Origin of the sequence: Paenibacillus koleovorans NBRC 103111 (genome assembly GCF_004000845.1) — a bacterium.
In the GTDB taxonomy this organism is placed as follows: domain Bacteria; phylum Bacillota; class Bacilli; order Paenibacillales; family NBRC-103111; genus Paenibacillus_AA; species Paenibacillus_AA koleovorans.
In genome coordinates this window covers 1-57,671 of sequence record NZ_BIMA01000028.1, presented here as the reverse complement: position 1 = coordinate 57,671, position 57,671 = coordinate 1, and the positions used below count along the sequence as shown (strand labels likewise).

Genomic DNA, 57,671 nt, shown 5'->3' with positions numbered 1-57,671 from the left:
TTCTCCGTCACTTGGTTCAAATAATACTGCTGCATTTCGATCAGCCAAGAGAACATCTCCAGGAAGGTAATACCGGGATCATGCGTATTCTCGTCGGTCCAATCGGGGTAAACGGCCGGAATAGCTTTTCTCGCCTCTTCCACCATTTGACCATATACACGATCGTCCAAATTCAGTTGCGGCAGCATGCGGATCCCTCCCCCTTGGCAAAAATGGCGCTGCTTATTTACTTAATGTCATTAATTAGTCTTCACTTGGATCTGATGTTTGCCGTTCGTTACGATGCTGTGCGGGTATTGCTTGAGCGTATCGGGCAAAATCTCCGTCCGTTTCCCGTTCTCGACCTTCTGCACGAACATAACCAGCTTCTCCACGTTGACGACGCTGTTGATCGACTTGAGGAGTGCGATGAACATGGAGATGTGGATCGTCTCCCCAATGCTCCAGCCTCTGCTGTTGTAGTTGCCGGTGAACGGATTAAGAAACTGCTCCAGCTTATGGATCACATCCAGCTCCGTCGGGACGACCTCTTCCATTTCCTTGACCGAAATGACGGAGTACAAGGAGATTTCGAGGTACACGGGCTCAATAACCTGAATCGTACCGGGAAACGCGACCGAAGCTGCCGCACGCTCCAGCAAGAATTGCTCCACCTGCTTCTTCAACTGCTGGAAGACGAGTCGGTTGGCGAAGCCGCCTTCCGGTAAAATAACAAGCGTGATCGCCCCCGGCTCCTTCTCCAGCTTTACATTGATCCCGGTCAAACATTTGACCTTCGAAATATTCGGGTACGCTTCCCTTGCCAGCCATTCGAAATCATCGACCGTGACGGCCCGATTGCGATGACGCACGACCTGCGTGCCCCGCTTGAACACTTGGTTGATCGTCTCCTGCTCGCTGCCGCCGGAGGAAGCCTCGATATTGGTGACGGAGTCGATGAAAGCGATGGAGCTCTGCAAACTATTGATTTCACCGGCTCTCATATTGCCTTTAAGTCCGCCGCCCGTCTTGTAATGCACCATCACCCGGTCCTCGCCCGCATGCGGAAGCTGCTTGCCGTGCCGGCCGTTGCCGAACACGAGTCGCCCCGTCGTCCGCTGAATGACATATTGACGGTCGTAAGGCCCCGACATCAGCAAATTTTTGACCGGCTCATAACGAACCCAGCATTTCTGGATATGCCCTTCCGAATCTCGGATCACTTGCACCTTATGCCGCCTCGTCCATTCATCCTCAATGTCGTTCTCCGTGACGTACCCAGTCTCATCGACCCATACTTCCTCCGACAAAATGGGCGTGTGGTTCATGACAAATTCGGTATGCCCGCTCTCAATCTCTTGCAGCGGATCGATGACGCGCTCCGGCAATTCTTGTGTCAAGCTCATCTGCTGTACGATTTGGACGGTGTTCATATAAACGCTGTACACCTGCGGCCGGAATGAATAGTTCTTGAGCTCGAACTTGCTGTCGCGGTTCACGGCGCGAATCCAGAAGCCTCTCGCTCCGAACAACGAATGCTCCGCATAGTCGGTCGGACCCAGGAATCGGATCGTCCCGGTCTGCGTGAAGTTCTGCGTATGATCGATTAGCTTGAGCGCCGTCCATACTTGACTGTTGCCGCGTCTGGCCAGGTATTCCCATTCCAGGAGCGGAATATCGAGCGAACGAAGCTGACTGGCTTGCAGCGAGAAGTAGAGATTGACCGGACCGCGCTCGATCGGTTGATCGAAGTGGAAGTACACGGCCGGCTCCTTCCCCTCCAGCATGTAAAACGGCTTGAAGCTGTTCCCGGTCAACGCGGCGTCGCGCGTGCGGTCTATGTATTCCAAGTTGTTGTATGAGGTAACCCGGTCCGAGATGAACTGCGGCTCCTGATACTCGTACCTCAGCTTCAGCTCCTCGATCCAAGGCGACTTATAGATCGAGTTGGAAGCGTACAAGTTCTGGATGCTCACGATTCTAGCCCGGATCCAGTAGTTGTAGTCGGAATTCACGAATGTCTTCTGCATGTCGTACGGACACCGGAAGCGAATCTTCTTCTCCGAATCGAGCGGGTCGTAGAACACTTCCTCCGCCGTCTTCGGCACCGACAGCCGAACCCAGGATTGGCCGTTCCAATACTCCCACAGTACGTTCAGGATGGAGACCTGGTCCGGAATTTCATGTTTGTCGAGGTCTTTGCGCTTCATGATCAGCTTCCAATTGATTTCCGGAGGTTTGTCTGGGAATAGCCTGTTCTCCCGGCAGCTGAGCCTGAACGACAGGTCGACCCAGCTTTCTTTTTTGCTGAACGCCTCTTCACTCGAAATGTAGAACGTCGAATAAGGGACGAAGAAATCGCCGAACGGCAGGAAGCCGCTTCGATCCACTTGGATATCGTTGAAAAACATTTGATCCGGCACAATGCCGCCCAGGTGATCCGGATCATAATAATCCGTCTTGAGGACGATGCCGTCCAGCTCGACCTGCTGCAGCTTCTCGGCTGCGGTCTGAGCGGCCAGCGACTTCACCCGGCAGCCGATCCATCGGCCCTCCACTTCATTTACCGCTTGAGGGATGAGCTCTACTTCCCGTTCCTTCGTAAGAAAGACGCTCGTTCCCTGCACCTCGACGCGATCGAAGGGCAGCCAGCCGTCTTCCGTGAAATAGCCCCACTCCAAATGCGGGCTAGGGCCTAGTAAGCGCGCTACAGAAGTTTCGGCGTATTTCTTGTGCGTATGATTGATACGCAGCTGGATTTGTGCCGGTCCCTTAACCAGGAACAGATCGTCATGCATGATGTAGAAGCCGTGCTCTTGCAAATTGCGGCCCTTCTCGAACTCGTAGAACGTCATCGGCTCGGTGTTCGACTCGATCGCCGCCGTAGGGCCGACTCCTTCGTACACGTGTATGATTTTATCCTGGCGCGTGCTGACGGCGAACAAGTTCAGCAGCTTGGCCGGCGTGACGTACATCGTCTCGTTCGTCTCGAACACGACCGGCAGCTCGCTGAGCGGCGACGATCCGGATACTTGCGTGCCGGCCGGTATATGCACCAGCTCCGCCGCCCCTTCGGCCAACCGGAATTGCATGTAGGTTTGGGCCGGTCTAGCGTGCTCCAGCGCGATATCGAATAAATTCAGGTAAGAGATGAAGTTTTTCACCGGAACCTGGTTGAACCGCTTCACATTTTCCAGGAACAGCTGCGCGAAGATGAGGAACAACGCCGTCCCCGGATCCGGGTTGTCCGGATTGAAGCGCCATTCCGGCGTATAGTATGGCGTCAGCTGCTTCATCTGATCGATCAAATCATGCAAATCACGCTCGTCGATGTTAGGCGCTTGCAGGGCATTCCCCCCCTTTCGCTCGCGTTAGTTCGTTCCTTCGTGAATGTAGAACGGGTACACCTGGTTGAACAGGTTGTTCGTCGATCGGACCTCGTATTGGACATGCAGCAGCACTTTTTCGCGGTTGCTCGGATCGACCGAGGCGTGGACCTCCACTTCGTGCACGCGAGGCTCCCATTCCTGGATCGCTTCGCGAATGCTCGATTCCATCAGGCGCAGCGTCGTATCGTCCGTCAGCTCGAACATGAACGAATGGATGCCGCAGCCGAATCTGGGCCGCATGACACGCTCGCCTTTGGCCGTCCAGATGATCAGTCGGATCGCTTCGGCGATGTCGTCTTCATGCTCCGACATTTTGATTCTTCCGGTGGTCATGTCTACTTCTACGGGAAACTTCCAGCCTTTGCCCAAAAACGATTTCGACACTTGCACTCCGCCCTCTATCAGTTGATTTTGACCATGCTGCCCTTAATGTTCAGGATGCCGTCGGCATTGATGTCGACCATCCCCGCCTTAAGCGACAGCTGCGCTTTCGCCTCCAGCTTGATCTGCGTAGACGACAGCTCGATCGCCTTGTTGCTCTTGATCGAGATGTCTCCCGACGCGCTCATCGTGATCTCGGAGGTGCTCGACTTGATCGTAACCTTGTTGCCTGAGCCGTCCATCACGATGGAGTTGTTGCCGCTTTTGTCCTTGACGGTCAGCTTATCATCCTTGTCGGACAATTCGAGCGTATGCCCCTTTTTGGTCTTGACCGTTACGGCCGCTTTGCTGTCATCGTCGTTGAACGTAATCTCATGTCCTTTTTTGGAAACGATTTTGCGGACAGTGTTGTTATCCTCGCCTTTGGGCGGGGCTTGTTTGCCGTTCCACAAGGTTCCGATCACGATCGGCTGGCTCAGATCGCCCAGATGGAAGGCGACGAGCACCTCATCGTTTACTTCGGGTATGAACAAGCTGCCCATTTCTTTGCCGCCCATCAGTGTAGCGATACGAACCCAGTCCGTTTCTTTGTCAAGTCCGAGAATCGGCAGCTTCAGCTTCACCCGCGCTTGTTTCTCCGGGTCCTTATTGTTCGTCACGATGCCGATCATCACGCTGGCCATCCGGATATCGGGCGTAGACATTCGATTGATCGATTCGATTCCCATTAGAATGCGTTCCCCTGTACTTGGAATTGAGTGATGTACCCGTCCCTGCTAATCGTGTGCGTGACCGTCTGCAAGTAATACGGCTGATCGAACTTTTTCCCCAGATGAGCCAGCTTGATATATCTTCCCGCTTGCAGGACAGGCAGCCCGATCGACTCTCCATAGCCCGAGATTAGCGTCATCGCCCTCTGATTCAAGATCGCTTCGGCCTTCTTGTTCGCTTCGCCGACGGAGTCAACATTGTCGACCAGTTGCAGGTCGAACGTGCCGATCGAGCTCATCCAGTCCTTGCCTGTCTTGGAGTTGCTGCCTAGCTTGTTCACTTGACTCGAGGTCCCCTTGATCACCTGCTGCTGCTTGGAGTCCCAACCGAATACCGTCACTTTCGTGACTTGTTTGGACAAATTCGCTTCGACCGAGAAGCTTCGCAAGCTCTGTCCCCATTCCAGCGTAATGACCGGGGTCGTCTGCGTGAGCGGCTTGCGGAAGTAAAGCGTCTTGCCTACTATGAAAAAGTCGAAATTAACGATGCCGGCCAATTGCTCGAGAAAGTGAAAGTCGCTCTGCATGTTTTGCGTGACAACCTGCTTCTGTTCGCCGGTATCGTCTACCGTGGCGCTAAGGCCATATTCCGAAGCGATCTTTTTGACAATGTCGCTGAACTTCATTTTCTCGAAAATGGCCGACTTCGTGCCATTCATCATCTTGAAGGAGAGATCCATCGCCGAAACGATCAGCTCCGGAAATTCATCCGTCTGGAAGTTGGCTCGAACGGATGTAATAATGCCATAGAACACGGACTCGAATTGATCGACATAACCGGTTTTCACTTCAATGGTCTTGCCGAGCACGAAGTAATTGCTCAGCCATTGAAAATCCCTCTTCACCGGATCGAAGGCGTTGTTGATGACGAACTTTAGTCCGTCGGCTTCCCGGCTTATGCTGGACTCGACCTTGAGGAGCGTGATCCCCACGGCATCCGCCGTCACAATATTCGTCCCGTCGATCAAAATCTCGAAAGCCGGCGAGTTGAAGTCGCGATATTTGTCGTTCAAGTCCTGCATCGTGTATGTTGATGTGCCTAGCTTTACGATTGGCATGCCAGCCCTCCGATTCCCGTTACTGCAATCTCGGAACGATCAGTCTAGTTCCCGGCTTCAACCGCTTCGGATTGTCGATATGGTTCGCCTTCGCAATTTGTCTCCAGTTGCCAGGATCCTCGTATTCATCGGAAGCGATCATCCACAGCTCGTCGCCTTGCTTGAGCGTGCGCTGCTTCGTGCGGTCTGCCGATTGCAAGGAGTTTTCCCGCTGCTGCTCCACAATGCTGCTCACTTCGCGGAACGTTACATTGAGCGTCGCGCGCACCGGGATGCCGGAGTCCAGGAACATCGTGAAGCGTTGATTCACTTTCTCGACGACGCCCTTGAAGTTCAGCGAGCCCCACACAAACTTGATGCTTGGCGGTGCGTGCAAGTCTTTATCGATATCCAGCAAGGAGGCGATTTTCTTCGTATGCGACCTCACATCCTTGCCTTCTTCGTATGTATCGAAGAATAGCTCCATCGTCAGCGTGGAGGAATCGCTGCTCACGAATTGGCCGATCGGGGCGAGTCCCGGAATTTCCTGCCAAGAGTACGTGTTCTGCGAGTCGAGCGAGTATTCGCTCGGGTTGAACAGCACGTCGATTTTTTCCTGCTTCTTTCCCCGTTCGACGACGATCATTGCTTTTTTGAGCGACATGCGAAGCGTCCTTCCTTTGCTGAGGGATCCCGGTCAACCTTGCTTATAACCCGCGTCGCTGCTGGCCGAATCGAACCCGGCTCTCGATTTCCTTGATGACCTTGTCGGCGATGCGATCGACACTGATTGACCTTAGCTGCGACTGCAGCTCGTTGCGGTTCGCGTCGATTTCACGCCGGATCGTCTGAAGCGTCTGCGTAGTTGTATCATGGACTGCCGGCTCCGGCTTACGCTGCTTCTCCAGGCGATACTCCAGCCTTGCAGGTGTCGGTGTCTGCGTATTCGGCGGCTGTGCTCGCTCCTGCTGCTGGCGGCCTCTGTCTGGATGCAGCACCAGGTTCGGCGGTTCGGCCGCTCTAGGCGGCGTCGCTCGTTGGATCGGCGGTACTGCTTGCAGCGACGGTTGCATCGCAGGCGCTGTTTGCGGGGGTTGCGCTGCGAGCGTCAAATAGGCGACTCGGTTTTTCACCAATTGATTCAGTTGGTTCGTATGCCTTGTGGAATTCCACGTTTGGTTATGTTGGGAGCGATGCAGGTTCAATGTCTGGAACCCCGCGGCCGCTCGCTGGATTGTATGTAAATTCGTCACAGCCCCGTGACGGATGGATCGCGCGTTGATGGACTGAACTAGAGGCTGATTGGCAACATTTTTCAAATTCAGATTCGAAAGCTGAGTTGTATGTCGGCTCGTTATTTGTTGCAGGATCGTTGATGGGTTTCTTTGTGCCTGGGTGCGATGAAGTTGAATCACATTTCCCAATTGCAGCTGCATGGTGTTCGTCGTGGAACGAGTCGCATTCACGTTTACATTCGAGTTCGTATGCATGTTGTTCGTTGCCTGCGTTACATTCAGTTGACGGAACACATAAGCCGGCTTGCTCTGCAACGATGTTTGATTGTTAAAGCTAGCATGGTTTGTAAACTTACGGTTCAGCGTTGTCGCAAAAGCGTTTCTAATCCTGTTTATAATCGGCTGAAACCGTTCGAATCGCTGACTGGTTTGGCTAATGTCGCTCTTGAACTTAAGGTGGATGACGTTAGCTAAATGATTATTTGTGTTTGGAGTACTATGATCGTTGAAAATATTTGGGTTGCTGCTCTGAACGATCATGTTATGCAGAAGGTTTGGATTGTTCAGAACAAATTGGATGTTCCGGATGTTTAGAACGTTTTGGTCTGTCTTGTAGATTGGGTTGGTCTGGTTGTATTGGTTAGTCCGGTAGTTTTGGTTAGTGTTGTAGCTTTGGTTGGTCTGGTAACTTTGGTTAGTCTTGTAGATTGGGTTGGTCTGGTTGTATTGGTAGTTCTGATTGTTTAAGTAATTGTGGCTGAGTCGATTGGTTGGGTTGTGCTGAGAGTTCTGATTGAGCTGGTGGTGCTTAGTGAACAAGTTGTAAAGCAGCCTGTTGGTGCTCAAATAAGACTGAAGCATCTGGATGCTAGTTCGGTATAACTCATGGTTAGGAGCAAACAAATGTTGGCTAACCCGGTTGTCTTGAGAATTCCTATACAGGAAGTGGAGCTGGTTGGTCAAGCGGTTCTCGATGTTCGTTTTCCGTTGAAAAATCGAATGCCTCGTTTGGCTAAGCATGGAACGAAGCTGCACAATCGAATTCCCGCCTCGAAACACAGACTCGTTGGGCCGGGCGCCCTCATCCGTCTCCATCATCAAGCTGACGGGAGTGAAATAAGCGTTCAACTGCCGAACTAAGCTTGTCATTGGTGCTTCTGCATGGGTGGTTGGAAATAAGCTGCTATTCGAAGTAGCGAACGATTGATAAAGCGGCCTCAGCATCGACTGCAGTACATTTTGGAAAACGGCTTGCACACCGGTGCTTGCCGGTACCTGTGGCCGGTTCCCTTCAGACTGATGGCTGCGCGGCTCGACTTGGCTCTCCACTCGCTCTCGGAAGAGCAGCAGGCTTCGCACATGATCGCGCTCTGGCAGGAGTGAAGTTTCTCTACGCTGCAAGACGTTCATGGTAGAAAAGCTGGATGGCGAGACGATTTCACGCAACGACTGAATCTGTTGAGTTGGTTGAATTTGTTGAATTTGTTGTGTAACGCTATCGCGGCTGCTCTGAAGGATCGTCTGTAAAAAGGAGCTCGGTACGGTACGACCGGCTTGCTCGCGAATGGACAATATAGATTGAACAAGGGAACTAGCTAATATCGGCGTTTGTACACTCGATCTAACAGCTCCAGGAGATGGCATCCGCTCGGTTGGCGCCTCTACTCTGCTTTCCCTGTGCAGCATCAAGTTGTGAACGCTTTGGCGGAGCTGCTCGCTTAAGGGCATTCTTGCAGCTAGTTGCTGTGGTGTTCGTTGCAGGACGGGCTGTACAATCGAAATCGAATTCGAATTCGAAATGGAGTTCGAAATCGTGTTTGAGCTCAAGTTCGGTGTAGGCTGGAAGCTGGTATACGTTTGGCGTCGAAGCACCGAATTAAAAAAGGATTGCAGAACCGGGCTCGCCCCTACGGAAACGCGCGACGGTTGATTCGTCGTTTTCGCTGGAAGCTCAAGAGTCCTGAATCGTTCCGAGCTTCTGCTCTCTCTTACAAGGAGCGAGCTTGGAAGGGATCGTTGCAGAACCTGCTGAAGGCGGTCAACCGATTGATGGTTCGGAAATGAACGGAAAACCGAAGTCGGCCCCGCATTCTCGAAGCTTTGCAGAGTATGCGACGATATATTCCGAATGAACGTTTGGACGAACTTTTGCAGCGTATTCCTGACTATCGCTCCAGTTGCGGATGCGGTATCGCTTGCAACTCGACTACCTTCCCCGAATAGCTGTCTTCCTTGTGGCGCCTCAGCCCCATTTTCCCGAAACAGCAAACTAGGGGTATTGCCGGATCGAATGCGGTCAATCACAAGCGATCGAGCTACAATCCGATTGGAGCTAGTAAGCAACGGCTGATATACCGATTGAAAAACTGTACTAGCGAGCGATGGGTAAACCAGTTGTGGCCGAACCAGTTGTGGCATACTTGAGACTTCCACCACTGACTGTCTCTGATCGGCTTGCGCCACCGACCGGCCGTCTTGCGACAATCGAACTTGACCTGGCATCCATGTCGCTTGAACTTCCCTTAAGATCGTATTCCGAGCCTGAGGAGTTCCAACGGCCATCTCGATCCGTTGGCGGTTGGTCGTCTGCGGTCCTTGGACAAACGTTAGGAACGATTCCGTTGAACGATTTGTCCGATTAGCAAGATTGTTGATGAACGATTGATTCGATTGATTCGAACGGCTATTCGTTAGCAACTGCATGAGTGTATCGCCGGCTTGTTGAACGGAAATGCGGCTGCTCGGGTTGCCGAAACGATTCGTGACGCGGTTATCGAACTGTTGCACAAGCCCAATTAACCGTTGGACAATATCTTGTCTCGCATGGCTGCCTGACTGTCGAACGAATTGGATGAGCTGGTAAGTGAAGCTAGCTTGTTCTCCTTGCTCCAACGTTTGCGAGAACCGCTGCTGTAGCAATTGGCTAAGCTGCTGCAGGGTCACCTCATGGGAGCTCCGCTCCACCCGCTCGTTCTTCAGCTGTAGATTGTGCACATGTTGAAAAAGTTGCTGCTGCAGCAATCGACTTTGGCTGGCGAGGAGCGTCTGCCGGATGATAGGCTGCGAGAGCTGAATCAGCTGCTCCAAAGCGATTCGGGTATTATTAGCTAAAGGATTCCATTGGGCTTTGGCTGCTCCGAACAAAAACTGAAAGTGAAGATGCCAATTGTGATGGATGACCGTTGGCGCAGCCGCTCGGGCTCCTTCCGATTCCCGGAACACTAACGAAGTCCGGCCTAGGTAGGAAGACAGGAAATGGCTGTTCTTACGTGCAATGCGTTCGGAAAACGAAGGTGTCTTCGCCCTCGAGGCGATGTTGGACAAGATGGCAATATTCCGAACGGTTCTCACGCCGACCACGGCTCCCTTCCCCTAAATGTGCAATGCTTTCAGCCCGTTGTGCACGATCTCGATGCTCTCGATGGCGACCTCGCTGCGCGATGCGTCGAGATCCGGCCCTACCCATTTGGTCGGGAAGGCGTCGAAGAAATTCCATCTGCATACATGCAGGCCATAATGATCGTACAAAATGATCGAGCCGTTTTTCCGCTTCACCTTGCCTTTGACGACGTCGGAATACCAGCCCCATAAGTCCCATACCGCCGTCGGCGGCGAGATGCCCCGTCTGAGCGTGATCGGCGACAGCTTCGTTCGTTTGGGCAGCCGATGGTAGTATTCGTTGACTCCGCCCTCGGCGTATTCTTCGTACTCCGTCTCGGATTGCAGGCCGGTTACTTCGGAGAAGCCGGCAACGAGCAGCCCGTCGATCTCAACGATGAAGTTGTACGAGCCCATAATTTTTGTGAATGGGAGATCCATAGGCTACCTCTTCTTAAAGACGTCGAAAGGATTGTCTGGCGCATCGTTCAGCTTGCGGTGAATCTTCGATATTTCATCGCACCATTTTCTTCGTTCCCGGTGCTCCATGTTCATAATCTCGTCGTGACTCCAGTGAAAATGGTAAGCTACGAAAGCTGTTTCCTCATAAAGCTTGTCGCTCGGGTAAAGAGCTATCCGCCCACCGTCTCGGATAAAAAAGACAGGTCTGCCTCATACTGATGCTCGCATTTCGGACAAGTCGTCTTCACCGTAAATTTCTCCAGCTCATTGACTTGACGGTAGAAGTTTTGCAGGAAAGCCAGATCCGCGGTGAACAATTTCTCGATGGTCCGGGTGTCAAGCGCCCGAAGATCGCCCAGCTTCGTAATGACGCGCGCAAGTAAAATGATCGTCAGATAGCCTGGGTTCTGCTGCACCCGCTGGTCGCGCATCGGCAGGATTTCGTCCGCCGCCGTCGCCAGGCGCATAACACCGCGTTTGTGAAGCGTACCGTTCTCATCGACAAAACCGCGGGGAAGCTCGAATTCAAATTCCGTTTTAAACGCCATAACTGAACCCTCCATAGATGTATAAATAGTCGGAAGAATGGCCGGAGCCAGGGAAGGAGGCCACTACGATCAGCCTCCATTCCCGACCCTGCGGTCATGATTATTGCGTACGCGTCATGCCTTCATGCGCCAATTCCAGCAGCTCGATCGCCACTTCGGAAGCGGTAGCGTTGAAGTCCGGCGCGGTGTACTTGGCCGGCCATGCTTCGATGACTTGCCATGTAGCCACGTCGTCGCCTTCTTCGTTGATTGCGATGATCGTAACGGTTTTGCGGGAAACCGTGCCTTCGATGCACTCTTGAATCCAGTCGTACAAGTCCATCGAATCGGTAGCGCCCCACTTCAAAGAGATGTTGCCGTATTTCGCGAGACCAGGAAGCTTCCGCGGGGTGATGACGTCCGTACCTTCGCGGTACTCGACGACGTCTATGGAAGCGTCGAAGCCGGATACCTCGCTGAACCCTGCCTGCTCAATACCTTCTACTTCCACGCGGAACCTAAACTTGCGGTATGGATCATTACGTTCGCCTGCCATAGATTATGGATCTCCTTCCTAGTCCCTCTTATTGTTCGCTAGTTTTCTGAGTAATCTTGAAGATGACGAATTCCGCCGGCTTCACAGGCGCGATGCCGATGACGCAGATCAGACGGCCGTTGTTGATGTCGTCCGAAGTCATCGTATTGCGACCGATGTCGATGAAGTAGGCCTCAGCAGGGCTGCTGCCCGCGAGTGCGCCGTCTCTCCATACCCGCATCAGGAAGGCGTCGATCGTCCGTTGGACGCGTGCCCACAGGCGCTCGTCGTTCGGCTCGAAGACAACCCAGTTCGTACCGGTCTTGATCGACTCTTCCAGGAAGATGAACAAACGGCGAACGTTGATATATTTCCAGTTGCCGTTCGAGGATGCCGTTCTGGCGCCCCATACGCGGATGCCTTGACCGGAGAACTGGCGAATCAAGTTGACGCCCTTCGGATTCAAGATGTCCTGCTCGCCCTTGTTGTACTGGCAGTCCAGACCGACTACGCCGCGAACGACTTCGTTGGCAGGAGCCTTCTGTACGCCGCGCGAGTTGTCGCTTCTAGCGTAGACGCCGGCCATCGAACCGGACGGAGGAACGAAGATATTGCGCTTCTCTTGCGCGTCGAACACTTGCAGCCATGGGTTGTAAAGCGCCGCATAGCTCGAGTCGAAAATATCGCGGTGCGCCAGGACGTCGGAAACCTTCGTCTTGTCACGCGGGATGTCGAGAATCGCGAAACGGCTGCCAAGCTGCTCGCAGTGCGCTACGAGCGACAGCTGCACATTCGGGTCGGTTACGCCCGGGATCGCCATAATGCTGACGACGTCGTTGTCGATGAACGCCTGAATGCCCGTACGTTTGCCCGGGCCGAAGTCTTGCCCGATGAAATCGCCGGCTGAAACGGAGTCGATCGAACCGTCGGAGCCGCCGGACAAAGCGAATACGTAGCTGCCGGCGCCTTCGGCGCTGCCGGAGATATGCTCGTAAGGGGCCGTGTCTGCCTCATCGGTAGCGGAAGCCGAGATCGATACGATGTTCGACTTGGCGATCAGCTTGTCAACATAGTTGGCGGATGAGACGTTCAATGAGCAATTAGCATAAGACTCCACTTCGTCGCCGTATACAACTTGCAATGTAAACTCGGAAGTAGTCAGCACTTTGGCCGCTACGAGGCCGCCGTCAACAACATCGCCGCTAAGCGCCTTCGACAGCGTCAGGATGTTGTCTTGCGACGAGACAACGGTCGCATACTGCTTGCTCTTGCCGTCGCTGAACGCGACGACGTCGCCTGCATGGAAGCCGGCGCTGCTCTTCACGCGGTATGTAGGCGTCTCGTCACTGCTGATCACTTCATAGATTTGGGTCTTCGCTTTGCTGGACGGCTCGACGACGACGCGGATTTGATTGGCCCAGGCACCTGGGTTTTTGGCGGTGACGCTCAGGACAGAGCCGTCGCCATTCGAAGCAGCTGCTGCATCGGAAGGCGCTACGCGCATGATGAAGGCGCGGGATCCGCCGTTGACGAAAAATTGCTCGACTGCGTAAGCCAGGAAACGATAAGAGCCGAAAGCATTTTCAGACAAATAAGAACCGAATTGCTTGAAGAAATCGTTCATACTGGTGACGAGCTGAGGCAAGCCTGCTACGGCGCCTCTCTGCGTCAGGCCGATAAAGCCGGCGGTGCTGGTACTTACTCCGCCAAGCGGTTGTCCTCCGCTCTCGAACTCTTCCACATAAACACCAGGCGACAAATACTCTGCCATTTTGTCCTAGTTTCCTAGTACATGCATAATGCGATGCACTTTCGAAAACCAGTTCCTCCCTTCGGATATTAGAGTAAGACTACACAACGATTGCGTCCTGCAGCAAGGGTTTGCCTTGTTCCAGAGTCACCTCCTTGTGGAATACACGCTCTCGAATGCTGAATCGGAGCTGAGCGGTAATTTTTTTGGCTTTGCTCAAGCTTATGTAAAGTGCGAAATCGCCATGGTGATCGGTCATCGTGTGCGTATAACTGTGAAGTTTGGTGCCTTGAGGATACGCAGATTGAAGCGGATTGTGCAGAGTGAACTCGTTGGTGTTGCCTAGACGCGCCTCCAGAACCGCCAGCTCCCATTCGGATGCCGCTTCTTGGCGGACGGCGAGCGTTTCGCCGTCTGCGATCGCTTGTACCGCTCCTGACAGCAAGATCGTCTCGTCTCCGGTACGACCGTCTCGACCTAACCTCGCTCGGACACCTTCCATCGAAGTGACAACCGCCTCCACGGAAACCCCCTCGAGCCCTTTGCCCGATGCTTCTCGAATAGAGGAGCGAACGATGAAGGCCAGCGGATCCTCCGGGTAATTCGGCTTCGGCGCGAGCCAGATCGGCACGACCGGATGGATCGGCGACAGCTCGTTCAGATCGATCTCGACCACTTGGTTCCAGTACATATCGGATTGGACATGAAGCTTGTAAGGACCGCGCTGTAAATTCATGAAGTAGTAGGCGTTGTCTCTGCGCATCGGAACGACGGGCGTCCCCTCCAGGTACACTTGAGGCAAGCTCCGCTTCGGCGGCAGTTTCGTGTAACCGTCCACCAACGTGACGACCAAGGACAGCTGCTGGCGAACATAACCCAATTCGTTTCGCATCATTGCCCTCCGGTGTCCCGCAGATGGAACTGCGTCTCGACAACGCGCTGAGTCGGCTTCACTCGAGTCGAATCGAGGAATACCGGACCGACCGTGTAGCAGAGCGAGAGCTTGTAAGGCGACTCCGAGAAGAAACTAAGCAACTGGTCGAGCGGCAAAGCGCTCGTGCTGATTTTGATCTCCTCATTGCCGTCCGCCAGCGTTCCGGTTAAGGCCGATCCCCGCAGCACGGAGTTGTCGTGAAAAACTTGCATCACTTTGCCCAGCATTCGATGCTCGTTAATTGCGCGGGAGGGTGTTTCAGCCATCGAAAATGCGGTTATTAAGTATTGCAGGTTTACGGCCAGCGGCGGGTACTGCAGAGCAGACGACCCTTTGCTGATCATATTCGTCTTCCGATGGTCAGCGGCTTCCGTAACGTTAAACAGGAACAAGGATAAGCTCAGATCCCATTTATCCAACGGCGACGCCAGCCCGATCAGCTCCGGCTGCTCGATGAGCTCCGGTACCATCTGCTCTCGCAGCACACGAAGCAGAGATTGGCCGACTTCGGCCAAGACGGAATAATCTGCGATGCGCATCACCCCCTAAAATGGATAAACGGTTCGACTTGCTCTCTGGCGATCAGCTTGCCGAGCTTGGCGTATTCTTGCGTCAGCGCCGTGACGAGATGCTTCATCCCGATCGGCGTTCCGTCTCGAGCGGCCAGGAATGCTGCGGCGACGACGATGTTCTTGATGATCCCGCCGGCCACCTCGAACGTCTCCGCCAAGTAGGCGAAGTCCAGATCGTTCTGAACCGGTGCGTTCGCCGGGAAAAACCGCCGCCATATCTGCTCGCGGTGCGAAGCGTCCGGGAACGGAAAGCGGACGATGTAGTTGATGCGGCGGTTGAAGGCGTCGTCCAGGTTTTGCGCGAAGTTCGTAGCCAATATCGTCACCCCGTCGTACTCCTCCATCTTCTGCAGCAAATAAGCGGTTTCGATGTTGGCGTACTTGTCGTGCGCGTTATTGATCTCCGAACGTTTGCCGAACAGGGAGTCGGCTTCGTCGAAGAACAGGATCGCGCTGGTCAACCGGGCTTGGCTGAATATTTGATGCAAGTTTTTCTCGGTTTCCCCGATATACTTGCTGACGATCTGAGATAAGTCGATCTTATATAGCTCCAGGCCAAGATCGTTCGCGATGACTTGAGCCGTCATCGTCTTCCCCGTGCCGGGCGGGCCGGCGAACAGCATGCTGATGCCTTTCCCGTAAGAAAGCTTGCCGCCGAACCCCCACTCTCCGTACACCAGCTCTCGAAACTTATACTGATTGCAGGCGTCGTAGAGCAGTTCTTTCTGGGCCGGCGCGAGAATCAGCTCGTTCCAGCTGTACTGCGGCTTGATCTTGACGGTCAGCTCGCTCAGCTTGTGCCGCGTCTGATGGTAGCACGCTTCATTGAGAAGCGGTGCGGTGAGCAGCGAGTCGCCCTTCTGCAGGAGCAGCTGCTTGGCCATTTCCGTACTGCCGATGATACGGCCAACGGTGAATTGGAACTTCGAAGCGATCGGGCGAAGCTCGACATCGGTTCGCAGGTCGTCTCGCTGCAGCACTTGCTGCCAAATATCCAGCCTTGCATTTACATCGGGAACGGGTATTTCCCAATCAGCGGCGTATAATCGGCTGGAAGAACCGATCGCTTGATTGCTCTTCAAAATCAGGAAGTGGACTGCTCCGCACTCCGCCATTCGCTGAACCAAGTAGTCCAGCATAAAGCGGAACTTCGCTTCTTCATGAAACAAGACATCCGCATCATCGAAGCAAATCGCCGCTTCTTGCAAGGTGGCTTCCCGAATCAATCGATCGATCAGCTCGGGCCACATCGGCTCGTTCTGTACCATAGTAGATACGCGAGCCATTAGGACAGACTTTTGTTCGGCTATGCCGAATTGCTTCACATAATGCTTCTTCCCTGAGCCCGTCGGTCCCCATACTTTGACGAGCACCGTTCGAGTGCGGTCCTGCTGGCGGCTGAACCGCAGGAAGGCTTGTAAATCATCTTGCTGCGCAGCGAGCGGCAAGGCTTGCAATTGCGCTTCGCTCGGATGTTGGAGCGTCGCGAAGGCGCTAATTTTCTCATCTACCTGCTTGTAGCCTTTCAAGTAGGCGACGATGCGATCGTCCAGCTTCAGAATTCGGGACAGGCCCGATCGTGCATAGTCCGAGCTCATCTCTCTTACGAGAAAGGTCCGGAACAGCTTCCCGTCCTCGGTGAACAAGGAGGTCGCTTCGAACCGTTCTCCGGCATCCCGGCAAAAGAAGCGCAAAGCCAGATCGACGGTAGGATGCTTGCAGGTCACATCATCCTGGAGATACGCGTACAGCTTCTCATACTTTCGATCGAGCTCGATCGCGAAGGCCAGCATGAGGCATTGTGTCTCCAACTCGTCCAACTGGTACAAACGGGCTAGCTCGACGAGCGGGAGCTCCGCACCTTGCTCCAGCGACAATCGAATTTTGTCGGAAATGCGCGATCGGCTCGCAAGCTCCTGCTTCCATAAACGCCGAATCTCGGGCGAAAGTTCTTGATCGGCCGGCGAAGCGTCCAATATTTGCAGGATTTCCTGCTCGGAAATGACGATCCCTTTGAACGAGTCGAATGGGTCGTCCTGCCGTTCCGCCTGCGCAAAATTCGACATCAGTCGACGGGTCCGCATGCTCAGCAATGCCAGCTCGTCTTGATAATGGTCCCAGGCACGACTGTAAGTAGTAAGGTCCATAGGCGTTGTTACCTTCGATCTACATGAAGTAGCAATTCCCACCAATTATATACTAGTCGAAATATATTTATAGAACTATAAGCAATTGGAACTAGATATGCGCTTCGGCTTCCCCTTTTTCCGGGATTTGCGGAGGTTGCAGCATTTTGTAATAAAGCAATTTGCCCTCTCCCGGAAAATAGTAATCGGGCTGAACGCCGACTCGAGCGAAGCCTTTCCGATCAAACAATCGCCGGATCGAGGCGTACTCTTCCAGATCGCATGTGAACGTCTCGATGTACCGCCCCTTGATGGAGCTGATGAATTGAATCATGTCGTCCAAAATCTGCGAGGCGAGACCGGCTTTCCTATACTCTCGGTGCACCACGACATACTCCAGGATGTAACCGCCGGTGCGATGATCGTTCTGCAGGAAGCTGATCACGGCAATAACGCCTCCTGCCTCATCTTGCACGTACCAGTAATAGGAGTGCTCGTCTTCCAGGCTCTGCAGCGGCCGCTTCTGGAAATGCTCGATCTCGCCAGGCGTATGGTGGGTATCGTCGAACGACTCGGGCGACAAAAAAAACGAACTGATCCGGGCCATCTCTTCCGGAGATTTGGCCACATGAATTTGAAAACGATTCATTCCGGCTCCCTCTTTCTCCCTATCCGGCGTTTCCTTTGAACTGAATGGCAAGGACGGCGATATCGTCAAATTGATCCGCTCCATTCGCGAAAAGTTCTACTTGCCTCAGGATGGCATCGACTAATGGACCGACCGATCCGCCCTGCCTCGCTTCCAGCTCTCGGATAAGCCGCTCGTTACCGAATTGGCGATGCTGCGCATCCTCGGCTTCGATGATTCCGTCCGTGTACAGTACGATCGTACTCCCCGGCTCTATCTGCGCGTGATGATCGTTATAGACGGATTCTTCCATAACCCCGATGGGGATACCCCCTTTGCCAGGAAGCTTCTCGACACGCGCGTCGCTTGTGAGGATGTAGGGGGTGCAGTGGCCTCCGTTGCTGTACACCAATTCTCCCGTTCGCGTATTCAGAATGCCGCAGAAGATCGTCGCGAACATGCTGGAATCGTCGCCCGACACTTCCAGATTGAGCTCGTGCAGCAATTCCGCCGGCGTCATGCCTACGCGGATTTTCCCTTTAATCAGCGTCAGGGTGGCGGCCATGAACATCGCAGCGTGGATGCCCTTATCGGAAATATCCCCGAGCGTGAAGAATAGCAGGTCCTGATCGAGGTCGAAGAAGTTGTAGAAGTCCCCTCCCACTTCACGAGCCGGCTTCAGCACCCCTCTCAGCTCGATGGTCGGGTTGGTGTAGCCTGCCTTCGGCAGGAAGCTGATCTGGATGTCGCGCGCGATCTTGAGCTCGCTCTCCATCCGCTCCTTGATCGCCGTCGTCTCCTTCAGCGTCTGGATCGATTGCTCCAGCGCCTCGTATAGATGAGCGTTCTCCAGTGCGATGGCGGCCGGCGAGGCGATCATCTCCAACAGCTTCAGATCCCCGGTAGTAAACTTCGTTTTCCGCTTCTTGTTGATGACCTGCAGCACTCCGATCAGCTCATTCCCGCTTAACACCGGAACACACATCATGTTCCGCGTCGGAAACTCGGTTTTCGTCGCCACTCGATTCGACCAGCGCGGGTCCGACTTCACATCGTCGATAACGACGGACTGCCGGTTCAGGGCGACCCAGCCTGCGATTCCTTCCCCCATGGGCAGCCGAATTTGTTTGACTTGCTCCCCCTTCTCCCCGATGGCGATTTCGAAATACAAATCGTGGCGCTGCTTATCGAGAAGAATGATCGAGGAGCCCTCCGCGTGCATCACCTTCGTCAAGGTCGACATCATGATCTGCAGCAGCTCCCGCTTCTTGATCGTGGAGTTAAGCTTCATGCTCACTTCCACCAAGAGGGTATGCCGCTTCAACTGCCGGCGGGTCGCGCTGTATTCGTAAGCTCCGGCTGCGACCAGCAAGCCTAGGAGCAGGCAAAGGGCTACAAGTCCGATGAGTTCCATTGAATCGTCGGCATCTCCCATCCGTTCAAATGATCACGCAAACTTGTCGGCCGCTTCCTCGCTAGTCGCGTAGATGGTGAAGATGGAGCTGAAGCCCGATACTTCGAACACTTCCTTGACGTTCTCGTTCAAGCCGGACAGGCTCATGCTGCCTTTGGCCGCTTTCATCTTCTTGGCCGCGACAAGCAATACCCGCAATCCGGCGCTGCTGATGTAGCTTAGCTGCGAGCAATCGAGCACCAGCTTCAGCTCACCGTGCGCGATTTGCTCCAGCAAGGCGGTTTCCACCTGATTGAACGTCGTACCGTCCAAACGTCCATTCAAGCTGATGATCGTACAATTCGGTTGTTTCGACACACCGATCTCCATTACTCCATCTCCTATCTGTATCGTTACTTGATTCGTTTGAACAAGGTCAGTTCGTTCTCATGGTCCAGCCGCTTGTAGCTCACTTCATCCATCATCGTGCGGGCGAACTGGATCCCCCAACCGCCGATGCCGCGCTCTTCGATCGGGAGCTGAGGATCGGGAGCCGGATGCGTTAACGGATCGAACGGCGCGCCGTCATCGAGGATGGCGACGGTGATGGCTTCCTCGGTGATGGCGAATCGGATCGTGATGATATGCTGCTGGTTGTCCGAGTAGGCGTATGAAACGATATTGGTGAAAATTTCATCGCAGATGAGCTTCAGTTGAAACGATAGCTTCTCTTCCAGCTTGTTCCGACCGGCAAAATCGGTAAATGCCTCATGGATCGCCGTCAAATTCGAGAGGCTGTTCGTCAGCTCTAGAACGTAAACTTCCTTACCAGCCTCATCGCCCGCGAATCGCAACATCGCCATCACGACCTATCCCAATTTTGTAATCATGCTTTCCAGCCTTCTTACTCTGGCCGAAGAGGCGCGCAGGAACCCTATCCCGATCTCCGGATACAGACGGACGAGCCGTTCGAGCTGCTCTCCCTTTAATGTCAGCACTCTCACATCGTCAAGCAAGGCTTGCGCCGTGAACGTGGAAGGAATATGGTCGAAGATGACCGACTCGCCGAACGATTCTTTCGCGCCGAGCACGCCGATCGTGCCTTCCCAACCGGCGGAGGAGACGACACTGAGCTCTACGTTTCCTTCAATAATGACGAACATCGTCATATTGACTTCGCCCATCCGCATGAGAAATTCCGAATCCAGATACATTTCCTCCGTCGCGATATTGGCAATTAACCCAAGCTCTTCGAGCGATAGATTCTCGAACAGCGGGACTTGCTTCAAAAAAATGATTTTGTCGATCAGACTAAGCAGCTTCGGTTCACTCTGCAACTCCGCTTCCTCCCTGCTATGTCTCCGATAAGAGGCGATCTCGGCCAGCCAATGATCCGAACCGAACACGCCTGCCGTCAAATGAATGTCGGCTTCGCGGTCCGTTTCCGGCTCCTCGCTCGACTCCTCGGCTTTCTTCAACACATCTAGCAGCGCGATGGCCAGCTGTCGGTCGCCGAAGCCTTCCGCCAGCGCTTCATAGGCGTTCTCGCGCACTTCGTGGTCTTCATCCGCGATGCTGTTGCGCAGCGAGTCGATAACGCGCTCGTCCGCGAGTCGCAGCAGGACGGACCAGGCGGCTTCGCAGAACATCGCCGACAGCTCGCCTACTCGTTGTACGGCCAAGCGGTATAGGTCGGGCTCGGACTGGCGGTCGAACGCTCGCAGCTGATCGTACCCGACGAGCAGCCCTTGCAGCCGCTCGGTGCAAGACTCCACAAGCGTCGTCTTGACAAGCTGCTCGCTGCCCATCCGGCTCATCGCGATCAACGCGGTTTGCCATTGCACCGGGTCGAGGCTGTTCAAGTTCGAGCGGAGCAGCAGGACGGCCGGCTCCCCCATGGCGATGAAAGCTTCGATAATCGCTTTACTCAGTTCTTTATCGGCTAACGGGACTAACTCCATTAGCTTCGGAATCGAATCCGTGCGCCCCAGCTTGCCTAAGCTGCGAATGGCGGCGACTTTGTAAGAGGGCACCGATGAATCCGCAAGACGTATCATCGCGTCCGAGTACGAATGCAGCTTGCGGGCATACACGATTTCACAGGCGAGCACGACACTCTCTCCCTGTGCGTCGAGCAATTGCTCCATGGCTGTTTCGCATTCCGCCAGGTCCTTCTCGCAATCCAGTTGATACACGGCTTGAATCGCGGCTGCTTTCACTCGAGGATGCGGATCCTGCAGAGCCGGCCGAATCGTGCTGTAAATTTCGAGCTGCATGTGCTTGGACTCCGCCAGCTTGTTGAGAGCGGCTCTCCGAACTTCCGGCTCCTCGTCGCTGAGCAAGGGCACGAGCCCGAACATCGTCATAATGTCCATCTCGCGGGCGCTCAGCGCTTTGATCGAGGCTAGGCGGATGCGAAGCTTCGGGTCCTCGGCGGCTTCGAGCAGCTGCGTATTGAAGCCCGGGTCCTGCGCCATTCCGATAATGTCCATCGTAATTTCACGGACCACGTCGTTAGGATGCTGGAGAAACTTCGTCATGCTGGCCAATGCTTTGCTGCCCCTGATGCTTCCCAGTACTTCCGACGCAATTTCCTGGACACCGGTGCTGAGGTCCTGGATATTCTCGATCAGCTTGTTCATATAGAGCACCTTGCCGAACCAGGCCAGGAGCACCAGCACGATCCCGCCGACCATCCCGCAGATTGCCTGCGTCTGGAATGACATCAGGCCGCTGGAGTGAAAAAGCTGCATGCACGCGCCTACGATAATGCCTCCGGAAGCCGCAATGCTTTGGGCGATGAAGCGGAACCCGTCTCGAGTCGACAACGGCATCATTTTGAAGAACAGCTGGAAGCAAGGCTCAGAGAAATAGTACAGCAGCATGTAGAACACCGAGTAGCCTATCGAAACCCCGATCAGGGAGTATTCGCTGTTGATCAGGATGGCGTTGAGGATATAGCCCCCCAGGAAAATAAAGCTGACCGCAAGCAAAAAGTTGCTGGCCCCTAGCCATTTCATCAATCGGCCCGAAACAAGCTGGAAAATGAGCGCGGCCGTGAAGATCAGAACGACGATGAGGCCGTTATACGAAATAAACTTTTCTTCGGTATCGAAGAAGGTGTGAGCGGAAGTAAAGTATTGGTACTCGATCAAAAAGTACAGAGCCGGCATGAACGTCATCAAGGCGATGGCGACTAGCAGGAAGGGCGAGCGGAACGTTTCTTTCAGAAAATAGGAGTTCGAGAAAGTCGCCGGCGCCGTCTCTTGCTGCTTCTCCGGCCTTAGCGCCAATGGAACCAGGAACCTCTGGATCGATGTGCGGAAATTCCAGATGACTACGATCAGTAACAGCGGCGACAGCAAATAGAGCATTTCATTGCCGAACACCGGCCCGACCCATTGCACCACGAAGCCGGCTACGAAACCCCCCACTAGCGCAAGCGCTACGAACGTCGGGACAAGCCGCTTGGCCTGCTGGGTCGGACTAAGATCGAAGGCGGTGCTCCACAGCAGAATGGACTGTTGCCGAATGACAAAGCTGGAAGCAATGAACATAATCGGGTAATAGAAATACATCTCGAGTCCCAGCATCTTCCCGGTGATCAGAACGATTCCGTTCAACAAGAGAATGGCGATGAGACCAAAGTAGGTGAACTGCATAAATCGAGGCTTGGAAACGCGGCTTGAGATGAGCGCCATAATCCAGCCTTCAATCGGCAAAATGACCGCTTCGATCAAATAGATGTAGGGCAGCTTGTCGACCCCGAAGCGCAAATTGAACAAGGCCATGAACGAGCTATACGTCAACAACTCGGAGATTCCGGCGAAGAAGAAGATCGGCGCCATAAGCTTCACTTTATGTCGGTCTTCCGTCGTTAATCCGAGTAGAGCCAAAAGCCTAATCAAATGTGTCGTCCCCTTTGTGCAATTCCATTCTCTTACCTAATTCGCTATGAAGCGGGGAATCCCTTTCAGGAATTTGTCGAAAAGGTGGACAGAGTCCTTCTTTCTGGCAAAAGAGGCGAAAAACAGGTCTTGGGACCTTGAGCGGATGCTCAAATTCAACGGAATACGCCTAGCGTTTAGTACTCTTCTATGCGAAAAGTCCCCGTTTGGTGCCTCGAGCGAGACATCGTAAATCCGCATTTTGCAATCTCTCGCGCACATTACTAAAATAAAGGAAGTGACTTCAAGCTTACCCATCCTCCACTCTCAAGAAGGACGTGAACGTACAAATGCTGTTTACTCCCTATACGATCAAAAATCTGACATAGAAAAATCGCATCGTCATGTCGCCGATGTGCATGTACTCGTGCCCGGACGGGTCCGGACGTGTGCAGGACTGGCACAAGGTCCATTATCCGACCAGAGCCGTGGGCGGCGTCGGGCTCATCATCACCGAAGCGACCGCCGTCACCGCCCAAGGTCGCATCTCCCCTCAAGACCTGGGCATCTGGAGCGACGACCACATCGAGGGGCACCGGGAGCTGACCCGGCTCGTGCACGGCCAAGGCGCCCACATCGGCATCCAGCTCCCGCATGCCGGCCGCAAAGCGGTGCTCGAAGGACCGATCCTCGCCCCCTCGGCGATTCCGTTCAACGAGCAATCGAAAACCCCGGAGGCGATGACGCCGCAGCAGATCGAAGAGACGATCGCCGCCTTCGCCGACGCTGCCCATCGAGCCAAGCAAGCCGGCTACGACGTCATCGAAATTCACGCCGCTCACGGCTACCTGATCAACGAATTCCTCTCCCCGCTCACCAACCGGCGGGAAGACGAATACGGCGGCAGCCGCGACAGCCGCTATCGGTTCCTATCCGAGGTCATCGCCCGTGTGAAAACCGTGTGGGACGGCCCCCTATTCGTCCGCGTCTCGGCGCATGACTACCATCCGGAGGGCAACACGCCGGAGGATTACGTCCACTACGGCAGCCAAATCCAAAGGGCGGTGAACCGCTTTGTTCAAGCTCTTGTTAATCGAAGACGATGCGACCTTGTTCGGTGAAATCCGGGAACGCCTCGTGCAGTGGGAATATGAGGTGTATGGGGTGACCGACTTCGGCAAGGTGCTGGAGCAGTTTATCTCGGTGCAGCCGGACTTGGTCGTGATCGACATTCAGTTGCCGCGATTCGACGGGTTCCACTGGTGCCGGCAAATCCGGTCGTATTCCAATGTGCCGATCCTGTTCCTCTCCTCGCGCGACCATCCGACCGACCAGGTCATGTCCATGCAGCTGGGGGCCGATGATTTCATCCAGAAGCCGTTTCACTTCGAGGTGCTGATCGCCAAAATCCAGGCGATTCTCCGCCGCGTCCATCACTACGGCTCGGAGCCCGCCAAGCTCAAAACCTGGTGCGGCGCGACGATCGACTACGAGCGGAATACGATCGCCCATCACGAGCTCAGTCTCGAGCTGACCAAAAACGAGCTGTTCATCCTCAAGCTGCTGATCGAGCGCAAAAACAAAATCGTCAGCCGCGAGGACCTCATCACGAGCCTATGGGACGACCAGCGATTCGTGAGCGACAACACGTTGACCGTCAATGTGAACCGGCTGCGCAAAAAACTGGACGAGCTTGGTCTGGGCCGCTATATCGAGACGAAGGTCGGGCAAGGTTACATGGCATTGGATGAGGCGGCGCACTCGCATGATTAGAGCATTCCTTACAGAGCGGAGAAGCTGGATCCTGTTTTTCATGTCACTTCAAGTCCTGCTGCTCTTTATCGCCTATGTCGATGTTTCCCTCTCCTTCACGTCTATTCTCTACTACAGCTTTCTAGCTACCCTCGTTTTCATAGGATTCCTCTTCATCCGCTACCATCGCGAGACGAGGTTCTACAGGAGGCTGGAGGAATGGGAGCAGCAGTTCGACATTTCGGGACTGGATGCAGCCCGCAGCCCGTTCGAGCGGATCGTCGAAACCCATTTATCGAGTCAAACAACGCGGCTCAAACAAATCGCCTCACGCAACATGACGCTGCTGGAGCAGGAGAAGGACGAGCTGATGTCCTGGATCCATGAGGTGAAGACGCCGCTCACCGCCATGCAGCTGATGATTGACCGTGTTGACGATGACGCGCTCCGAGCCTCGCTCACATACGAATGGCTGCGGATTCACCTGCTGTTGGATCAACAATTGTATCAGAAACGCCTCCCTTTCATAGAGACCGATCTATTCATCGAGCAGCTTGACTTAAGAAAGTTGTTAGTAGCGGAAATTCGTATGCTGCAGGCGTGGTGCATCCAGAAAGGCGTCGGCTTCGAGCTGGAGCTGGAGGCTGACGAAGTGTTGAGCGACGCGAAGTGGTTGGCTTTTATTTTGCGACAGTTGCTCACGAATGCCGTCAAATACAGTCCTCCGGCGTCCGAAATTCTCATTCGCAGCTACGAACGAGACGGTCACATCAAGCTCGAAGTGAAGGATAACGGCCGTGGCATCGATCCCAAGGACTTGCCAAGAGTATTCGATAAAGGATTCACATCCACCACTAGTCATCACGACAGCGCCGCAACCGGAATGGGGTTATATTTGGCGCAAAACGCCGCCCGCTCGCTGCATATCCGGATCGAAGCGCAATCGGAGCTGGATGTGGGATCTACGTTCGGGCTTACGTTCCCGCGGAGAAATGAGTTTCATCGGCTGACAGGCATGTGACAGCATTGTCACATGCCCTTTGCATTTGTTAGATGAATCGAAGGAAACCGTTCACTCCATTCTATTATACTGAAACCATCCAATCGAAGGAGTGAATCAGGTGCCACCTATTCTAGAGGCTGCCAAGCTGCTGAAAAGCTACGGAAACAAATTCAATAAGCAGGAAGTGCTGCGCGGGATCGATCTAAGCATCGCACAAGGGGAATTCGTCAGCATAATGGGGGCATCGGGCTCCGGCAAAACGACGCTGCTCAACGTCCTCTCTTCCATCGACCATGTGAGCGGCGGCTCGATCCGCATTGAAGGTCAGGAAATTACGGGCTTGAGGGAGAAGCAGCTCGCAGAATTCCGAAAACGCCACTTGGGCTTTATTTTCCAAGAGTACAACTTGCTCGATACGCTTACGGTGAAAGAGAATATCCTGCTGCCGCTGTCCGTCGCCAAAATCCCGAAGTCGGAGGCCGAGCAACGCTTCCAACGAATAGCCCAGGAGCTGGGTATCTATGAGCAGAAGGACAAGTACCCGAACCAAATTTCCGGAGGTCAGAAACAGCGTACATCGGCAGCTCGAGCGTTCATCCATGAGCCAAGCATTATTTTCGCCGACGAGCCTACTGGTGCATTGGATTCCAAATCGGCTTCAGACCTGCTCAATAAACTTAATGCCATTAACCAAAATCGCAACGCAACGATCGTAATGGTCACGCATGACGCCACTGCAGCCAGCTACAGCAGCCGGGTCATTTTCATCAAGGACGGCCAAATCTATTCGCAGCTTTATCGCGGACAAGAGTCCCAGCAAACCTTTTTCCAAGACATCATGAAGACGCAAGGGGTATTGGGCGGGGTGCACGATGAGCATTAGCCACTACATTTTCCAGAACCTCAAGTCGAATCTGAAGCATTATTACTTGTATGTGTTCGCTCTCATCTTCAGCGTCGCCCTCTATTTTGCCTTCGTGACACTGCAATTCGATCCCGCCCTGGACGCAACCAAAGGGTCGATCAAAGGCGCAGCCGCCTTAAAGGCCGGCTCGATCTTGCTGGTGGCGATCGTGACCGTGTTCAACCTGTATTCGAACAATATTTTCGTGAAAAGGCGGAGCAAAGAGATCGGCTTGCTGCAGCTTATCGGCATGACGAAGTCGACGATCTTCCGCGTGCTGGTTGCCGAGAACTGCATGCTCTATTTCGGCTCTCTGGCCATAGGCGTATTTGTCGGGTTTTCCATGTCCAAGCTCATTCTGATGATTTTGTTCAAAATAACCGGCGTCAATGCCATCGCCACTCTTCAATTCTCAAGCCAGGCGTTGCTCCGAACGATTTTGGTCTTTTCCGTCATTTATTTGTTCATCATGCTGGTCAACTTTATTTTCATCCGGCGCCAGACGATTCTGTCCTTGTTCCAATTCCGGACTTCGACCGAGGACAAAGTGAAGAAGGTGTCGGGACTGGAAGCGGTCATCGGGTTCGTCGGCCTGCTGTTGATTGCTGTGGGCTACTATGTTTCCTCGAAGCTGTTCGGCGGGGACTTTACAACGATGGTCGGACTGTTCGGCGCGATGATCTTTATTCTGTTCAGCGTCATCAGCGGGACTTATATGTTCTACAAAGGCTCGGTGCGCTTGATCCTGAATGCCGTTCGCAAACGGATGGACGGTCACCTGAGCGTGCGGAACGTCCTTTCCCTTAGCTCGATCATGTTCCGGATGAAGTCGAATGCCATGCTGCTGACTGTAATCACAACCGTTTCCGCTCTTTCGATCGGCCTGCTCTGCCTCAGCTACATTGCCTACTACTCGGTGGAAAAAACATCCGCCCAATATTTCCCCTCCCAATTCACGTTCTCCCACCCTCAAGAGGCGGAGCGATTCAAAACGGCGCTGAACGAGAAGCAGATCGCCTTCCAAGAAACACGAATCGAAGTATTGCTGGCGTCGACGGATTTAACTCTGGTAATGGGGCCCGAGGTAGAGCAAATCGATATGGGGCTGAGTCATACCCTTCTTACGGTAGTGGCAGATACGTCCGTTCATCTAGGCGACTTAGCGGAAGATCAGATCCTTTTAACTGGGAGCAACGACTTGATGAGCCGATTTATGCCTTTTCGCTCGGCGGGAGGAACACTAGTGCTTACAGGTCGGGAAAATAAAACGGAGCTCCAATACCTCGGATTGAAGGACCAATTTGTCGTCTCGCAGTACTTCACGATTCGACCGGTGGCAGTAGTGGATGAAGCGGTGTTCAAGCGGATGCAGCAGGATCTCGACCCGGATATCCAAAATAAATCACCGGTCTACACAGGGATCGATATTTCAAATGAGAGCCAGCTTACGGCAGCAGACGAAATATTTCGCTCGCTGGCTTTTTCGAAAGAAAGCTTCTCCACTTCCAGACAAGCTGAAATCGGTCAAACTAAACAATTAATGGGGTTAACTATTTTCGTCGTAGGTTTCCTCGGCCTGACATTCCTGATCACGACCGGGTGCATCCTCTATTTCAAGCAGATGGATGAGAGCGAGGACGAGAAACCGAGCTATACGATTCTCAGAAAGCTGGGCTTCACTCAAGGCGATCTCATTCAAGGGATTCAATTGAAGCAGCTGTTCAGCTTCGGCATTCCGCTAGCGGTCGGCTTGCTTCATAGCTATTTCGCCGTCCAGTCGGGCTGGTTTCTGTTCGGCACCGCGCTGTGGACGCCAATGATGATCGTAATGATTGTTTATACGCTGCTCTATTCGATCTTCAGCGTTTTGTCCGTTCTACACTACAAGAAGGTAATCAGCCAATCCTTGTAAAAAAGAAAAAGCGGTTGCCGTATGCTGCGGTTCCCGCTTTTTTTCTATTTCTCCATTTCCCGCACCGGAAACGGCCAACCTTGCAGCTTATGATATTCGCGATACAGCTGCAGCAGCTCCGACTCTCGTTCCATAATTTGTCGCGCCAGCACTTCGATCCGGGTTTCCGGGTTCGGCTGCGGAGGTAGCTCCGGGTTCAGCTTTTCGGGATCGCCGCCGAAATTATCCGCGACCCACATGTCGGCTTCCGCTCGGCCTTTGCTTCGACACACATCCATGTAAGATTCGAAAATATCGTTCACCAGCTTGCGCCGTTCCCAGTTGATGATGCCCACCGCATCTTTCGCCCTGGAAACCGCCAGCATCAGTTGAAAATCGTTCAGCTCTCCGCGAATCGCTTCGATCCGATCGAGCTCCTCGAGCAGGAGCGGGTAGACGGTTTGAAACTGTTTGGCAGCCTGGATCAGGTCTCTTTCCGTGATTGAGGAGTGGTCCACATGACATCATCCTTTCCTCACACCATTCGTAAGAAACCTCGAGTTTCAGTTGGTTGCCCGGAATCACGATCACACCCAAAAGTATTCAGCTGCATATAAGAAAAGCCATGGAGCTGCTTCAACCGGCACCCCATGGCTTTTGATTTATTTGGATTTGCGCTTTTTCGAGCCTGCCACTTCGGAATCCTGACCGTTGCCCGGCTGCGTCTTCTTGCCGTTATTGTTCGCGTTGTCACGAGACATGGAGTCCCCTCCTCTCTGCTTGCATCCCTCCCATTATGTCCAGGCGCTGTCGCCGATATGCGGCACTTTAGTCGCTATGCTGCCGGATCAGCTTCTGGAACCGCAGCACCCCATAACCAAGCAGCAGAATAGCGATCAATTGAAACACACTAAGCCCTTTCATGAAAGTGGAGAGGCTTTCCATCTCAGACGAGCTGCTGAACATTCGTGTCGTATTCATAATGAAAATCGACAAATTCGCTAAAGCCACAATGCCGAACATACTCTGGACTTTTTTGTATAACGATCGAATCGATTCCTTATCGCTGTACAGCTCCGTCGTATCGCCTTCTACATAAGGCCGTCGGAAGTATTGCCAGTTGGCGCTAGTCCCGACAAACTCCCAGCCGGCATCCGCGTAGAGCGCTCGATATTCCTTCACCTGCTCCGCCTTCATGACATCCTGGTAGTCCATACGTTAAATGTAGCGGATACCTGGATCTTGTTCGAACTGATAGCGGAAATACCCTGGACGCACCAGATGCAACCCTTCTGCCGACATATCGGTAAACCATTTTTTCATCGCTCTTGTAGTTCCAGACGTAGGAGAAGCGTGTTTTTATAATAGGCTTGGATTGCTCCACAACAGATCTCATGTCGATATTCCTCCTAATTTTGAGTTACTTTCCGTCCGTTCCGCAATAGCTCTTCCATTCGTTCCATCTCCGCCATCACGACTTGTTTGCCTTGCGGAGTGATCGCATACGTCTTGCGGCGGGAATCGGCTTCGACTTCTTCCGAAGGAACGATCAGCCCTTTTTTCATCAAATTATTAAGCGCCGTATACAAGGTTCCCGCCCCGATTCTGACGCGTCCGCCGCTCATTCGCTCCACATCCTGCATCATGCCATAGCCGTGCGCTGGAGTTGCATACAACACAATCAGAATATAGTAGAACGCTTCGGTCAAGGGCAGCATCTCCCTCATGTCTCCCATGGTGTCGCCTCCTTTCACGGTAATATATCGTATGTCGATATAATAACCCGCGATATATCGACTGTCAATATAGTTGGATAAAAAAAGGCCGATGACCTGTTCGGGTCTCGGCTTTTGTATGGTTGGAGTTTTCTTAATGGGGTTATTCGGGTATGTGTTCTACCAGTTTGCTGCTAATGGAGTGAATCTGTTGTTGAGCTATGCCAATCCGCTCTAAGTATTGCAGCACTCCCCCATACTGTTGATCGAGATGCGTGAGCGCGCCTTCCAAAACTTCTGGTGATGAAGTCATATTCGCTAAAATGTTTTGTTTTGCCGCCTCGGTCTTGGCACCGCTTAGCCAATGTTCGATCTTCGGAGCCAAATATATCTCGCTAATCGCGTAATCCTCAAGAATGATATCCTTGGAAACGCCAACCGCCGCAAGCAGCAATGCGATGAGGAGACCCGTTCGGTCCTTGCCGGCCGAGCAATGAATGATCGTACAACCATCTGCGGATTTGATGAACGTTTCTAGAATGCTTCGGATTTGCGGCTGACAAAGCTCCAGAGTGACCACATACTTGGCTGTCAAATCGCTGGCCTTCCCCAATGCCTCCGACACTTGCGGGTCACCTAGAATGGGAATGTTGACGTAGTGGAGATCAGTGTCCCCACTGAACACATTCGGCGACTTTTCCAGTTCGAACGGATCCCGGATGTCGATGATGCACTTCACACCATAGGCTAATAATTGCTGCTGGTCATTGGAAGTTAGCTGATCCATACTGTCTGCGCGGACCAGTTTCCCCCAACGAATCCGCTCGTTTTTCGAAACCGGGTATCCCCCGATATCTCGCGTATTCAGATTGCCTTCCAAATTGATTTTTCGCTTAATCGGGTTAACTTGCTCCAATCGCAATCGCCTCCTCCGCTCCTTTTTTACAATTTCTACTATATCACAAGCCGCTTTGCAGGAGACGGAACACTCTTGTAAAATGACAATAGTCCAATAAAAATGAAGCAGGTGTCTACATGAGATTATATAAGCTGATGCTGCTGACTATTGTATTGGTTTTGGCAGGATGCTCCACATCTAACGGTAAAAAGGAGCCGACAACGATGAACGAACAAATGATCCAAGCCGCAGAACGTGGGGAAATCGCTGTATTGAAGAAGCTGATCAAGGATGGCGCAGATATGAATGCCAAGGATTCAAGAGGCCGAACGCCTGTCATGGCGGCCACTCACCGCAATCAAGTGGAGTCCGTGAAGGTGTTGATCGAAGCTGGGGCGGATATCAACGAGCGGGATGATCGGTCGGACAATCCGTTCCTGTATGCGGGGGCGGAAGGGTTGCTCGACATCTTGAAGCTGACTATTGATGCTGGAGCAGATCCTACACTGTCGAATCGTTATGGTGGGACGGCTCTTATTCCGGCGGCGGAACGGGGGCATTTGGCGGTGATGGAGGAGTTGCTGAAGCGCTCGAAGGTGAATGTTAACCACGTTAATAATCTTGGTTGGACGGCTTTGTTGGAGGCGGTAGTGTTAGGTAGCGGAGGCGAGACGCATCAGCGTGCGGTGCAGCTTCTGGTCGATTACGGGGCGGACGTGAATATCCCGGACAAGGACGGAGTGACTTCGCTCGCACATGCCAAGAAGCGCGGTTACAAGGAGATTGAAGCTATTTTAGTTAAAGCCGGGGCTCGTTGAGCAGATAGCGTTATGAAAACGTTACTAGGTCAGATAGCGGTGGATAAGGCGAGTAACGGTGGGATGCTGAGTACCAAAGTAAACAGACGGAGAACCAAATTTCGCATCCCGCCACTCATTCGGCCCATCTGAGTACCAATGTAAACAGTTCGCGAACCTAGCTTCGCGTTCTGGATACTTAGGTACTCAGACGAGCCGAAATGGAACTAGCATGCGAAATAGGGTTCTCTGATTGCGAAAATGGGTATCCGGCTCAACCTGCTCTCCATTCTTTTTGTGCTTTGCACATTGCCCACCTCGCATTTGTAAGGCTAATTTCTGCTTAGAGGTGGTGGGAGTGCTGGATTGGCTGCTGTAAAGCGGATTTTCGTGCTTAGAGGTTACGGGAGTGCTGGATTTGCTGCTGTAAAGCGGATTTTCGTGCTTAGAGGTTACGGGAGAGCTGGGTTTGCTGCTGTAAAGCGGATTTTCGTGCTTAGAGGTGGTGGGACAGCTGGGTTTGCTGCTGTAAAGCGGATTTTCGTGCTTAAAGGTAGTGGGAGTGCTGGATTAGCTAGTGTAAAGTGTCTGAATGGCAAGTCACCTGAGTAGTAACTATGCGATCACCTTATTCTGCAGCTATCCAAGGATGGGTCGCTCGCGAACACGAGATCTCCGCCCCGTCGACCCTAATTTGATACAAGTCGGGGTTGGTCAGTCGCCTCCAAGTTTCATTGCCATGCTTCGGATCAAAGTAGTTCAAGATCAAATCAATGCCCCGTGAGTCACGACAGCAAGTGTACAACCCGCAGAAGGGGCCCTGAGCCATTCCTGAATGACCTGCACGCCTCGATCCATGGCTTCTTGAGAGGACTCTCCTCCTTCATACTTCAGTTCAAGATCTGCAAAAGAAGCTTCCAGCTTCGCCACCCAATCTCGATGCTGCTCGGTGCTGAGTACGCGTTCCACAAGTCTCACATCGGTATGCAGCGGCAGCGAGCTGCGCTCACAGAAAGGTTGGATGGTGTCTACTGCGCGCCTATAAGGACTGCTCACCACCCGCTCGATGAGGAAGTCTTTCAACATTTCAGCGAGTTGCAGTGCTTGTTGTTGCCCGAGTTCCGTCAAAGGTGCGTCGGGAGCTTGGCCTATTGCTTGGCAATGTCTGATGAGAAAAATTTGCTTCATTTGAGATCCTTTCACTCCACTATATCTCGTCTGGACACGATTTAAGGCGGAAAATCAGGCTTACAGCACCTCGAATCCCAAAATAGGTGGCTGTAAAGCGGAAAATCCGCCTTAACAGCAGCAAGCCCCGGCCTTACGCAAAAAGAACGGCCGATCGGCAGTCCCCAATCCATCCACTCAAGTTACTTTCACTTCCGCGCCACTTTACCTCGTATCCCCATCACAACTGCCGTCATCACAAAGTAAACCGGGAACAAGATCAATCCGGCAAACGCAGACACCAGCCAAACCGAAGACAGCAGCTCATCCTGCACACTATCCAAATAGGTCAGCCCGTACAACAGCCATCCGAGCCAACCAATGGTCAAGCCGTAGCCGATCTTGTAGGGAAGTCTCATCGGTCATTGCCCCACCATTCATATGAAAATTTGGCTCCATCGTACCAAGCCCCTCTTTCAAAGTCAATTTCCACTACAAAGTTTCTCCATACTAAAAAGCAGCAAGACCTGATCGAGTCAGAGCCTTGCTGCCTAATATAGTTTATTTCGCTTGGATGTACCCTTCCGCCTTGAGCAGCTCTGCGATCAGCACCGCGCCGCCGGCTGCGCCGCGCAACGTATTGTGCGACAGCCCGACGAACTTGTAGTCATACAGATGGTCCTCGCGCAGACGGCCTGCCGATACACCCATGCCGTTCTCCAGCTCGCGCTCCGACTTCGTCTGAGGACGATTGTCCTCTTCGAAGTAGGTGATGAACTGCTTCGGCGCGCTTGGGAGCTCCAATTGCTGCGGACGCCCGCTATATTCGTTCCAGCGGCGAATGATTTCTTCCTTCGACGGTTTGTTCTCGAACGACACGAATACCGTCGCCAGATGGCCGTCCGTTACCGGAACGCGGATACATTGCGCAGTGATTGTAGGAGACGAAGCTTTCACCACTTCGCCATTCTCCACACGACCCCAGACGCGAAGCGGCTCCTGCTCGCTCTTCTCTTCTTCCCCGCCGATGTACGGGATGACGTTGTCGATCATTTCCGGCCAGTCGGCAAAGCTTTTCCCGGCGCCGGAGATCGCTTGGTAGGTGGAAGCGACGACTTGCGTCGGCTTGAAGTCCGCCAGTGCGTGCAGCATCGGCACGTAGCTCTGGATCGAGCAGTTCGGCTTGACCGCGATAAACCCGGTCGAGGTGCCAAGTCGCTGACGCTGAGCGGCGATGACTTCCAGGTGCTCCGGATTGATTTCCGGAATAACCATCGGAACATCCGGCGTCCAGCGATGCGCCGAGTTGTTGGAGACAACCGGCGTGCCTGTCTTGGCATAGGCTTCCTCCAAGGCCTTCGTTTCATTCTTGCCCATCTCGACCGCGCAGAATACAAAGTCCACGCCGGCAGCGACCTCTTCGACATTCGAAGCATCCTGCACGAGAATGCCCTTCACTCCGTCCGGAATCGGGCTATTCAACTTCCAACGGCCGCTGACCGATTCTTCATACGTTTTGCCGGCCGAATTTGCACTTGCGGCAATCGCCGTCACTTGAAACCAAGGATGCTGATCCAACAGCTGTACGAAACGTTGACCGACCATCCCGGTGCCGCCAACAATACCCACTCTGAGCTTTTGTGTCATTTGAAACTCCAATCCTTTCCCCATGGCATGATAAATACATATTCAAACGGTTTGATTATGTGTATCCGGTGAACCTTCAAGCAAGGCAGGCCAACAAGCAGAAGCGGAAGCCGACGCCAACAAAAAAATCCCACCCCCAAGACTTGATCAGTCTCAGGGACGAGATTCGTATGCTCGTGGTACCACCCCAGGTTCGCCGATATGTCGCCATATCCGCCTCTTCAAGTACGGCAAGCCGTTAAGCCTGCTTATACTTTAGCTCTGTAACAGGAGCTCCTGACGCACCATCCGCTCGTTCTTGAGGTTCCGATGCGCTGCTCTGAGGCTTTATTCAATCGGGATCGCTTTGCTCCTTTTCACCGGGCGGAGCTCTCTGGGAAAGCTTTCACGATTTACTCTTCTCATCATCGCATTTCATTATTGCGACTATAGTATCAAATTCCCGCAGGAAGGTAAACACTTAATTTTTGGGCGCCTCCCCTAAATCCACCCTAACTGGTGAGCCCTTTTTATCCAGAATTGATTTATTTTTATTGAGATTCTAGTTTCTTTCCGCTATGATAGTGTTAAAAAACGATGGAGCAGAACGAAGCATGAACGATCTGATCGAACGGAAACCATTCCGAGTAAAGCTGAACAAAATGGTGAAAGCGATACGCACGAACATCGTGATGGGCACTTGGAAAGCCGGCGACTATTTGCCTTCCGAGCAAACGCTGGCCAAACAGTACGAGCTCAGCAACCTGACGGTTCGCAAAGGGCTGGAGGCGCTGGTCGCCGAAGGCTATATTCAGAAAATCCCCAGAGTCGGCAATCAAGTGACGCAGACGTTCAAAAACCGCGCCGTCCATATCAAGTTCGGCTATTACGCCGATCTGGAGCAATCGGTCGGTCTGTCCAGTCTGATCGACGAGTTTCAACGGAGAAATCCGCATATCCGCATCGAAGCTTCTCCGATCCGCATTCAGCAAGGCTCCAGCTATGCGGACACGATAACGGAGCTGCTGCAGCAGGAGAAGCTGGACCTCGTGACGATGAATACATCCGATTATCGGTTGATGGCGGATCAGAGCTTGCTGCCTACTTTCTCGGCGCAGCCCGTCAACAACGCAATCCCGCGTCCGATCAGACAGCCTTTCCTGCATGGGGAGACGCCGTATGCCGCGCCATTTATTTATTCGCCGGTGCTGTTGTGCTACAACAAGGCGCATTTCCGGCAAGCCGGACTGCCTACCCCGGACAGCGGCTGGACATGGGATGAGCTGCTCGAGCAAGCGGCCAAGCTGAATGTGCAGGGGGAGCGATACGGCTTCTACTTCTACCCGCTCTCCGACAACCGGTGGCCGATCTTCCTGCTGCAGAACGGGTTCCGCTTGGACCGAAGCAGCCGAGAAGCGCTCGCAGCCAGCGTAGAACGGATTGTTGAAGCGATGCGGGTGTGCAAGGAATTGTTCAACCGGCCGGATACGTTCCCCGCTTATTTGTCCGATTCGGAAGTGACGCCGGAATGGTTGTTCGCGCATGGCAAAATTTCGATGATTATGACGACTTACTTCCACCTGAACCGATTGCTTCAGACCGATGTGGAATACGATGTCGCTCCCCTGCCTTACATTCGCGAGCCGATGACGCTGCTCCTGGCGATCGGGCTGGTGGTGAACGACCGGTCGCAGGCGAAATTCGACGCGCAGCTGTTCGTCGATTTCCTGCAATCCCCGGAAGCGCAAGCGATTATCCGCCGGGAAACGCTTAGCATTCCAGCCGCGCGTATGGCGGTTGACATGGGTTCCGAGGCGAGTCCGATGCTGAATCGTCCGGCCAACTATGCGATGTACCGAGACATCATCCCCACCTTCCGGATCCACAGCGATATGAACGTGACGTCGGAAGAGCTCCAGCGCATCCTCAATGCAAGCCGGCTGTTTTGGGCCAATCTGGAGGATGAGTCGACTTTGACGGAACGATTGATGCATGTATTGGCGTAGTTTAGATAGCGGTATCGAACCTGACTCAGAAATTTGCTGAGATCAGGTTTTTTATTCGAAACCTAATTGACATAATCCATGATTTGTTTGTAATATAAAAATATAGGTGAATCAATTAATTCATCTATGTAAATCACATTGAAGGAGGAAAGTTGATGAAACGTTTGGTCAGTGCTGGATTTATGTTCGCTATGCTGCTGTGTTTGTTCCTGTGGAGCTCGCCTGCAGGTGCGGCGGATATGCTGATCACCAACTACAGCTTTGAGAGCGGCACCACGGGATGGACTCAGCCATACGGTACCGGAGGCATCACAGTCAGTACGGATCGGGCCGTAACGGGCTCGAACAGCTTGAAGATCGTGGACAACAACGCATCCGGCAATTTCGGGTACGAGGGCGCCAAATTGAATGCAACGGCCGGCACTACTTACTTGGCCTATGCGAAGCTCTACTTGGTCAGCGGCAGCGCAGAGCTCTACATGCGCTTCTGGAACAGCAGCAATACGGTTATCGGCAATCAATTCGTCACCGTCTCCTCACCTACGAATCAATGGCAAACCGTAAACGTCAAATTAACAGCCCCTGCCAACACGACTAAGGTTTCCGTAATGCTCTATTCTTCCATCGGCGCCACTTCCACCGCTTACTGGGACGATGTCCTGATCACCCAAGAATTCACTACACTCGGCGACCAACTGGTACATACAACAACGCTCGGCACTACATTCGGCATCAATACGAGTCAGGATAAACTCTATACCGTAGGTTCCGGCGCAGCCGGCCAGGATGCCGTCATGTCGATTATCGACTCTGACACGAATGCAGTCGTCGCCACCTACCCCCTGTCCGGAGCGCTCGGTGCTTGGGGAGCCACTACGGCAACAGACGGGAAAATATACTTCAGCTCCTATTCAAGCGGAAAAATTTACAGATACACCCCCGGCTCGACATCCGTCACTGATCTGGGTGTAGCTTACACGGGCGCGGAGAACATGTACACCATAACGGCCGGCACTAATGGCAAAATATATGGCGGCGGATTTCCGGATGCAGGCTTTTTCAAATATGAACCTTCCGTCGGTTTTTCGACAATAGGCTCGAAACCGATCTGGTCAGGCGAGGAGTATGTACGCAGTATCGCCTATGATGCAGCTAACAACATTACTTACCTGGGAACCGGTACCGGCGGTTCGTTAGTGCGTTTCGACAATACGTCCGGCGCCAAAACCGACATCCTCCCTCCCGCTTATGCCAGCGAGACCTTCGTCTACGAGCAAATCCTGACGGGCGGCAAATTGTTCGCAGGCTTGCGTCCAAGCGGCACCGTGCTCGTGCTGGACGTCAACTCCAGCGGCGTGGCTACGCTTGACGCTACGCTGAATGCCCTGCCATCCCCTGAGCGCAACGGCAAAGTGTACTATGTATATGGCGGTCAATTGTACGCCTACAACATTTCAACCAAAACCTCAAGCGCAGTCAGCGGTGTAACTACAACGATTGCCGGCAACAAATACGGCTGGGTCACACTGGCGGATCAAACGACTTATCCGGGCGAAACGCTCGTCGTGTACGGAGCCAAAGACGGACGGATGAGCTTGTTCAAGTACAATGTGACAAGCGGCAACTTCGAAACGAATTTTGTAACCGGTATGCCGGAGCTGACGACCATCATCAACGCCATCGGCCGCAGCGCGGACGGAAGAGTATTGTCCGGCGGCTATCTGGACAACGGCACCGGCATCTATACGCCGATGCGAGGCGACTCCAACGAGAACTATCCGGATGAAGACTATCCGTCTCCCTTCCAGGCTTACAGCTATTATGCCTACAACGGCAAGACGTATATCGGCTCGTACGGTCACGCCAAGCTGTGGGAGTACGACCCGTCGTTGCCGTACGGCGGCTCCAATCCGACGCTTCTGCTTGACCAGGGCACACAAGGCATGGATCGCCCCGTCGCTATGACGGGCGGCGGCGGCAAAATCTTCATGGGCAGCGTACCGATCTATGGCAGCCTGAAGGGAGGCTTGACCGTCTACGATCCGGCAACGAGCACTTCGATCCTGAAGAAAGATATTGTCACGAATCAAAGCGTAACCGCCCTCGCTTACTATAACGGCAAAGTGTATGGCGGCACCTCGATCAAAGGCGGCAACGGGGTATCTCCTACGGCAACAGCAGCGAAGCTGTTCGTGTATGATGTGGCCACGGACACGAAAACCGGCGAATATTCTCTCCCTGTTTCCGGATTAACCGGTATAACCGGTATGACCACGGTGGACGGCAAAATTTGGGGCTTCGCAGAAGGCTATTTATTCGTCTTCAACCCGACGACCAATTCGTTCGACTACTTTACTCAGAAGTTCAGCGGCGTCAACTACGGCGGAGCCGGTGTATGGACGGATGCCACCCTTCTGACCGTCAGTAAAGATCCGAACTACGTTTACGGCACCATTCAAGGCACCTATTTGTTCAAAATCAACCGCTCCACGAAAGCGGTCACGAACATCTCCAGCAGCGGTGGGGCTTACTACTTGACGACCGACGAATATGAGAATTTGTATTATGTTCCAACCAACCACACTCAGTTGAAGCGTTACGCGTTCTAAATCAGTAAAAGCCGCTCGATGCGTCAGGCATCGGGCGGCTTTTACCGGTTGGTATTCCACAGGCAAGCTTATTCGAATTATTCAAGGCCCAACAAGTAATGTCCCACCAGCTCTGTTGCAGTCAGAATATGCTGCGACTCCACCTCTAGCCCCATTCCAGCTAGCCGATGCGCAATTTGTGCACCCATAACAGTAGAATTGTTAGTCAGGAACCGTAGTTGAAGAAATTCCCGAGCTCTCAGCCAATTCAAGATCGTCTGGGCTCCTGGAGTTAACCTCGTATCACATCCACTTGTATCCCGACTTCTCCAAACGTTCGTTATATTTTGGGGATACGATAGGAGGCTTGCCGCGTTGGCAGATCAGCTCACCCTCCTCTACAAGCCCCCTGTTCCTGCTGCCCAAAATCTCCATCAGCCGAATTTGCCATATCTGCTTCTGTGCTTGATGTTCTGGCTCCTCAATCAAATTGCGGCATTCTTCCGGGTCATCGCTTAGATGAAACAACTGCTCTGTGCCCAATCGAGGGAACCAAATATATTTCCATTTCCCATCCGTCACGTACTGCATTTCCTGTTCCTCCGAATAGCAGGTGCTGTGTTCGCCATGCACATATTCGCGCCAAGCGGTTCTATTCCCTCGAATCAGATTCATCATGCTCATGCCGTCAACCGAAGCGGGAATGTCGAGGCCAAGCGCATCTAACAGGGTAGGCATTATATCTTGCAGCGTTACAGGCAAATCCACATGCTTGCGAATGCTTCCTTCATGGCTTTCCGGCAAACAGATGATCATAGGAATGCGGGCCGAACCTTCATAAGCATAGGTTTTGCGCCACAAATGATGATCTCCCAGCATATCCCCGTGGTCTGACGTAAAGATAACTATTGTGTTTCTCAACAAGTCTGTTCTCCTCATAAACATCATCAGACGGCCAATCTGATGATCGATTTGAGAAATCGAACCGTAATAGCCGGCTCTAGCCCGCCTGATCTCTTCCTCGCTTCGCTTCCCTCGCCACGCATCGGGCTTGACAGCGTCGGCGGGAACATCATGAATAGCTGACCAATCCCCTACGTAAGGACGCGGCAAGCTCTTGCTCATATACAAATCGAAATAATATGGCAGCGCGTCATAGGGAGAATGCGGCCGGGTAAACGATGTTTTGAGAAAAAAAGGCTTGCTTGGGTCCCTTCTTTTCAGAAATCGGATCGACTCGTTCACCGTCCAGTTCGTGGGATGAATAAATTCAGGCGCATGATAAGGCCGGGCAATCCACGAATTCCAATCCAACCCGTGATCGACAATATCATAGTCGCCAGTTTTGTTGTCTTCGAACCATTCCCTGTAGTCGGATACAAATCCCGGATCGCCGCGTCCCTCTTCATCAAGCTGAGTGCTGTGGAAACCGTTCAGAGAACGCTGTGGAAAGAAGTGCAGATTTCCAATCCCGTGTGTGTGGTATCCGGCCTTCGACAGCTCCCCTGGTAATGTATGCTCAAATCCTACTCCCATCGGCCCTTGTCCGTTTCCCGTGCCAAGAATACCCGTATTCCAGGGATCCATGCCCGTAAGCAGGCAAGCTCTTGCCGGAATACAGGACGGAGAAGGCGAATAGGCGCTTGTGAACAGCGTACCTCTGGACGCGAGCCAATCGATGTAAGGAGTCTCGAGGACCGGGTTGCCATAACATCCTGCGGCATCCCCCCGATGTTGGTCGGTCATAAGAAGCAGTACATTGGGCTGGCTCACTCGAATTCACCTGCTTTTCACTTAGTCAGTCTCATCTTCAAGGCCGTATCATATTCGGTAAAGTGCGTATACTTCCCATTCATCCACAACAGCACCGAACAGCCTTCGGCATATCCACGTGAAATATAGGGTCTCACATTATTGCTGCCGGAGCCTGAAGTGACAGGAACGCAATTCCAGGTTTCACCTGAATCCGGAGTGCTCCAATGCTCGATCTCAAACACCCCTTCGATAGGACGAGACAAGTATACTTGGGACGGATCCTGATGATCCAGGATGATGCCACCGGAATAATAAGGCTCGCTCTCCGTCTTGCCTTCCGGCGTTTCAGGAAACCAGTCCCCTCCTGGTGTAATTTCATAATCCATCCATTGGTTCCCGTTCCATCTCGCATATCGATACCGGTGATCGGTATCTGTCATGAAGAGAGCGTATACGACCACCGGATAGCCCATCTGATCGATGGCAATATCCCATATCCACGTTTTCCAGCCGTTCTTCTGCGCATCATAAACCATTGTCGCTTCGGAGGGTTGTATCGGCAGCTCGGAGAACGCCTTGATGAGAGTACCGTCCGCATTATAGAACTCTCCGCCTCGATAGCAGGCAAAGTATATGCTATTACTCGATTCTACATTGGGATGACCGTCTGTAAATGCGAAATAGATCGTATTTTCGCGATCGGTTGCATACTTGATGTACGGCCTGGCTCCGCTTCCCTCGATGAGCGTGAACGCTTCGGACCAACAACCCCCAGCCTCCTGAATGGCGAAATTAGGTTTGAAATTGGCGCCGCGCCAAAACAAATACTGTTTCTCTTCCTCTCTCAGATAAACAGGGCTTGGGTAAGTATAGCCGAATGATCCTATGGTATTGCTGGCAAGCTCTAATTCAGGCCCCCAGGAGGAGATGTCCTCGCTCCGGTCTGCTGTCCGGTAGAACATGCTGTTCCCGCAGTGAGCCGAGTAGTATACGGTCAATCTGCCCTCACCATCCATGAAGAGAGACGGATTGGCATGATCGTCCTGATGCAGCCGTTCTTTCAGCTCAGTCGTTTGCGCAGTATGATTCGTATGATCGTAGTACCCGACTCTGACATGCCCCTCTTTGGTCAACCAGCCAATGTAAGTTCGTTTGTGAACACCTTCGTAATATAGAGCCCTGGGATCACCGAAGAAACACCAGGCTCCGTCAGCGGAAAAATCTGGATACTCCTCACCCTTCAAGCAAGTGGAAGAAAGCCTCTCGCGATTGGTCATTGCAATACTCTCCTTTTCTATTCCTTCAAGGACCCCAGCATGGCCCCTTTCACAAAATATTTCTGCAGGAACGGGTACACCAGAATGATGGGCAGCGTGGCGAAAAGAATGATGCCTGCCTTCATCATTTCCGGAGTACTCTGAGTTGCTGCATCGCCAATAATGGTCGAGATGCTCCCGTTATCTTCAACGACTAGCCTGCGAAGAAGAACCTGCAGCGGAAACAGACTTGGATCCCGGATAAAGATGATTGCGTAAAAATACGAATTCCAAACCCCTACAGCATGAAACAATGATAGAGTGGCGATTACAGCTGTGGACAAAGGCATGGCAATTCGGAGATAAATGCCGAATTCACTGCAACCATCGATTTTGGCTGAGTCAAACACCTCCGATGACAGTCCCTGGAAGAAAGTCTTCATGATAATCACGCCGAATGCTCCCAATGCGCTTGGAATAATCAAAGCCCACAGCGTATTTTCCATCCCAAGCGTACGGATCCATAAGTAGTTCGGGATTAATGGGATGTTAAAGACAAATGTAACCAAAATTGCTTTCAGAATAAGTCCTCGAAAAGGGCTCTGACTGCGTGACAAGCCGTAAGCAATAGTGGATGTCAGGAAAATGTAGGTGAAGGTACCGGCTAACGTTATCAAGATCGTCACAGCCATCGATCTCCATATTTGACTCATTCCCAGTATCGTTCGGTAGACATCCAGATTAAGCCCTTTGGGCAGCAAATACACGAGCTTCGCTTGGGCATAAACAGGGGAGCTCAAGGAAACGGCTGCAAGATGCAGAACAGGAGCGATCATCGTAAGACTGAAGCCAAGCAGCACAAGCCCGTTGATCCACTGAAAGAGAGAATCTTTTTTGTTTGTGACCAATCGAATTCCCCCTTCAATAAATGCTTTCGCCGGTAGTTTTTTTGCTTAATGTATTTACAGCGGCAATCAGGCATAATCCTACAATCGATTGGAACATTCCGATCGCGGTCGTGAAGCTGAACTGGGACCTCTGTAAACCGACTCGGTAAACATACGTATCGACCACCTCGCCGACATCGCGCACCAATGGATTGAGGAAGATCAGAATTTGTTCGACGTTCGATTCAAGCACGCTCCCGATTCGCAGCAAAAACAAGACGATAATGACGGGCCATAATGTAGGCAACGTGATGTGCCATATTTGCTTCCAACGACCCGCCCCATCGACGACTGCGGCCTCATAGAGATGGGGATTTATGCCTGCGAGCGCTGCCAAATAAATGATCGTCCCCCATCCGACCTCCTTCCAGATACTGATCGATACGACGATTCCTCGAAAATACTCCGGCTCTGTAATAAAATCGATCGGCGAAACGCCGAACCAACCCAACATCGTATTGATGATCCCGTCCCGCGCCAGAAGATTAATAAAAATGCCTCCAACGATGACCCACGACAAAAAATGGGGCAAATACAGCAGCGTTTGGATAGGACGCTTGATCCACATTTTCCGCACTTCATTCAGCAAAAGCGCCAGCACCAACGGAGCCGGAAACCCAAACAGAATAGACATGAAGCTGAACGCTATCGTATTTCTTAATATTTGAAAAAACTCTTCATACGTAAACATAGTTTGAAAATGTTGGAATCCAACCCAGGGACTCGACCATACTCCCTTGAACAAGTTGTAGTCTTGGAACGCAATCATGTTGCCAGTCAGCGGAATGTATTTAAAAACAAGGAAGTGCAGCATACCCGGCAGCATTATGATGAACAGAACCCATTTATCCTTTGCTAACAATCGTTTTAACATCTAGAGCTCTCTCCCGTAAGTAGGGAAATAACAAGGGGACGAATCGTCCCCTTTCCCTGCTATTTTTTAGCTTTAGTGTAGTTGTTGTACCAATCCGTCGCTTCCTTCATGGCGGCATCTCCTCCGCGCCTTTTCCATTCGGAAACGAACTTTTCGAATGCTGGATCAACCTGTTCTTTCCCGGTGACGACTTTTGCGAACATATCCATGAACAACGTACCAGTATTGGTCCCAAGCGCGAGCTCCGGTTTATTCTCAAGGGCTTTCAGGACTGGCATATTCAATTCGGCACGCTTAATGAGGTTCGCGTTCGCCTTGACGAATCCCGCCTTAAGAGTGTCGCCCGCAGGGTTAAAATCCAGAACCTTCTGCATCATCCGACCATCTCCTCGCGGGTTAAGCGACACTTGGTAGAACACGGACGCTTCTTTATCGGTGTTCACGAGACTTGCAGGATCCCATTTAACCTTGCCGTTCTCCATTGTGTAATTTGTGCCCTGGATTCCGTGTGCGAAGAATGTCTCCGCTTCATCCGACCATGCCCAATCAAGGAATTTGATAACATCCTCTGCATTTTTGGATTGTTCCGGCACAACCCAAACGAAGAGCATGCCGTCACCTTGTGGAGTTACCCCCTTTCCTTTAGGACCCGTCGGACCGTCAATCATGCTCAGCTTAACATTGGGCTGATTTAAGAAGTTGGCGTTGGACCATGTGGTAAGCACATTCTGAACGTCATGGATCCACATTCCTGCCTTGCCTTGTTGGATTCCCGCAATCCAGTCGGCTGATTTATTGGTGAATAAATTCGGATTAACGTACCCTTTATCATAGAGCATTTTCCAGAAATTCAAGGCATCCTTCATTTCAGGCAAGATCATTTCCGGTGTCATTTGTCCGTTAACTACTTTCCATACTCCCGGATGGGCGCCGTGTTCTGCAAAGAACAAATCGCTGTACAGCAAATTCTCCCTGACATAAAATCCGTATTCATCGCCCGGATCGCCGTTGCCATTTACATCTTCTTTCTTGACTGCTTCGAAATAAGCCAGAAATTCATCGATCGTCTTCGGCTGCTTCATGCCCAACTTATCCAGCCAATCCTGACGAATATAAACGATGCGAGTTGCCGGTGCGGCGAGAAAAGCAGGAATCCCGTAAATTTTTCCGTTTTTGCTTACTTTGGGACTATCCCACGCTTCTTGCGGAATTTTTTTCTTTAAATTCGGCCCGTATTTATCGATCAAGGGGCCGAGATCCTTGAATACGCCTTGGTCTACGGCGCCTAAGTGGATCGCAGAATCGATGCTGTCAGTTCGAATCAGATCGCCGAGATCCTTGGAAGCGAATCTGATCGTTAATTGTTGGGTGTACTCTTGGTTGGCTCCCAGCACGTCGAACTTTAAGTCGTATCCGGAGAGCTTCGACATTTCTTTAATGTACGGGTCGTCCCCCACTTTAACTTGCTTGGCGTACACTCCATTGGAATTGGTTGTAATGATTTTAAGCTCCTTGGGTACTGCCGGCGGCTTGCTCGCTTGTGGTGCCTGACTTCCAGTTGCCGGCGTAGCATCCGGTGTATCCGAGCTGCCTCCGCATGCTGCCAATAAGCTCGATACAGTTAACAACACAGCTGCACCTGCAACTACACGTCTGTTTAAATGAATGGCCATTTCCTTTCCCCCTCGGTCGATTTGCAATACATACACACTATACATTCCGGCTTTTTTAAGCGGCAATTATCAGTTAACACGGGTTTGCACAAAAAGATAAACGCATAAATAAAAAGATAAACCCCGCATGGCGCGGGGTTTAGAGCTATCGGTCATGCTCTTTCTTCTGTTGCATCCGGTATTCTCCGGGAGGACACCCAACCACTTGTTTGAAAATGCGCGTAAAGTTCTGCACGGTTGTATACCTCAAACGTTCGGCGATTTCCTTGATGGGCATATCGGTTCTGGACAACCATTCCTTTGCTTTCCCGATTCGGAATTCAATGAGATAATCACTGAAGTTCGTACCCGTTTCTTCCCTGAAATACCGTCCGAATTGCGAAGCGTTCATCTGGAATTGATCGGCCACGTGCTGAAGAGACAAGTCCTTGTCGTAATGTTCATGGATATAGATCAGAATATGCTGAGGGGTTATTTTCTCCCGGGATTTTTTCTGATCTTCCAAGTATTTGATGATTTCGGGGAAAACATGTCCTGCAAACCACATCTTCACTTCCTCAATCGTGCGCAAGCTATATAGATGCTTATACAAATCATTCTCGAACAGTTCCTGAAGCTCACTTCCGATTTCATAAAAAATGGCTTCGATTTCTCCGATTAAATAACCGTAAACCCCCATAGCTGTTCCGGAATTTCGTACGTGGCTTGGCAGATAGCTCGTCATCTGCTCTAAATGATGAACAGCGTGATTCAAATCCCCTTGCAAGATGTTTGAAATAATTTGTTTATGGCATTCCGCAACCAATCTCCCTGATTGTTTGATGGGCTCTTCGGCAGTGTCTTTGGTTATTACCACATTGGTGCCCAGCAGCATTCGGTAGCTTAGCAGCTCTTGCGCCTCCAGATGGCAAGCATGAATACTTGTATAATACATACGTAAAGGACTAACAGCTATGCTCACCGTAAACTGCAAGTATTTCTCCATGCAAGAACGGAATTCATGAACGATTTCCATAATTAGTTTTTGGTCGTTCTCATCTTCGGTCTCTGTCCCGAGAATCACTGCCATTTGGCCGGGCTGCTGTACGAACGTGATACAAGATATCCTCCGTTCACAAACTTCCTCCATAATCTTCCTCATGGCGTAATGGATTAAAGTTCGGTCTCTTTCACGGTATGTTTGAAGAAAGCGTGCATCTTCATCAACGGCAACGGAGCATACAGCAAACCAAGAGCCATGTAGCGAATAATTCAGCTCAGCTGCCTTAATGAGCACTTCCTGCTCAGTCATGCCCCCTAACAGCAAGCTATGGGTCATCGTATCCTTCAATGTTGAGAAGGTCCCTTTCAATTGCCCTCTTAATTCATAATTGTTCCGCTCCATTTGCTGCATAATCGAGTCCAATGCTGCAAGATCATCGGATTCATGTTTATGCAAAACATTGTTCGGATTGAATTTATGGACCAGTTTCTCAATAGGTCCATACAATCTTCTTGAACCAACCAAGGAAAGAAGAATCCAAAATGTCGTGATAACGAGCATAAACATCCACGTAACCATTCGGATGTGATCGGATTTTTCCGTTAACATCTCCAGCGGGCTCATAGCGACGTATGTCCACCCTGTTGATTCCGATTGAAGTGCGGAAATCTTATAAGACTTGCCTTCAAGCGAATAATTGCCGTGATATCCAGACGGATTTTTCCAGTATCGGAATAACTCCACCGTAGTGGCGAGCTGCTTGCCGGTTTCTTCCTTATCTCGGGTCATGATAACTTTGCCGGTTTCATCCAACACATATAGATGGCTTGGGAAACTGAATTCCAAAGACTGAATAAAGTCCTCTAATATTGTCGTATCGAGATGAAGCACAAGCATACTTTCAGTGTAATTACTATTCAGTGGCACCGGACGAAATAAGAGCAATTCATCTTGCCCAGGATAAGTATGCGGCGTAATCATTAAGGGAGAATTTCGATTCGTAGGGGTCGACTCCAGCATTTTGAAATACTTGGAATCCGAATACTTCGTTGAGCTGTACAATGTCGAATACACGTAGTCATATTTTTTGTAGATCAGAGATACGTGATATCGAATGGACGATGTATATCGCTGTTTGTTAACTGTATCCGCCATATCAATGAATTCGACAACATTTGACGGTCCGAGCTGCACGGATCTTTCTACCGAAACATTGGTTGCCAATATGATCGAAAAAATGTTCAAATTACTTATTATGTTATTAATTTGAAATTCAATTTGCTTTAACGCCAATTGATGATTACGATCTACTTCCTCCTGGATGCTACGGGCAGCCATATGGGCGGATACGAAGCCCAATATGAAAACAGGAATTATACTGATCAAGATCGAAAAGGCCGTTAACTTCCGTTTAAAACTCCAAGGTTTTTCCAGTTTAAAGCGTTTGAACAAAATTATCCCCCCTTGGATCACATACTTGCAATAATATCACAAATCCTCAGAAGAAAGGGACCGTGCGGAAGTGTTTCTTCCACTCGGCCCCTTCGATTACAGGGCAACGTGATGCGCTCGTTCGTAGTATACTCGGTTCTTCTTGTCGATTTGAAATGGGCATTTGCGGAAACTAGTGATGAAGAAAAAATTTCCAATTGTAAACTTGTCATAGTCTTTAAAAATATGGGCAAATTATTTCTCAAGGAGGTGAACAACAATGGCTAACAACAACAATAACAGCTATGTGGTTCCAAATGCTCAAAACGCGTTGGATCAAATGAAGTACGAGATCGCCACTTCCTTTGGCGTAAATCTCGGCGGAGAAACTTCCTCTCGTCAAAACGGATCGGTTGGCGGTGAAATTACAAAACGCCTGGTCCAAATGGGTGAACAAGCTATCAGCGGCGGTCGTTTCTAAGAAACCCGCGAAGGCTGCCGTGCAAACGGCAGCCTTTTTATTATGTGTTTACAACTCCGCCAGCATCCCTAGTTCCGCGAGCACTATGTCTCCCGAATATACGGCAGCGGCTTCCGCTTTCAACCGTTCGATTTCGCCAAAGTGGGGCAAATGCGAAAGCATGAGCCGCTTCACCCCTGCGGCGGACGCCAGCTTGGCGGCTTCCGCCGAGGTCATGTGCCCGTACCGGCCTGCGTCGAAGTCGGCGTAGAACGACGCTTCCGTGATCAGCAGATCCGCGCCGCTCAAGTGCGGGATCAGCGATTCGTCATAGCGCGTATCGGCCGTGTAGACGAGCACCTTGCCCTGCGCCTCCACCCTGACACCCAAACAATACGCGTCGTGATCCGTTCGGAAGAAGGAGAGCCGGACCCCATCCTCGAGCCAAACCGTCTCCTTCACGCTCACCCCGTTAGCTGCGGATCCTCTCATCAGAGGCACGGTCCAGTCGCCCTCATGCTCTTCGGCCAGCAACACTTGCAACGGCAGCTCCCGGCGGCTCAAGTCCGTGTCGATCAAACAAGCATATTGCAAACAACCTAGATCCGCCATATGGTCATAATGCTTGTGCGAGAGGAAGGCATGGGTCAGCTCCGGCAACCCTATATATCGTTGCAGCGCGGCCAGAACGCCGCTTCCGCAGTCAAGCAGCACCCGGTTGCGGCCAGCCTCCAGCAAGTAGCCGGCTGTAGCTTCCCCAGCCTTCGGATAAGCGCCCCAAGGACCGATTACTCTAAGCTTCATCCCCACCGACTCCTCGCGTATTATTTCGCCGCCGTACTCTCGCGAACCATAAATTCATTGCCGTCCGGGTCGCCGAACACGAAACAACGGACGCCGAGGCGGGTCTCGATGCCGTGAGGAACGGAAGCGCCTCGAGACAACATCCGGTCCAACACCGAATCCAGCTCGCCGGTCTCGAGAATCGCAATCGGATGGACGCGCAGCTCCTGCTGAACCGAGTCGAACCATACGCTCGGCGAACGGCTCAGCCGATTGTCGTCAAACAGCAAATCAGGACCTTTATCCATACGGATCGAGATCATCTCTTCAAAAACCGTATCCGCCGTCGCCGGCCTGCCTATCAGCTGTTCGTACTTCCCGACCGTCCCGGCCATCTCGTCGGTGTGGACCAGCACATGGCTGATTTTGCTCAACAGCGCGTGAGGCGGCTTCGGGTTCGCCTGATCATCCAGGCGATGCACTTGGCAGATCATCATCGCGGTGTCGATCGTGAACACCGAGAGAAACTCGTCGCTGAACACCTCTGAAAGCGTGCTGTGCGGAAGCCCGGCACATAATTGATGAGCCTCCGCCGCATCGCTTGTATCGAACATCGTCATCGGCGGTTTACCCGCAAAATGGCTGTCCAGTATCAAGGACGTCCCGCCAAAATCGAAAACATAAATCCCATCCGTGTACTCGCGGGGCACCAATTGCCGCTCCAGCAAGGCGGCATACCATTCGGTGGCGCTTTTCAAATCGCGGACGGGTACGAACACCGCCGGGATAAAAGGTGAAATCGGGTGGCTCATGGGTTTCCTCTCCTTGTCCTCATTCAAGATCCGTCACACTAACTATCGACGCAAACAAGCTTCGACTTTCGCAATTCCTTGCCGCTCCGCCTCACAGGCGATCTCCAGCTGCTCCCGGATCGTCTGCAGCCGTCCTCCTGTGCTGCCGCCGTATCCGAAAGGGAACCGGGGATAAATGCGCCGAAACGCCTCGCTAACGATCCTATAGCAGCCCGACGCCTCAAGCAGCAGCTCCCGCTCCATTTCCCCACGGCGCTCTTCCCCGCCCGCCAGGGCCAAATACTCGGCCGCCTGCTGCCTCGCCTCGGCCAGGATCGCCACCAGGTAGGCGTGGCCGTGCAGGTCCAAGCGGTTCGACTCCACCGCCTCCAGCCACACCCGATAGCCATCCAGGCCGTATGCATACCCGGCAATCGGCGGCTCTTGTCCATGGGCGTGCCGAACGATCGCTCGCAGCGCGTCATCGCTTGCCATCGGCGACGTCACCCGTCCGCGCAGCCCCAGCACAAACACGGGCTGATCCTCAGCCGTTCGGCCGATCTGGTCATAACGGAATAACCGTTCCCTGCCGTGATTGCCCACATAATGGACTTGTCGGGACCGATCGTCGTACCCACAGGCGAAGCCCATCTCATTGATCTCCATGTTGCGTATGATCGCGGGGATGCCTCGGTCGATCGAGCCCTGTACGACCGAAAGCAGCTGCGCTTGCAGGTCGGGCGTGAACGATCTGCGCTGAGGCCGGCCCATGCACATCCCACTGTAGCCTAGTCGCTCCATTGTCCGATATGCCGACAAGCTCCAGTCATACATCAGAATTTGGCGCCAATTGCAATGGACCGGCATAACCAACCGGAACGCGTCGCCTGAGACGCCCATCAATTCCGTGTAGGAAAAACGCGACTCCCCTACCGTTCGCAACGCCGCGCCGATCATTACGGACAAGAAGGCGTGCGGAGTAAACGAGTCGGGTTTGGCTAGATGAGCCTCAACCACTTCCCCGCGAGCCCGCCGCTCTGCAACAAACGTCTCGATCTCCGCTGCAAACCGTTCGTCGTTTACTTTATTTCTGGAGCGGGAGACGATATTGTACACATTGCTCTTCTTCATCTGAAAACGCTCGGCCAACTCATCCGGACTCGCTTCCTCGAGCGCGCTTGCATGCAGCAGCTCCATCGCCTGCCGAGTCAGCTTCCCCATCGCAAGCTTAACGCTCTCTTCCTGCTCCAAAAGCAGCTGCCTGGACTGAACCGAGCCGTGAACCACGCCGAATTTCTCCGAATCCAGCTCCAATTCCCCTACATCCAAGTGCTCCCGCTCCTGCTTCCGTGCCGTCCCCCGGATGCTGTTCAGCGCCAATCTTCGGACCAAGAGCCGGAACCACGCCGTAAATTTCCGGTCGTCCTTCAATTGCTCCAGCTTCTCGCGCATCCGCAGAAACGCCTCTTGCACGACGTCATCCGCGAGATAAGGATCTCGTACGATGGCACGCGCCCATGACAAGGCAGCGTTCCGGAATCGATGATGTATCGTTTCGAATGCCGCAGGATCCCCCCGCCGTATCCGGTCCAACAAAGCCGACAGCTCCACCTCTTCCATCCGTTCCCTCCTAGCCGGCACTATGTTCCATTCACTTCGACACGGTTACGGCGAATCCTGCCGAATATATTTTTTCACAACATTGATAGAATAAATCGCCGGCCTGTGTCATTACAAATGAGCGGCACAAAATCCAAATTAGAGGAGCATGTAAAATGAGAAAAGTAGTCGTATTCCTGCACCAATCGCTGGACGGTATTGTAGAAGGACCGAACGGTCCGATGGACATCGGTTGGGTCTCTTATGACGATCAGCTGGCCCTTCACGCCCAGGAAATTCTGAGCACGGTCGATACGATCGTTTGGGGACGCAACACGTATTTGGTCATGTACGCCTACTGGCCGACGGTTCCTTCGAACCCGATGGCCCCCAAACACGCAGTAGAGCATGCTCACTGGGTCGAAGCGGTACAGAAAGTCGTATTCTCCACGACGCTGGAGCAAGCGGACTGGAACAACACGAGGCTGGAGCGAGGAAATCTTGTAGAAGTCATCACGGAGCTCAAAAACCAGCCGGGGAATGACATTATGGTGCTGGGCAGCCCCCGCTTGGCTCACACAATGATGCAGCTCGGACTCGTGGACGTGTTCAAAATGACGATTTCTCCGGTTGTGCTCGGTAAAGGATTGCCTTACTTCCAAAGTATCGACTCCCAGATTAACCTCCGGCTTACGCGTCACCAGATTTTTCCTTCCGGCGTCATTAGTGCCGTCTACGAGAAAACAGCCAAATAAGCAAACAAATAGAAGGCCTTCCCGAGCGGGATGGCCTTCTTCCTTCTTATGCCGCTACGTCTCGGCGGGTGAACACCAGCCAGGACACGAGATTGAATACAGCAAAATATACGCACAGCACGATAATCGAGAAGCCTAAAGTCATGCCGTCCTGGTACGGCCGTCCACCCAAATATTGCTCCAGAAGCAAGTTCGGGAAAATCAAATATTTGCTCCAAGCGTACGGCTGCAATATTCCGGTCAGGATCATGCCGCCGAACAAGGCGAAGATCGAGAAGCCGATCGCCATCGCGCTGCTCCGGAAAGCGGCGGTGATCATAAACGCCATCGTAACGAACATAATGGTGGACACGCCGTTGAGCAAATAGCTTTTCCATAGGTTGGCGACCATATTCAGTTCAACGACCTGACCGGCGGCATTGACATCCAAGAGCGTCAAATTCATATGATTGAACTGATACAGCAAACCATTCAATAACGTGGAACACACGAACAAGATCACCAGCAGCAAAATCCCGTACATAAGCATCGATACATATTTGGCGAGCAGCACCTTGAGGCGGCTGGCCGGCCGAATAAGCAGCAGCTTGATCGTACCGGAGGAGAACTCGCCCGCCAAGCTATCGCCGGCGACGATGACCAGGAACAACGTGATCATGATGACCAGCTCGGCGCCTCCGTTGATGCCATCCCACATCGTGTCGTCTGTCGGGCGAATCTCATGGGCTAGTCTGTAGTCGATCAAAGCGATCCGGTCTTGATAATACCGCCTGGACTCTTCATTCAAGTCCGGGTTGCTCAACTGATGCTCCATCCGTTGTTTCTGCTCCGTCACTTGCTGCTGCCACGTCATTTCCTTAGCGTCTTTCCGATCATAGTACCAGTTCAACATAGTAGCGAAAATGATGGTGCCAATCATGAAGAAGATCATAATCCAAGTGCGCCAATGGCGGTACAGCTTCATGTTCTCGTTCAAGATCAAACTAACCAACACGCTCGCCCCCTGTCATTTCCAAGAACCGGTCCTCCAACGACTGTCGCATCGCGCGTACGCCGTATATGTCTATGTTCTTCTGCATGAGATAGTTAAGAATGCCGGGAATCCGATCCCGATCGGTGACGACCTCGACTCCTTCCGGAACTGCTTTGGCTTCGACTCCATCGAACGAATGAAGCGCAGCCAGAGCGGCTTCCGCAGGCGAAGCTTCGATCAAGTATGTCTGCCCGGTCGTATTCGAGCCGATGAATTCGTGAATCCCTTTCACATCGACCAGCTTGCCGTGCATGAGCACCGCCACGCGGTCGCACATCAGCTCCATCTCGGATAGCAGATGGCTTGAGACGATCACCGTAATCCCTTCCTCGCGGGTCAAATAGCGCAAATAGTCGCGCAGCTCGCGAATGCCGGCCGGATCGAGTCCGTTCGTCGGCTCATCCAGGATGAGCAGCGAAGGCCGATGGAGCATCGCCTGGGCGACGCCGAGACGTTGCCGCATGCCGAGGGAATACCGCCGCACTTTATCGTGGATCCGATCCTCGAGCTTGACCAGCTCCACTACCTCGCGAATTCGCTCCTTCGTCACACCGGACGCCATTCGCGCATAGTGGATCAGATTGTGATACCCGCTCATGAACTTATACATTTCCGGATTTTCCACGATCGCTCCGACATGCCGGATCGCCTGCTCGAACTCCGTCTTAATGTTGCGTCCCTTGATGAGAATTTCACCGTTGGTGATGGACATAAGCCCTACCATCATGCGGATCGTCGTCGTTTTGCCGGCGCCGTTCGGCCCGAGGAACCCGAATATCTCTCCCTGCGGAACATCAAAAGATAAATTGTCGATGATCGTGCGCCGCCCGATCCGTTTCGTTACATTGCGCAAGCTTACTACCGGTTCCTGGCTATTGCTCATAGTCGTTCTCCCCTGTTATTTGGTGTGAATCGTTACGGAAGCTCCAGTTGCATCGATCATGGTGCTCCAGGTTCCTTTTCCAATGTCTCCGTTAAACCGGCTCCAGTCGTCCTCCCTGACGACCGGAACGCCGTTCAGATTCGCTTGAATGAATCCGCCTCTTACGGCTGCGGCTACCCGATAGCCTTCCGACTCAGCCAGCATGAGCCTTACATCGCCCGACTGGGAATGGATTTGCATCGTATTTTTGATTTGCTCCAGCTGCATATCGACACCCGCGCCCGTCACTTCTACCGCGCCTGTACAATCCTGCACGCGAAGCGACCCGTTCTTGGCGTTGACGGACAGCTTGCCGCTTACGCGAGAAACTTGATTGTGCCCGGCAGAGCCGGTCAACGTCAGAGGCCCTTTTATATCCTCCATCGTCGCATCGCTCGAACGATTGTCCAAGCTGACGCTGCCCGAGACGCCGGCCATATAGACACTTCCAAAAGAGGTTTTCACCGTAAGCGTCCCCGTTATGTCGATGAGGTCCATCATATCGTGCTCCGAGATCGCTTCGACATCCGCCCTGACCCCTTGAATCCGAAGAGGCCCTCCTTTAGCTTCCACGCGCAGCTTGATCCCGTCAGGCACGAGCAGCACATACTCCATTGCGATATCGTCCGGATCGATCGGCTTCCCGCCCGACCTGGCGGCAAGCGTCAACCTTCCGTCACTTACTTGTTCTTCCACGACGACCGCATCCAGCTGTCGATTGGCCGACTCCGCATTCGAACTGTAGGACGTCACCGTGTATTGCAGCTGAATCGCAGAGCCTGCGGCACGTTTCACCGTTATCGGATCTCGCGAGCTCGCCAGCGATACTTCCTTTAAGTCGGCACGCGCAATCTCTATTTGCCGCTGGGCGGTAGCCTTAACTCCCCGTTTGGCCTCGCTGAACGAATCCGTTTTCTGCGCATTCACGAATTGCTCGCCGAATTGTTCGAACATCGAAGCCTTCGTCAAGGTGAAATCGAGAATGAAGCCTGTCAGCAGCACCATAACCGAGGCGAGGAGCATTAGTTTTCTCCAACGAAACATCTCCTCACACCTCCACTTCTTTCTCGAAAATGACCCCGTTCAGCATCGTCAGCCCTACGCAGAAGAGCAGCAGGATGAGAAACGGCCCCGAATGCAGGTAGATCAGATCCGTATCCTTGCCCCCATAGAGGATGTCCGGCATCCACAGGAACAGGTCGGAGAGCATCGGGCTAACCCGCATGAGCAGCCACGAACCGGCCAGGAACGCGGAGAGCGCTACGAGCCATTTCAACCGGGTCACAAGCTGACCGCATAGAAACGCGAATTGGATCATCGCGAGCAACAGCACCATCGTAAGCAAATACATCCAAAAGCTGTTCAGCAAAATATTGATCATCGTAGTGCCCGAAAGCTCAATTTCCGATCCGAGATTGTCCCAAACGGCGCGTACTAGGATCAGCAAGAAGCTGGCGCTGCAAAATAATAAGGTTGCGACTAGCAGACTTACTACGGCTGTCAGTTTGGCGCTCAATATTTTCCAACCACGTACCGGCAGCGAGAGGAGCAAGTAGATCGAATTGGTCCTCCACTCCGTGTAGAGCTGATAATAGCCCGTCCCTAGCGCCAGGGAGGAAATAACGAAGAACGGTGTCAACACTCCGAATACAAAAACGACATCATCGTCCATCACGTCGAACTTGATCAGGAGGAACAGATGGAGCAGCACCGTCAGGATGCCGAGCACCCCGTACAGCGGAAAAAGGCTTTTGACTTCCTTGAGCCATAAGTTGCGGTACGGCATCTATGCATACACCTTCTCCCAAATATTTTCCAATGAACACCCATAGTCGGCCCTCAGCTGTTCGGCGGTATCGTGAATTTCAATCTTCCCGCTTCGCAAAAATACAACTTCGTCGAACAATGGCTCCGATTCATTCAGCGAATGCGTCGACAGCAAAATCGTCTGTTCGCTCGACTCGAACTCACGCAGAATGGAGCGGATGATCTTCGCTCTGGAGGAAGGATCGATGCCGGAGAACGGCTCATCCAGCAAAATAAGCGGCACTTGCCGGGCAAAAGCGGCAATCAGCTTCAGCCGGGCTCGCAGCCCCTTGGACAAATTCCGAACCTTCTGCTTCTCGTCCAGCTCCATCGTCTCCAGCATCTGGAGCGCCTTGTCCGGCTGCCAGTCCTTATAAAATCCGGAAACGAACTGCAGCGTCTCCTTCACCGTCATCCAATTGTAAAAATGGTCGATCTCCGGCAAATAAGCGATTGAGTGTTTGTTCGCCACATTCGGCACACGGCCGTTCACAAGAATGGTGCCAGCCGTAGGTGTGACGAGACCGGCGATCATCTTCAGCAATGTGGATTTGCCGCTGCCGTTCGGGCCCAACAAACCGACAATGCTGCCTCTCCGAATTCGCAGATCGATTCCGCCTAGAGCCTGCTTCAGCAAATACCGCTTCTGAATGCCGCTCAATTCAACCATGATGGGTTGCTGAGTTTCCATGCCCGGCTAGCCCTCCTTCTTTTCCTGGTATAGCTGACTGCGCAGCATGCGCTCTACCTCCGCCGACTCGATGCCGAGTCCCTGCATTTCCTCGATAAACTGCTGCACGGCCGCCTGCGCCATCTCCGTACGAATATGTACGAGCAGGTCCGGATCGTTGCGGATAAACGTACCTTGCCCGCGCAGCGTCTCCGTCAGCCCTTCCCGCTCCATCTCCTGATAAGCACGCTGTACCGTGTTCGGATTGATTTTTGAAATTTGCGCCCTCTCCTTATGGGAAGGTATTTTGTCGCCAGGCAGGAGCTCGCCTCTGGCCAAAGCCTTCTTGACCTCATCCACCATCTGCATATAAATGGGCTTCGGGCTGTTGAAGTTAAGCTGCACGTTCCACCCTCCTTAACTCAATAAACCAGTGCACTATTGAACTAGTGCACTATTAGATTATAATGACTTTGTTAGCCTGTCAAGACTCTTCCTGCGAAATTTCAGACGCAAAAGAAACGCCCGCCTCTTGCTCGTAAGCAAAGGGCGGGCGTTTCTAACATATCTCCGGGATACCGCTATTTTGCAGTCCGACTTTTTC

General features: G+C 52.6%; 53 protein-coding genes, 1 pseudogene and 1 other annotated feature (1 of these 55 running past the window's edge). Of the genes and pseudogenes, 10 read left to right on the top strand and 44 right to left on the bottom strand.

Annotation, left to right across the window (positions count from 1 at the left end):
* From PKO02S_RS11955 to PKO02S_RS11860, 20 genes are all read right to left on the bottom strand, one after another.
* Nucleotides 1-188: the 5' end (the start) of a putative baseplate assembly protein gene (locus tag PKO02S_RS11955; protein ID WP_127582991.1), read on the bottom strand. 2,050 nt of this gene lie to the left of the window's left edge; the window shows 188 of its 2,238 coding nt (coding positions 1-188); it begins with the start codon at nt 186-188; its stop codon lies beyond the left edge, outside the window.
* Nucleotides 189-239: 51 nt separating this feature from the next.
* Nucleotides 240-3,296 (bottom strand): baseplate J/gp47 family protein, encoded by a 3,057-nt coding sequence (locus PKO02S_RS11950; RefSeq protein WP_127582989.1) that lies wholly within the window; start codon nt 3,294-3,296, stop codon nt 240-242.
* Between the two features lie 54 nt (nt 3,297-3,350).
* Nucleotides 3,351-3,752: a GPW/gp25 family protein gene (locus tag PKO02S_RS11945; RefSeq protein WP_127582986.1), complete on the bottom strand. Its 402-nt coding sequence runs from the start codon at nt 3,750-3,752 to the stop codon at nt 3,351-3,353.
* Between the two features lie 17 nt (nt 3,753-3,769).
* Nucleotides 3,770-4,477, bottom strand: a complete 708-nt coding sequence (locus PKO02S_RS11940) for a phage baseplate assembly protein V (RefSeq protein WP_127582984.1) — start codon at nt 4,475-4,477, stop codon at nt 3,770-3,772.
* Nucleotides 4,477-5,577: a phage late control D family protein gene (locus tag PKO02S_RS11935; RefSeq protein WP_127582982.1), complete on the bottom strand. Its 1,101-nt coding sequence runs from the start codon at nt 5,575-5,577 to the stop codon at nt 4,477-4,479. Before PKO02S_RS11935 ends, PKO02S_RS11940 begins: the two co-directional genes overlap by 1 nt.
* A gap of 19 nt (nt 5,578-5,596) precedes the next feature.
* A complete protein-coding gene (locus PKO02S_RS11930) occupies nt 5,597-6,220 on the bottom strand; it encodes a CIS tube protein (protein ID WP_127582980.1) in 624 nt (207 codons plus the stop codon).
* A 43-nt stretch (nt 6,221-6,263) separates the two neighbouring features.
* A complete protein-coding gene (locus PKO02S_RS11925) occupies nt 6,264-10,142 on the bottom strand; it encodes a flagellar biosynthesis protein FlhF (RefSeq protein WP_127582978.1) in 3,879 nt (1,292 codons plus the stop codon).
* Between the two features lie 21 nt (nt 10,143-10,163).
* On the bottom strand, nt 10,164-10,610 hold the full coding sequence (locus tag PKO02S_RS11920; protein ID WP_127582976.1) for a phage tail protein: 447 nt from the start codon (nt 10,608-10,610) through the stop codon (nt 10,164-10,166).
* A gap of 3 nt (nt 10,611-10,613) precedes the next feature.
* Nucleotides 10,614-10,805, bottom strand: a complete 192-nt coding sequence (locus PKO02S_RS33750; RefSeq protein ID WP_127582974.1) for a DUF6760 family protein — start codon at nt 10,803-10,805, stop codon at nt 10,614-10,616.
* Nucleotides 10,802-11,179, bottom strand: coding sequence for a phage tail assembly protein (locus tag PKO02S_RS11910; RefSeq protein ID WP_127582972.1), 378 nt, complete (start codon nt 11,177-11,179; stop codon nt 10,802-10,804). Before PKO02S_RS11910 ends, PKO02S_RS33750 begins: the two co-directional genes overlap by 4 nt.
* Before the next feature lie 100 nt (nt 11,180-11,279).
* Nucleotides 11,280-11,714 (bottom strand): phage tail protein, encoded by a 435-nt coding sequence (locus PKO02S_RS11905; RefSeq protein WP_127582970.1) that lies wholly within the window; start codon nt 11,712-11,714, stop codon nt 11,280-11,282.
* Between the two features lie 28 nt (nt 11,715-11,742).
* Entirely contained in the window at nt 11,743-13,464 is a 1,722-nt protein-coding gene (locus PKO02S_RS11900) for a phage tail sheath subtilisin-like domain-containing protein (protein WP_127582968.1), read from the bottom strand.
* A 79-nt stretch (nt 13,465-13,543) separates the two neighbouring features.
* Nucleotides 13,544-14,335 (bottom strand): hypothetical protein, encoded by a 792-nt coding sequence (locus PKO02S_RS11895; RefSeq protein WP_127582966.1) that lies wholly within the window; start codon nt 14,333-14,335, stop codon nt 13,544-13,546.
* Entirely contained in the window at nt 14,335-14,916 is a 582-nt protein-coding gene (locus PKO02S_RS11890; RefSeq protein ID WP_127582964.1) for a Pvc16 family protein, read from the bottom strand. The genes PKO02S_RS11895 and PKO02S_RS11890 overlap by 1 nt, the downstream gene beginning before the upstream one ends.
* On the bottom strand, nt 14,916-17,096 hold the full coding sequence (locus tag PKO02S_RS11885; RefSeq protein WP_127582962.1) for an AAA family ATPase: 2,181 nt from the start codon (nt 17,094-17,096) through the stop codon (nt 14,916-14,918). Before PKO02S_RS11885 ends, PKO02S_RS11890 begins: the two co-directional genes overlap by 1 nt.
* 91 nt (nt 17,097-17,187) lie before the next feature.
* Nucleotides 17,188-17,724 carry a GNAT family N-acetyltransferase gene (locus PKO02S_RS11880; RefSeq protein WP_164821407.1) on the bottom strand — a complete coding sequence of 179 codons (537 nt, stop codon included), beginning with the start codon at nt 17,722-17,724 and terminating at the stop codon, nt 17,188-17,190.
* Nucleotides 17,725-17,743: 19 nt separating this feature from the next.
* Complete coding sequence (locus PKO02S_RS11875) at nt 17,744-19,117, bottom strand: GAF domain-containing SpoIIE family protein phosphatase (protein ID WP_164821406.1); 1,374 nt, start codon at nt 19,115-19,117, stop codon at nt 17,744-17,746.
* A 33-nt stretch (nt 19,118-19,150) separates the two neighbouring features.
* Complete coding sequence (locus PKO02S_RS11870; protein ID WP_127582956.1) at nt 19,151-19,486, bottom strand: STAS domain-containing protein; 336 nt, start codon at nt 19,484-19,486, stop codon at nt 19,151-19,153.
* Between the two features lie 23 nt (nt 19,487-19,509).
* Complete coding sequence (locus PKO02S_RS11865; protein ID WP_127582954.1) at nt 19,510-19,959, bottom strand: ATP-binding protein; 450 nt, start codon at nt 19,957-19,959, stop codon at nt 19,510-19,512.
* A gap of 6 nt (nt 19,960-19,965) precedes the next feature.
* Entirely contained in the window at nt 19,966-23,004 is a 3,039-nt protein-coding gene (locus PKO02S_RS11860) for a HEAT repeat domain-containing protein (RefSeq protein WP_127582952.1), read from the bottom strand.
* Between the two features lie 377 nt (nt 23,005-23,381).
* Here PKO02S_RS11860 and PKO02S_RS11855 point away from each other — a divergent pair.
* From PKO02S_RS11855 to PKO02S_RS11835, 5 genes and pseudogenes are all read left to right on the top strand, one after another.
* Nucleotides 23,382-24,041, top strand: a pseudogene (locus tag PKO02S_RS11855) (oxidoreductase); the annotation flags it as partial.
* A gap of 16 nt (nt 24,042-24,057) precedes the next feature.
* Nucleotides 24,058-24,756, top strand: a complete 699-nt coding sequence (locus PKO02S_RS11850; RefSeq protein ID WP_127582950.1) for a response regulator transcription factor — start codon at nt 24,058-24,060, stop codon at nt 24,754-24,756.
* Nucleotides 24,749-25,756 (top strand): sensor histidine kinase, encoded by a 1,008-nt coding sequence (locus PKO02S_RS11845; protein WP_127582948.1) that lies wholly within the window; start codon nt 24,749-24,751, stop codon nt 25,754-25,756. The genes PKO02S_RS11850 and PKO02S_RS11845 overlap by 8 nt, the downstream gene beginning before the upstream one ends.
* 109 nt (nt 25,757-25,865) lie before the next feature.
* Nucleotides 25,866-26,621, top strand: a complete 756-nt coding sequence (locus PKO02S_RS11840) for an ABC transporter ATP-binding protein (protein WP_127583011.1) — start codon at nt 25,866-25,868, stop codon at nt 26,619-26,621.
* On the top strand, nt 26,611-28,554 hold the full coding sequence (locus PKO02S_RS11835) for an FtsX-like permease family protein (protein ID WP_127582946.1): 1,944 nt from the start codon (nt 26,611-26,613) through the stop codon (nt 28,552-28,554). The genes PKO02S_RS11840 and PKO02S_RS11835 overlap by 11 nt, the downstream gene beginning before the upstream one ends.
* Before the next feature lie 44 nt (nt 28,555-28,598).
* Here the strand turns inward: PKO02S_RS11835 and PKO02S_RS11830 are convergent, their stop codons facing one another.
* From PKO02S_RS11830 to PKO02S_RS11810, 5 genes are all read right to left on the bottom strand, one after another.
* A complete protein-coding gene (locus tag PKO02S_RS11830; RefSeq protein WP_127582944.1) occupies nt 28,599-29,051 on the bottom strand; it encodes a hypothetical protein in 453 nt (150 codons plus the stop codon).
* Between the two features lie 310 nt (nt 29,052-29,361).
* Complete coding sequence (locus tag PKO02S_RS11825; protein ID WP_127582941.1) at nt 29,362-29,748, bottom strand: DUF2812 domain-containing protein; 387 nt, start codon at nt 29,746-29,748, stop codon at nt 29,362-29,364.
* Nucleotides 29,749-29,751: 3 nt separating this feature from the next.
* Entirely contained in the window at nt 29,752-29,856 is a 105-nt protein-coding gene (locus PKO02S_RS11820; protein WP_127582939.1) for a DUF2812 domain-containing protein, read from the bottom strand.
* Between the two features lie 86 nt (nt 29,857-29,942).
* Nucleotides 29,943-30,269 carry a PadR family transcriptional regulator gene (locus tag PKO02S_RS11815; protein WP_127582937.1) on the bottom strand — a complete coding sequence of 109 codons (327 nt, stop codon included), beginning with the start codon at nt 30,267-30,269 and terminating at the stop codon, nt 29,943-29,945.
* Nucleotides 30,270-30,411: 142 nt separating this feature from the next.
* Complete coding sequence (locus PKO02S_RS11810; protein WP_164821404.1) at nt 30,412-31,164, bottom strand: tyrosine-protein phosphatase; 753 nt, start codon at nt 31,162-31,164, stop codon at nt 30,412-30,414.
* Between the two features lie 119 nt (nt 31,165-31,283).
* On the opposite strand from PKO02S_RS11810, the gene PKO02S_RS11805 reads away from it, so the two are divergent.
* Nucleotides 31,284-31,964 (top strand): ankyrin repeat domain-containing protein, encoded by a 681-nt coding sequence (locus tag PKO02S_RS11805; protein WP_246066942.1) that lies wholly within the window; start codon nt 31,284-31,286, stop codon nt 31,962-31,964.
* Nucleotides 31,965-32,708: 744 nt separating this feature from the next.
* On the opposite strand, the gene PKO02S_RS11800 is transcribed toward PKO02S_RS11805, so the two are convergent.
* The 3 genes from PKO02S_RS11800 to asd form a co-directional block, all read right to left on the bottom strand.
* On the bottom strand, nt 32,709-33,131 hold the full coding sequence (locus PKO02S_RS11800) for a histidine phosphatase family protein (RefSeq protein ID WP_246066941.1): 423 nt from the start codon (nt 33,129-33,131) through the stop codon (nt 32,709-32,711).
* Nucleotides 33,132-33,319: 188 nt separating this feature from the next.
* Nucleotides 33,320-33,529 carry a hypothetical protein gene (locus PKO02S_RS11795; RefSeq protein WP_127582931.1) on the bottom strand — a complete coding sequence of 70 codons (210 nt, stop codon included), beginning with the start codon at nt 33,527-33,529 and terminating at the stop codon, nt 33,320-33,322.
* Between the two features lie 142 nt (nt 33,530-33,671).
* Nucleotides 33,672-34,757, bottom strand: coding sequence for an aspartate-semialdehyde dehydrogenase (asd, locus tag PKO02S_RS11790; protein ID WP_127582929.1), 1,086 nt, complete (start codon nt 34,755-34,757; stop codon nt 33,672-33,674).
* A gap of 152 nt (nt 34,758-34,909) precedes the next feature.
* Nucleotides 34,910-35,174: a binding site (T-box leader), on the bottom strand.
* A 176-nt stretch (nt 35,175-35,350) separates the two neighbouring features.
* On the opposite strand from asd, the gene PKO02S_RS11785 reads away from it, so the two are divergent.
* On the top strand, nt 35,351-36,742 hold the full coding sequence (locus tag PKO02S_RS11785) for an extracellular solute-binding protein (protein ID WP_164821403.1): 1,392 nt from the start codon (nt 35,351-35,353) through the stop codon (nt 36,740-36,742).
* Nucleotides 36,743-36,897: 155 nt separating this feature from the next.
* Nucleotides 36,898-39,351: a carbohydrate binding domain-containing protein gene (locus PKO02S_RS11780; protein WP_127582925.1), complete on the top strand. Its 2,454-nt coding sequence runs from the start codon at nt 36,898-36,900 to the stop codon at nt 39,349-39,351.
* A 77-nt stretch (nt 39,352-39,428) separates the two neighbouring features.
* Here PKO02S_RS11780 and PKO02S_RS33865 read toward each other — a convergent pair whose 3' ends face one another.
* The 7 genes from PKO02S_RS33865 to PKO02S_RS11745 form a co-directional block, all read right to left on the bottom strand.
* Nucleotides 39,429-39,674 carry a hypothetical protein gene (locus tag PKO02S_RS33865; protein WP_127583009.1) on the bottom strand — a complete coding sequence of 82 codons (246 nt, stop codon included), beginning with the start codon at nt 39,672-39,674 and terminating at the stop codon, nt 39,429-39,431.
* Nucleotides 39,634-41,103: an arylsulfatase gene (locus tag PKO02S_RS11770; RefSeq protein ID WP_127582923.1), complete on the bottom strand. Its 1,470-nt coding sequence runs from the start codon at nt 41,101-41,103 to the stop codon at nt 39,634-39,636. Before PKO02S_RS11770 ends, PKO02S_RS33865 begins: the two co-directional genes overlap by 41 nt.
* A gap of 17 nt (nt 41,104-41,120) precedes the next feature.
* Nucleotides 41,121-42,362 carry a BNR-4 repeat-containing protein gene (locus tag PKO02S_RS11765; protein WP_127582921.1) on the bottom strand — a complete coding sequence of 414 codons (1,242 nt, stop codon included), beginning with the start codon at nt 42,360-42,362 and terminating at the stop codon, nt 41,121-41,123.
* Nucleotides 42,363-42,379: 17 nt separating this feature from the next.
* On the bottom strand, nt 42,380-43,249 hold the full coding sequence (locus PKO02S_RS11760) for a carbohydrate ABC transporter permease (protein ID WP_246066939.1): 870 nt from the start codon (nt 43,247-43,249) through the stop codon (nt 42,380-42,382).
* Nucleotides 43,250-43,262: 13 nt separating this feature from the next.
* On the bottom strand, nt 43,263-44,162 hold the full coding sequence (locus tag PKO02S_RS11755; protein ID WP_127582919.1) for an ABC transporter permease: 900 nt from the start codon (nt 44,160-44,162) through the stop codon (nt 43,263-43,265).
* Nucleotides 44,163-44,221: 59 nt separating this feature from the next.
* Nucleotides 44,222-45,835: a type 2 periplasmic-binding domain-containing protein gene (locus tag PKO02S_RS11750; protein WP_164821401.1), complete on the bottom strand. Its 1,614-nt coding sequence runs from the start codon at nt 45,833-45,835 to the stop codon at nt 44,222-44,224.
* Nucleotides 45,836-45,980: 145 nt separating this feature from the next.
* Nucleotides 45,981-48,269 carry a helix-turn-helix domain-containing protein gene (locus PKO02S_RS11745; protein ID WP_127582915.1) on the bottom strand — a complete coding sequence of 763 codons (2,289 nt, stop codon included), beginning with the start codon at nt 48,267-48,269 and terminating at the stop codon, nt 45,981-45,983.
* A gap of 259 nt (nt 48,270-48,528) precedes the next feature.
* Here PKO02S_RS11745 and PKO02S_RS11740 point away from each other — a divergent pair, with 259 nt between their 5' ends.
* Nucleotides 48,529-48,729 (top strand): alpha/beta-type small acid-soluble spore protein, encoded by a 201-nt coding sequence (locus PKO02S_RS11740; protein ID WP_127582912.1) that lies wholly within the window; start codon nt 48,529-48,531, stop codon nt 48,727-48,729.
* A gap of 48 nt (nt 48,730-48,777) precedes the next feature.
* Here the strand turns inward: PKO02S_RS11740 and PKO02S_RS11735 are convergent, their stop codons facing one another.
* Genes PKO02S_RS11735 through PKO02S_RS11725 form a run of 3 tightly spaced genes read right to left on the bottom strand, consistent with a single transcriptional unit; the run spans nt 48,778 to nt 51,902 of the window.
* A complete protein-coding gene (locus PKO02S_RS11735; protein ID WP_127582910.1) occupies nt 48,778-49,512 on the bottom strand; it encodes an MBL fold metallo-hydrolase in 735 nt (244 codons plus the stop codon).
* A 20-nt stretch (nt 49,513-49,532) separates the two neighbouring features.
* Nucleotides 49,533-50,303 (bottom strand): VOC family protein, encoded by a 771-nt coding sequence (locus tag PKO02S_RS11730; protein ID WP_127582908.1) that lies wholly within the window; start codon nt 50,301-50,303, stop codon nt 49,533-49,535.
* A 42-nt stretch (nt 50,304-50,345) separates the two neighbouring features.
* On the bottom strand, nt 50,346-51,902 hold the full coding sequence (locus PKO02S_RS11725) for an RNA polymerase sigma factor (RefSeq protein WP_127582906.1): 1,557 nt from the start codon (nt 51,900-51,902) through the stop codon (nt 50,346-50,348).
* 155 nt (nt 51,903-52,057) lie between these two features.
* On the opposite strand from PKO02S_RS11725, the gene PKO02S_RS11720 reads away from it, so the two are divergent.
* Nucleotides 52,058-52,636, top strand: coding sequence for a dihydrofolate reductase family protein (locus PKO02S_RS11720; RefSeq protein ID WP_127582904.1), 579 nt, complete (start codon nt 52,058-52,060; stop codon nt 52,634-52,636).
* 46 nt (nt 52,637-52,682) lie between these two features.
* Here PKO02S_RS11720 and PKO02S_RS11715 read toward each other — a convergent pair whose 3' ends face one another.
* Genes PKO02S_RS11715 through PKO02S_RS11690 form a run of 6 tightly spaced genes read right to left on the bottom strand, consistent with a single transcriptional unit; the run spans nt 52,683 to nt 57,472 of the window.
* The gene (locus PKO02S_RS11715) at nt 52,683-53,627 is read right to left on the bottom strand and encodes an ABC transporter permease (protein WP_127582901.1); all 945 of its coding nucleotides are present in this window, start codon (nt 53,625-53,627) and stop codon (nt 52,683-52,685) included.
* Entirely contained in the window at nt 53,620-54,552 is a 933-nt protein-coding gene (locus PKO02S_RS11710) for an ABC transporter ATP-binding protein (protein ID WP_127582899.1), read from the bottom strand. The genes PKO02S_RS11715 and PKO02S_RS11710 overlap by 8 nt, the downstream gene beginning before the upstream one ends.
* Nucleotides 54,553-54,567: 15 nt before the next feature.
* Entirely contained in the window at nt 54,568-55,635 is a 1,068-nt protein-coding gene (locus PKO02S_RS11705; RefSeq protein WP_127582897.1) for a DUF4097 family beta strand repeat-containing protein, read from the bottom strand.
* 4 nt (nt 55,636-55,639) lie between these two features.
* A complete protein-coding gene (locus tag PKO02S_RS11700; RefSeq protein ID WP_127582895.1) occupies nt 55,640-56,377 on the bottom strand; it encodes a hypothetical protein in 738 nt (245 codons plus the stop codon).
* The gene (locus tag PKO02S_RS11695) at nt 56,378-57,088 is read right to left on the bottom strand and encodes an ABC transporter ATP-binding protein (RefSeq protein WP_127582893.1); all 711 of its coding nucleotides are present in this window, start codon (nt 57,086-57,088) and stop codon (nt 56,378-56,380) included.
* Between the two features lie 6 nt (nt 57,089-57,094).
* Nucleotides 57,095-57,472, bottom strand: coding sequence for a GntR family transcriptional regulator (locus PKO02S_RS11690; protein WP_218033920.1), 378 nt, complete (start codon nt 57,470-57,472; stop codon nt 57,095-57,097).
* Nucleotides 57,473-57,671 lie beyond the last annotated feature (199 nt).

Bases quoted from the DNA above. Each gene is read 5' to 3' on its own strand.
- PKO02S_RS11735 (WP_127582910.1), bottom strand. From the start codon at position 49,512: ATGAAGCTTAGAGTAATCGGTCCTTGGGGCGCTTATCCGAAGGCTGGG.
- PKO02S_RS11845 (WP_127582948.1), top strand. From the start codon at position 24,749: ATGATTAGAGCATTCCTTACAGAGCGGAGAAGCTGGATCCTGTTTTTC.
- PKO02S_RS11940 (WP_127582984.1), bottom strand. From the start codon at position 4,477: ATGGGAATCGAATCGATCAATCGAATGTCTACGCCCGATATCCGGATG.
- PKO02S_RS11765 (WP_127582921.1), bottom strand. From the start codon at position 42,362: ATGACCAATCGCGAGAGGCTTTCTTCCACTTGCTTGAAGGGTGAGGAG.
- PKO02S_RS11705 (WP_127582897.1), bottom strand. From the start codon at position 55,635: ATGTTTCGTTGGAGAAAACTAATGCTCCTCGCCTCGGTTATGGTGCTG.
- PKO02S_RS11710 (WP_127582899.1), bottom strand. From the start codon at position 54,552: ATGAGCAATAGCCAGGAACCGGTAGTAAGCTTGCGCAATGTAACGAAA.
- PKO02S_RS11755 (WP_127582919.1), bottom strand. From the start codon at position 44,162: ATGTTAAAACGATTGTTAGCAAAGGATAAATGGGTTCTGTTCATCATA.
- PKO02S_RS11805 (WP_246066942.1), top strand. From the start codon at position 31,284: ATGAGATTATATAAGCTGATGCTGCTGACTATTGTATTGGTTTTGGCA.
- PKO02S_RS11780 (WP_127582925.1), top strand. From the start codon at position 36,898: ATGAAACGTTTGGTCAGTGCTGGATTTATGTTCGCTATGCTGCTGTGT.
- PKO02S_RS11695 (WP_127582893.1), bottom strand. From the start codon at position 57,088: ATGGAAACTCAGCAACCCATCATGGTTGAATTGAGCGGCATTCAGAAG.
- PKO02S_RS11800 (WP_246066941.1), bottom strand. From the start codon at position 33,131: ATGAAGCAAATTTTTCTCATCAGACATTGCCAAGCAATAGGCCAAGCT.
- PKO02S_RS11875 (WP_164821406.1), bottom strand. From the start codon at position 19,117: ATGGAACTCATCGGACTTGTAGCCCTTTGCCTGCTCCTAGGCTTGCTG.
- PKO02S_RS11890 (WP_127582964.1), bottom strand. From the start codon at position 14,916: ATGCGCATCGCAGATTATTCCGTCTTGGCCGAAGTCGGCCAATCTCTG.
- PKO02S_RS11815 (WP_127582937.1), bottom strand. From the start codon at position 30,269: ATGGGAGACATGAGGGAGATGCTGCCCTTGACCGAAGCGTTCTACTAT.
- PKO02S_RS11880 (WP_164821407.1), bottom strand. From the start codon at position 17,724: ATGAATCGTTTTCAAATTCATGTGGCCAAATCTCCGGAAGAGATGGCC.
- asd (WP_127582929.1), bottom strand. From the start codon at position 34,757: ATGACACAAAAGCTCAGAGTGGGTATTGTTGGCGGCACCGGGATGGTC.
- PKO02S_RS11725 (WP_127582906.1), bottom strand. From the start codon at position 51,902: ATGGAAGAGGTGGAGCTGTCGGCTTTGTTGGACCGGATACGGCGGGGG.
- PKO02S_RS11825 (WP_127582941.1), bottom strand. From the start codon at position 29,748: ATGGACTACCAGGATGTCATGAAGGCGGAGCAGGTGAAGGAATATCGA.
- PKO02S_RS11910 (WP_127582972.1), bottom strand. From the start codon at position 11,179: ATGGCGTTTAAAACGGAATTTGAATTCGAGCTTCCCCGCGGTTTTGTC.
- PKO02S_RS11785 (WP_164821403.1), top strand. From the start codon at position 35,351: ATGAACGATCTGATCGAACGGAAACCATTCCGAGTAAAGCTGAACAAA.
- PKO02S_RS11920 (WP_127582976.1), bottom strand. From the start codon at position 10,610: ATGGATCTCCCATTCACAAAAATTATGGGCTCGTACAACTTCATCGTT.
- PKO02S_RS11885 (WP_127582962.1), bottom strand. From the start codon at position 17,096: ATGGACCTTACTACTTACAGTCGTGCCTGGGACCATTATCAAGACGAG.
- PKO02S_RS11750 (WP_164821401.1), bottom strand. From the start codon at position 45,835: ATGGCCATTCATTTAAACAGACGTGTAGTTGCAGGTGCAGCTGTGTTG.
- PKO02S_RS11740 (WP_127582912.1), top strand. From the start codon at position 48,529: ATGGCTAACAACAACAATAACAGCTATGTGGTTCCAAATGCTCAAAAC.
- PKO02S_RS11935 (WP_127582982.1), bottom strand. From the start codon at position 5,577: ATGCCAATCGTAAAGCTAGGCACATCAACATACACGATGCAGGACTTG.
- PKO02S_RS11895 (WP_127582966.1), bottom strand. From the start codon at position 14,335: ATGCGAAACGAATTGGGTTATGTTCGCCAGCAGCTGTCCTTGGTCGTC.
- PKO02S_RS11730 (WP_127582908.1), bottom strand. From the start codon at position 50,303: ATGAGCCACCCGATTTCACCTTTTATCCCGGCGGTGTTCGTACCCGTC.
- PKO02S_RS11795 (WP_127582931.1), bottom strand. From the start codon at position 33,529: ATGAGACTTCCCTACAAGATCGGCTACGGCTTGACCATTGGTTGGCTC.
- PKO02S_RS11930 (WP_127582980.1), bottom strand. From the start codon at position 6,220: ATGTCGCTCAAAAAAGCAATGATCGTCGTCGAACGGGGAAAGAAGCAG.
- PKO02S_RS11865 (WP_127582954.1), bottom strand. From the start codon at position 19,959: ATGGCGATGTTGCGATTCGCGGGCGATGAGGCTGGTAAGGAAGTTTAC.
- PKO02S_RS11820 (WP_127582939.1), bottom strand. From the start codon at position 29,856: ATGAAAAAATGGTTTACCGATATGTCGGCAGAAGGGTTGCATCTGGTG.
- PKO02S_RS11700 (WP_127582895.1), bottom strand. From the start codon at position 56,377: ATGCCGTACCGCAACTTATGGCTCAAGGAAGTCAAAAGCCTTTTTCCG.
- PKO02S_RS11900 (WP_127582968.1), bottom strand. From the start codon at position 13,464: ATGGCAGAGTATTTGTCGCCTGGTGTTTATGTGGAAGAGTTCGAGAGC.
- PKO02S_RS11720 (WP_127582904.1), top strand. From the start codon at position 52,058: ATGAGAAAAGTAGTCGTATTCCTGCACCAATCGCTGGACGGTATTGTA.
- PKO02S_RS11905 (WP_127582970.1), bottom strand. From the start codon at position 11,714: ATGGCAGGCGAACGTAATGATCCATACCGCAAGTTTAGGTTCCGCGTG.
- PKO02S_RS11870 (WP_127582956.1), bottom strand. From the start codon at position 19,486: ATGGAGATCGGTGTGTCGAAACAACCGAATTGTACGATCATCAGCTTG.
- PKO02S_RS11835 (WP_127582946.1), top strand. From the start codon at position 26,611: ATGAGCATTAGCCACTACATTTTCCAGAACCTCAAGTCGAATCTGAAG.